At 50.7% G+C, this 57,671-nt stretch carries 49 protein-coding genes (1 of these 49 cut by a window edge); 12 read left to right on the top strand and 37 right to left on the bottom strand.

Features of this window, described 5'->3' with window-relative positions:
• Nucleotides 1-1,582: the 3' portion of an isovaleryl-CoA dehydrogenase gene (locus AC3WQT_RS19205; RefSeq protein WP_492706107.1), read on the top strand. The gene continues 62 nt to the left of window position 1, outside the view; the window shows 1,582 of its 1,644 coding nt (coding positions 63-1,644); its start codon lies off the left edge, out of view; the stop codon is at nt 1,580-1,582.
• Between the two features lie 31 nt (nt 1,583-1,613).
• On the opposite strand, the gene AC3WQT_RS19200 is transcribed toward AC3WQT_RS19205, so the two are convergent.
• From AC3WQT_RS19200 to AC3WQT_RS19145, 12 genes are all read right to left on the bottom strand, one after another.
• Nucleotides 1,614-2,402 (bottom strand): potassium channel family protein, encoded by a 789-nt coding sequence (locus AC3WQT_RS19200; protein ID WP_492706105.1) that lies wholly within the window; start codon nt 2,400-2,402, stop codon nt 1,614-1,616.
• Between the two features lie 274 nt (nt 2,403-2,676).
• Nucleotides 2,677-3,852, bottom strand: coding sequence for an acyl-CoA dehydrogenase (locus tag AC3WQT_RS19195; RefSeq protein ID WP_492706103.1), 1,176 nt, complete (start codon nt 3,850-3,852; stop codon nt 2,677-2,679).
• A gap of 92 nt (nt 3,853-3,944) precedes the next feature.
• Nucleotides 3,945-5,468: a 3-hydroxyacyl-CoA dehydrogenase gene (locus AC3WQT_RS19190; protein ID WP_492706101.1), complete on the bottom strand. Its 1,524-nt coding sequence runs from the start codon at nt 5,466-5,468 to the stop codon at nt 3,945-3,947.
• Nucleotides 5,469-5,470: 2 nt separating this feature from the next.
• Nucleotides 5,471-5,863, bottom strand: coding sequence for a RidA family protein (locus tag AC3WQT_RS19185; protein WP_492706284.1), 393 nt, complete (start codon nt 5,861-5,863; stop codon nt 5,471-5,473).
• 62 nt (nt 5,864-5,925) lie between these two features.
• Entirely contained in the window at nt 5,926-6,339 is a 414-nt protein-coding gene (locus AC3WQT_RS19180; RefSeq protein ID WP_492706099.1) for an acyl-CoA thioesterase, read from the bottom strand.
• Between the two features lie 9 nt (nt 6,340-6,348).
• Nucleotides 6,349-7,530 carry an acyl-CoA dehydrogenase family protein gene (locus tag AC3WQT_RS19175; RefSeq protein WP_492706282.1) on the bottom strand — a complete coding sequence of 394 codons (1,182 nt, stop codon included), beginning with the start codon at nt 7,528-7,530 and terminating at the stop codon, nt 6,349-6,351.
• A 14-nt stretch (nt 7,531-7,544) separates the two neighbouring features.
• On the bottom strand, nt 7,545-8,399 hold the full coding sequence (locus AC3WQT_RS19170; protein WP_492706097.1) for an enoyl-CoA hydratase family protein: 855 nt from the start codon (nt 8,397-8,399) through the stop codon (nt 7,545-7,547).
• The gene (locus tag AC3WQT_RS19165) at nt 8,396-8,971 is read right to left on the bottom strand and encodes a MarR family winged helix-turn-helix transcriptional regulator (RefSeq protein WP_492706280.1); all 576 of its coding nucleotides are present in this window, start codon (nt 8,969-8,971) and stop codon (nt 8,396-8,398) included. Before AC3WQT_RS19165 ends, AC3WQT_RS19170 begins: the two co-directional genes overlap by 4 nt.
• Nucleotides 8,971-9,759: an SDR family NAD(P)-dependent oxidoreductase gene (locus AC3WQT_RS19160; protein WP_492706095.1), complete on the bottom strand. Its 789-nt coding sequence runs from the start codon at nt 9,757-9,759 to the stop codon at nt 8,971-8,973. Before AC3WQT_RS19160 ends, AC3WQT_RS19165 begins: the two co-directional genes overlap by 1 nt.
• Nucleotides 9,756-12,149 (bottom strand): bifunctional salicylyl-CoA 5-hydroxylase/oxidoreductase, encoded by a 2,394-nt coding sequence (locus tag AC3WQT_RS19155; RefSeq protein ID WP_492706093.1) that lies wholly within the window; start codon nt 12,147-12,149, stop codon nt 9,756-9,758. Before AC3WQT_RS19155 ends, AC3WQT_RS19160 begins: the two co-directional genes overlap by 4 nt.
• A gap of 44 nt (nt 12,150-12,193) precedes the next feature.
• A complete protein-coding gene (locus AC3WQT_RS19150) occupies nt 12,194-13,396 on the bottom strand; it encodes an ABC transporter substrate-binding protein (protein ID WP_492706091.1) in 1,203 nt (400 codons plus the stop codon).
• Between the two features lie 25 nt (nt 13,397-13,421).
• Complete coding sequence (locus tag AC3WQT_RS19145; protein WP_492706089.1) at nt 13,422-15,056, bottom strand: AMP-binding protein; 1,635 nt, start codon at nt 15,054-15,056, stop codon at nt 13,422-13,424.
• Nucleotides 15,057-15,265: 209 nt separating this feature from the next.
• On the opposite strand from AC3WQT_RS19145, the gene AC3WQT_RS19140 reads away from it, so the two are divergent.
• Genes AC3WQT_RS19140 through AC3WQT_RS19125 form a run of 4 tightly spaced genes read left to right on the top strand, consistent with a single transcriptional unit; the run spans nt 15,266 to nt 18,639 of the window.
• A complete protein-coding gene (locus AC3WQT_RS19140; protein ID WP_492706087.1) occupies nt 15,266-16,186 on the top strand; it encodes a branched-chain amino acid ABC transporter permease in 921 nt (306 codons plus the stop codon).
• 10 nt (nt 16,187-16,196) lie between these two features.
• Nucleotides 16,197-17,168, top strand: coding sequence for a branched-chain amino acid ABC transporter permease (locus AC3WQT_RS19135; RefSeq protein WP_492706086.1), 972 nt, complete (start codon nt 16,197-16,199; stop codon nt 17,166-17,168).
• A complete protein-coding gene (locus AC3WQT_RS19130) occupies nt 17,165-17,932 on the top strand; it encodes an ABC transporter ATP-binding protein (protein ID WP_492706084.1) in 768 nt (255 codons plus the stop codon). Before AC3WQT_RS19135 ends, AC3WQT_RS19130 begins: the two co-directional genes overlap by 4 nt.
• Nucleotides 17,929-18,639: an ABC transporter ATP-binding protein gene (locus tag AC3WQT_RS19125; protein WP_492706082.1), complete on the top strand. Its 711-nt coding sequence runs from the start codon at nt 17,929-17,931 to the stop codon at nt 18,637-18,639. The genes AC3WQT_RS19130 and AC3WQT_RS19125 overlap by 4 nt, the downstream gene beginning before the upstream one ends.
• Before the next feature lie 9 nt (nt 18,640-18,648).
• Here the strand turns inward: AC3WQT_RS19125 and AC3WQT_RS19120 are convergent, their stop codons facing one another.
• The 10 genes from AC3WQT_RS19120 to AC3WQT_RS19075 all read right to left on the bottom strand — a co-directional run bounded on the left by AC3WQT_RS19120 (nt 18,649) and on the right by AC3WQT_RS19075 (nt 32,352).
• Nucleotides 18,649-19,761 carry a hypothetical protein gene (locus AC3WQT_RS19120; protein WP_492706080.1) on the bottom strand — a complete coding sequence of 371 codons (1,113 nt, stop codon included), beginning with the start codon at nt 19,759-19,761 and terminating at the stop codon, nt 18,649-18,651.
• Nucleotides 19,762-19,819: 58 nt separating this feature from the next.
• Nucleotides 19,820-22,201, bottom strand: coding sequence for a hypothetical protein (locus tag AC3WQT_RS19115; protein ID WP_492706079.1), 2,382 nt, complete (start codon nt 22,199-22,201; stop codon nt 19,820-19,822).
• 269 nt (nt 22,202-22,470) lie between these two features.
• Nucleotides 22,471-22,797, bottom strand: a complete 327-nt coding sequence (ftsB, locus tag AC3WQT_RS19110) for a cell division protein FtsB (protein ID WP_492706077.1) — start codon at nt 22,795-22,797, stop codon at nt 22,471-22,473.
• Nucleotides 22,798-22,903: 106 nt separating this feature from the next.
• Entirely contained in the window at nt 22,904-24,187 is a 1,284-nt protein-coding gene (eno, locus tag AC3WQT_RS19105; RefSeq protein WP_492706075.1) for a phosphopyruvate hydratase, read from the bottom strand.
• A gap of 485 nt (nt 24,188-24,672) precedes the next feature.
• Nucleotides 24,673-26,316 carry a CTP synthase gene (pyrG, locus tag AC3WQT_RS19100; RefSeq protein ID WP_492706073.1) on the bottom strand — a complete coding sequence of 548 codons (1,644 nt, stop codon included), beginning with the start codon at nt 26,314-26,316 and terminating at the stop codon, nt 24,673-24,675.
• A 111-nt stretch (nt 26,317-26,427) separates the two neighbouring features.
• The gene (locus tag AC3WQT_RS19095; protein ID WP_492706071.1) at nt 26,428-27,372 is read right to left on the bottom strand and encodes a lipid A deacylase LpxR family protein; all 945 of its coding nucleotides are present in this window, start codon (nt 27,370-27,372) and stop codon (nt 26,428-26,430) included.
• A 41-nt stretch (nt 27,373-27,413) separates the two neighbouring features.
• On the bottom strand, nt 27,414-28,232 hold the full coding sequence (locus AC3WQT_RS19090) for an alpha/beta fold hydrolase (RefSeq protein WP_492706069.1): 819 nt from the start codon (nt 28,230-28,232) through the stop codon (nt 27,414-27,416).
• 16 nt (nt 28,233-28,248) lie between these two features.
• Nucleotides 28,249-30,681 (bottom strand): DNA internalization-related competence protein ComEC/Rec2, encoded by a 2,433-nt coding sequence (locus AC3WQT_RS19085; RefSeq protein WP_492706067.1) that lies wholly within the window; start codon nt 30,679-30,681, stop codon nt 28,249-28,251.
• A gap of 15 nt (nt 30,682-30,696) precedes the next feature.
• Nucleotides 30,697-31,503 (bottom strand): TatD family hydrolase, encoded by an 807-nt coding sequence (locus AC3WQT_RS19080; RefSeq protein ID WP_492706065.1) that lies wholly within the window; start codon nt 31,501-31,503, stop codon nt 30,697-30,699.
• 48 nt (nt 31,504-31,551) lie between these two features.
• Nucleotides 31,552-32,352 carry a hypothetical protein gene (locus AC3WQT_RS19075; protein WP_492706063.1) on the bottom strand — a complete coding sequence of 267 codons (801 nt, stop codon included), beginning with the start codon at nt 32,350-32,352 and terminating at the stop codon, nt 31,552-31,554.
• Nucleotides 32,353-32,481: 129 nt separating this feature from the next.
• Between AC3WQT_RS19075 and AC3WQT_RS19070 the strand changes: the two genes are divergently transcribed.
• Nucleotides 32,482-33,228: a transcriptional regulator gene (locus AC3WQT_RS19070; RefSeq protein WP_492706061.1), complete on the top strand. Its 747-nt coding sequence runs from the start codon at nt 32,482-32,484 to the stop codon at nt 33,226-33,228.
• 17 nt (nt 33,229-33,245) lie between these two features.
• Here the strand turns inward: AC3WQT_RS19070 and AC3WQT_RS19065 are convergent, their stop codons facing one another.
• Genes AC3WQT_RS19065 through AC3WQT_RS19055 form a run of 3 tightly spaced genes read right to left on the bottom strand, consistent with a single transcriptional unit; the run spans nt 33,246 to nt 36,100 of the window.
• Nucleotides 33,246-34,277 carry an N-acetylmuramoyl-L-alanine amidase-like domain-containing protein gene (locus tag AC3WQT_RS19065; RefSeq protein ID WP_492706060.1) on the bottom strand — a complete coding sequence of 344 codons (1,032 nt, stop codon included), beginning with the start codon at nt 34,275-34,277 and terminating at the stop codon, nt 33,246-33,248.
• 39 nt (nt 34,278-34,316) lie between these two features.
• The gene (gene rraA, locus AC3WQT_RS19060) at nt 34,317-34,811 is read right to left on the bottom strand and encodes a ribonuclease E activity regulator RraA (protein ID WP_492706059.1); all 495 of its coding nucleotides are present in this window, start codon (nt 34,809-34,811) and stop codon (nt 34,317-34,319) included.
• 56 nt (nt 34,812-34,867) lie between these two features.
• Nucleotides 34,868-36,100 carry an MFS transporter gene (locus AC3WQT_RS19055; protein ID WP_492706058.1) on the bottom strand — a complete coding sequence of 411 codons (1,233 nt, stop codon included), beginning with the start codon at nt 36,098-36,100 and terminating at the stop codon, nt 34,868-34,870.
• A gap of 139 nt (nt 36,101-36,239) precedes the next feature.
• Between AC3WQT_RS19055 and AC3WQT_RS19050 the strand changes: the two genes are divergently transcribed.
• A complete protein-coding gene (locus tag AC3WQT_RS19050; protein WP_492706056.1) occupies nt 36,240-37,025 on the top strand; it encodes an AraC family transcriptional regulator in 786 nt (261 codons plus the stop codon).
• 124 nt (nt 37,026-37,149) lie between these two features.
• Here AC3WQT_RS19050 and clpB read toward each other — a convergent pair whose 3' ends face one another.
• Complete coding sequence (gene clpB / locus AC3WQT_RS19045; protein WP_492706054.1) at nt 37,150-39,753, bottom strand: ATP-dependent chaperone ClpB; 2,604 nt, start codon at nt 39,751-39,753, stop codon at nt 37,150-37,152.
• A gap of 117 nt (nt 39,754-39,870) precedes the next feature.
• Here clpB and AC3WQT_RS19040 point away from each other — a divergent pair, with 117 nt between their 5' ends.
• Nucleotides 39,871-40,413: a hypothetical protein gene (locus tag AC3WQT_RS19040; protein ID WP_492706052.1), complete on the top strand. Its 543-nt coding sequence runs from the start codon at nt 39,871-39,873 to the stop codon at nt 40,411-40,413.
• A 38-nt stretch (nt 40,414-40,451) separates the two neighbouring features.
• Here AC3WQT_RS19040 and pip read toward each other — a convergent pair whose 3' ends face one another.
• A complete protein-coding gene (gene pip, locus AC3WQT_RS19035) occupies nt 40,452-41,417 on the bottom strand; it encodes a prolyl aminopeptidase (protein WP_492706050.1) in 966 nt (321 codons plus the stop codon).
• A gap of 248 nt (nt 41,418-41,665) precedes the next feature.
• Between pip and AC3WQT_RS19030 the strand changes: the two genes are divergently transcribed.
• Nucleotides 41,666-42,610, top strand: coding sequence for a phytanoyl-CoA dioxygenase family protein (locus tag AC3WQT_RS19030; protein WP_492706049.1), 945 nt, complete (start codon nt 41,666-41,668; stop codon nt 42,608-42,610).
• Between the two features lie 31 nt (nt 42,611-42,641).
• Here the strand turns inward: AC3WQT_RS19030 and crcB are convergent, their stop codons facing one another.
• The 5 genes from crcB to AC3WQT_RS19005 all read right to left on the bottom strand — a co-directional run bounded on the left by crcB (nt 42,642) and on the right by AC3WQT_RS19005 (nt 45,712).
• Nucleotides 42,642-43,022, bottom strand: coding sequence for a fluoride efflux transporter CrcB (crcB, locus tag AC3WQT_RS19025; RefSeq protein WP_492706047.1), 381 nt, complete (start codon nt 43,020-43,022; stop codon nt 42,642-42,644).
• Nucleotides 43,019-43,495 carry a molybdopterin synthase catalytic subunit MoaE gene (gene moaE, locus AC3WQT_RS19020; protein WP_492706045.1) on the bottom strand — a complete coding sequence of 159 codons (477 nt, stop codon included), beginning with the start codon at nt 43,493-43,495 and terminating at the stop codon, nt 43,019-43,021. The genes crcB and moaE overlap by 4 nt, the downstream gene beginning before the upstream one ends.
• A gap of 3 nt (nt 43,496-43,498) precedes the next feature.
• Complete coding sequence (gene moaD / locus AC3WQT_RS19015) at nt 43,499-43,756, bottom strand: molybdopterin converting factor subunit 1 (RefSeq protein WP_492706279.1); 258 nt, start codon at nt 43,754-43,756, stop codon at nt 43,499-43,501.
• Between the two features lie 42 nt (nt 43,757-43,798).
• Nucleotides 43,799-45,001, bottom strand: coding sequence for a molybdopterin molybdotransferase MoeA (locus tag AC3WQT_RS19010; protein WP_492706044.1), 1,203 nt, complete (start codon nt 44,999-45,001; stop codon nt 43,799-43,801).
• Nucleotides 45,002-45,190: 189 nt separating this feature from the next.
• The gene (locus tag AC3WQT_RS19005; RefSeq protein ID WP_492706042.1) at nt 45,191-45,712 is read right to left on the bottom strand and encodes an outer membrane lipoprotein; all 522 of its coding nucleotides are present in this window, start codon (nt 45,710-45,712) and stop codon (nt 45,191-45,193) included.
• A 356-nt stretch (nt 45,713-46,068) separates the two neighbouring features.
• Here AC3WQT_RS19005 and AC3WQT_RS19000 point away from each other — a divergent pair, with 356 nt between their 5' ends.
• The 3 genes from AC3WQT_RS19000 to AC3WQT_RS18990 all read left to right on the top strand — a co-directional run bounded on the left by AC3WQT_RS19000 (nt 46,069) and on the right by AC3WQT_RS18990 (nt 50,292).
• Nucleotides 46,069-48,345 (top strand): catecholate siderophore receptor Fiu, encoded by a 2,277-nt coding sequence (locus AC3WQT_RS19000; RefSeq protein ID WP_492706040.1) that lies wholly within the window; start codon nt 46,069-46,071, stop codon nt 48,343-48,345.
• Between the two features lie 52 nt (nt 48,346-48,397).
• The gene (locus AC3WQT_RS18995; RefSeq protein WP_492706038.1) at nt 48,398-49,078 is read left to right on the top strand and encodes a Fe2+-dependent dioxygenase; all 681 of its coding nucleotides are present in this window, start codon (nt 48,398-48,400) and stop codon (nt 49,076-49,078) included.
• A gap of 176 nt (nt 49,079-49,254) precedes the next feature.
• Nucleotides 49,255-50,292, top strand: coding sequence for an acyltransferase family protein (locus AC3WQT_RS18990; protein WP_492706037.1), 1,038 nt, complete (start codon nt 49,255-49,257; stop codon nt 50,290-50,292).
• A gap of 149 nt (nt 50,293-50,441) precedes the next feature.
• On the opposite strand, the gene AC3WQT_RS18985 is transcribed toward AC3WQT_RS18990, so the two are convergent.
• The 5 genes from AC3WQT_RS18985 to AC3WQT_RS18965 are packed head-to-tail and all read right to left on the bottom strand — an operon-like array spanning nt 50,442 to nt 57,553.
• A complete protein-coding gene (locus AC3WQT_RS18985) occupies nt 50,442-51,656 on the bottom strand; it encodes a glycosyltransferase family protein (RefSeq protein WP_492706035.1) in 1,215 nt (404 codons plus the stop codon).
• On the bottom strand, nt 51,653-52,807 hold the full coding sequence (gene wecB, locus AC3WQT_RS18980; protein WP_492706033.1) for a non-hydrolyzing UDP-N-acetylglucosamine 2-epimerase: 1,155 nt from the start codon (nt 52,805-52,807) through the stop codon (nt 51,653-51,655). The genes AC3WQT_RS18985 and wecB overlap by 4 nt, the downstream gene beginning before the upstream one ends.
• Before the next feature lie 41 nt (nt 52,808-52,848).
• Entirely contained in the window at nt 52,849-55,356 is a 2,508-nt protein-coding gene (locus tag AC3WQT_RS18975; RefSeq protein WP_492706031.1) for a methyltransferase, read from the bottom strand.
• A gap of 51 nt (nt 55,357-55,407) precedes the next feature.
• Nucleotides 55,408-56,736 carry an ABC transporter ATP-binding protein gene (locus AC3WQT_RS18970; RefSeq protein ID WP_492706029.1) on the bottom strand — a complete coding sequence of 443 codons (1,329 nt, stop codon included), beginning with the start codon at nt 56,734-56,736 and terminating at the stop codon, nt 55,408-55,410.
• Complete coding sequence (locus AC3WQT_RS18965) at nt 56,726-57,553, bottom strand: ABC transporter permease (RefSeq protein ID WP_492706028.1); 828 nt, start codon at nt 57,551-57,553, stop codon at nt 56,726-56,728. The genes AC3WQT_RS18970 and AC3WQT_RS18965 overlap by 11 nt, the downstream gene beginning before the upstream one ends.
• Nucleotides 57,554-57,671 lie beyond the last annotated feature (118 nt).

Genomic DNA, 57,671 nt, shown 5'->3' with positions numbered 1-57,671 from the left:
CACTAGTGATGCCGTTCTAATGACCAGCCTGGCGCAGTATCAGGCTGACTGGTCTCAAAACACGCTGACAGAATCCGGGCAGGAACTGGGCAGCAGCGCTGTGCTGGAAGCTGCTGCGCTGGCCAATACGCATTTGCCCGAGCTACATACCCATGACAGACAAGGCAAGCGCATAGACAGGGTAGATTTCCATCCAAGCTGGCATCAGTTATTGGGAATATTGCGCAAGCAAGGCTTGCATGCCACCCCCTGGAGTCAGCCGCGCATGGGTGCACATGTTGCCCGTGCAGCCGGTTATTTCATGCAATCACAGGTGGAGTCTGGCTCCTTATGCCCCAGCACCATGACTTTTGCCTCCATCCCCGTGCTGCAAAATGAAGTTACCCTGTTTGCTGAGCTCAAAGACAAGTTGTATTCGCTGGAACACGATCCGCGCGACTTGCCGATAGCCCAGAAAAAATCCATCCTGATAGGCATGGGTATGACGGAAAAACAGGGCGGCTCGGATGTGCGCACCAATACCACCAAGGCCGTTGCGCTGGGTGTTGAGGGACGAGGCCAGGCCTACGCACTGACCGGCCACAAATGGTTTTTCTCGGCCCCCATGTGTGATGCCCATCTGGTCCTGGCCAAAACCGAAACCGGCTTGTCATGCTTTTTCGTGCCACGCTGGCGTCCTGATGGCAGCAAGAATGCGATCCTGGTACAAAGGCTGAAAGACAAGCTGGGTAATAAATCCAACTCCAGCAGTGAAGTGGAATTTCAGGATGCCTATGGCGTCATGATAGGCAATGAAGGCCGTGGCATACCAACCATCATAGAAATGGCCAACCTGACCCGGCTTGATTGCGTCATCGGTAGCGCTGGCCTGATGCGACAGGCGCTGGTGCAAGCCATCCATCATGCACGCCACCGCACGGCTTTCGGCAAAAAGCTGGCAGATCAGCCTCTGATGCGCAATGTACTGGCTGACCTGGCACTGGAAAGTGAAGCAGCAACCCGCCTCATGCTGCACCTGGCAGCGGCACTGGATGCACCAGATGACGCCTTGCGACGCGCCTGGAAACGCATCATGACGCCTGCTGCAAAATTCTGGATATGCAAGCGTGCACTGGAATTTACCGGTGAATGCATGGAAGTCTGGGGTGGTAATGGCTATGTTGAGACGGGCCCCATGGCGAGGTTATACCGCGAAGCACCCGTCAACTCCATCTGGGAGGGCTCAGGCAATGTCATGTGCCTGGACGTCTTGCGCGCCATGGAAAGAGACCCGGAAGGCTTGCAATTGCTGTTGCAATTATGGAGCAATTCAGCATCTGACCAAGTCAGGAAAATGGTGCAGGAATTACAGCCAGACCTGGCACCAACAGAATTCAGGGAAATGAATGCCCGCCGCATTACCCAGAAATTGGTACTGACGGCACAGGCTTTTCTGATGGCTGAATATGCCGAAGAAGATATCGCTCTCGCCTTTATGCAAAGCCGTGCAGATGCTGAATGTGGTCGTGTATATGGAAGCTTGCATGGACAGGCAACGAACACTTTGCTGGAGCGTATTATCACCCGCTCATTCATTTACTAAAAAAATCAAATTACCTGCAGGCCGCCAGACATTACTCAGTTTGTGCGGTCTGCTTCGGCTCCCTTGTTTTTTCCCTCTCCAGGAAAAGACGATCCCGGCTACGCAACTCTTCCCTGAGCGCGGCCACTTCTCTACTCAAGTGGCGTATATCAGCATGCAATTGCTTTTCCAAATTTGCCTCTTCTTCCTCCACAAACAAGGCGGCAATATTGGCCGTTACGATGGAAAACATGGCATAACCAAGCAAAACGATGAAGACGGCAAATATCTTGGACGCGGGTGTAGATGGAACGATGTCCCCATAACCCACTGTGGCTATCGTCGTAAAAGCCAGCCAGACACCATTTGCATAGCTATGCACATTGGGTTCCAGCCAGTAAAACCCGGCACCTGCAGAACTTAGCATCAGCAAGGCCAGCACTATCATCTGCACCAGATGACTGGGTTTCATGTGCTGTAAAACCAGGGTGGCAAGACGCAGCAGAATGACTGCTACAAGCGCCAGGCGCAGCAGCCATTCCAGCGTACCCCACGCCTCTCCGGCAAAAATGACGCTCAGCAGGCAACCAGCGATAATCACGCCATCCAGTGCCAGCTTGCCACTACGCCTTTTTTGACTCCTGTTCTTTTGCCATTGCAGGCCAGTATCAACCAGCATTAACAATGCTGACGCCGCATACAGGCTGCGCCCTGCCAGCTCAGTCATGTCAGTAGTACCACCCAGCACCAGATAAAATGCCGGAATGGTCAACAGCAGACCCGCCAATAACAAGGGACGGGTAAACCAGGTCCAGAAGCGTTGGGTCACTGGAAATTTCATTGTATTTTCACCAAAAATCTCATCAAGACGAACACGCGACAGCATCTGTGGAGCCTGAATCCTGCTTTATCGCTTTTTGGCAATCATCAATGGAAAAAATTGAGCGCATCTTGCGATGGCGCAAGTTTTATAGAAAATCGAAGAATAAGCGGAAGAAATTGCGGTAAAAAAAAAATCAGGCAGGCAAGTAAAGCCATGCCATAAAATAAAAGCCGCTTGCCTTAAAGGCAAAGCGGCTTTTATGGTTTGACAAGCAGCTTGGAATGCTGCGATTTTAGAAAGCAGCGATTCCAGTCTGAGCACGGCCCAGTATCAGCGCGTGGATATCGTGCGTACCTTCATAGGTATTGACGACTTCCAGGTTCACCAGATGACGGGCAATGCCAAACTCATCAGAAATACCATTACCACCCAGCATATCGCGCGCAGTGCGGGCGATATCCAGGGACTTGCCGCAAGAATTACGCTTCATGATGGACGTGATTTCAACTGCTGCCGTACCTTCATCCTTCATGCGGCCCAGACGCAAACAACCTTGCAACGCCAGCGTGATTTCTGTCTGCATGTCAGCCAGTTTTTTCTGTACCAGCTGATTTGCTGCCAGTGGGCGGCCAAATTGCAGGCGGTCCATGGTGTATTGGCGTGCCGTATGCCAGCAGAATTCTGCCGCACCCAAAGCACCCCAGGCGATACCGTAACGGGCAGAGTTCAGGCAAGTGAACGGGCCTTTCAGGCCTTCTACATTCGGCATCAGGTTTTCTTCCGGCACGAATACTTCATCCATGACGATTTCACCAGTGATGGAAGCACGCAGGCCTACCTTGCCATGAATGGCCGGCGCTGTCAGGCCTTTCCAGCCTTTTTCCAGAATAAAGCCACGGATACGGCCATCATCTGTTTTTGCCCAAACCACAAAGACATCAGCAATAGGACTATTGGTGATCCACATCTTCGCGCCATTGAGGGAATAACCACCTGGCACAGTTTTGGCACGGGTCACCATGCTGCCTGGGTCAGAACCATGGTTAGGTTCAGTCAGGCCAAAGCAGCCTATCCATTCGCCAGTTGCCAGCTTGGGCAGGTATTTTTGTTTTTGTGCTTCGCTACCAAATTCATTGATAGGCACCATGACCAGTGAGCTTTGTACGCTCATCATGGAACGGTAACCAGAATCAACGCGCTCCACTTCACGCGCCACCAGGCCATAGCAGACATAGTTCAAACCAGCGCCGCCGTATTGCGTAGGAATCATGGAACCCAGCAAACCAAGCTCACCCATCTCACGGAAAATGGCTGGATCAGTTTTTTCATGACGGAAAGCTTCCAGTACCCGCGGTGTCAGCTTTTCTTCGCAATAGACACGTGCGGCATCCTGCACCATGCGTTCTTCATCGCTGAGTTGCGAGGACAATAACAAGGGATCTTCCCAACTAAATACAGCCTTGGCCATTTGTTTCTCCTGATTTGAATATGTACCGTTATATATTTATTTACATGCCACTTTTCTACATTAAGAAGTGACATGTCTGGTTTTATGCAGCTTTATCCTGTTACCTGATGTGGCAAATGCAGCAAGGACAAACCCAGTTGCGCCCTGCGTGCCAGCCAGGGGCTGGGGCGATAGCGTGGGTCACCAGTACTGGCATACAAGTTCCGCAAAACCAATAGTATACGCGAAGTGCCGAGTTTGTCGCCCCAAGCCAGCGGACCTGCGGGATAAGCGAGGCCTAATACCACTGCCTTGTCGAGGTCTTGCGGGCTGCAAATACCCTGCTGGGCTATGTCGCTAGCGATATTGATGATGGTCGCCAAAATGCGCTGAACCACGAAACCGGCACTATCCTGTATCAGGCTGACACCCTGCCCGCTTTTTTGCAGCAGGGACTGGCATTGTGCTGCCAGGTTTGCATCTGTAGCGGGATTCATCATCAGGCTCAAATGCCCCTGGCAAGCAGTCAGTGCATCTATGCCAAGAGTACGGCGGGCATCCAGCCCTGTTCTTGCTACACAGGTGCTGACATCTTCGCCATAAGGGCTGACTATGCACAGTGTATCTGCAGATGGCTGCCCACCATTTTCAACCATAGCGCCGCAACGCTCAAACAAGGAAAGCAGTGCTGGCACCGCATCCGCGTTTTCCTGGCTGATCCATACTGGCCCAACCCAGGCAGGCAGTTGCTCAGGAACAGGCGGTACATCCTGGTTGCCACTATAAGTATAAAAACCGCGTCCAGTCTTGCGACCCAGCACACCTGCATGTACACGCTGCGCAGTGATGACACTAGGGCGATAGCGTGGCTCTTCATAATACTGATGATAAATCGCTTCCATGACCGGATGTGATACATCCAATCCAGTCAGGTCCAGCAATTCAAACGGCCCCAGCTTGAAACCTGCCGCTTCGCGCATGATCTGGTCTATCTGGCGAAAGTTGGCGACATTCTCTTGCAATATCCGCAGGGCTTCCGTGCCATAACCGCGGCCCGCATGGTTGACAATAAAGCCAGGCGTATCCCTGGCACGCACTGGCAAATGCCCGGTTTGTGTGGAAAATGCCATGAGCTGCTCTGCGACTGCAGCATCGGTCAGCAAACCATCGATGACCTCAACCACCTTCATCAAGGGGACAGGATTAAAGAAATGCAGCCCCGCGACACGCTCAGGTATTTTTGTACCAGCCGCAATGGCGGTCACTGACAAAGACGAAGTATTGGTCGCCAGTATGCAAGCGTCGCTGACGATGGCATCAAGTTGCTGGAACAAAGCACGTTTAACATCCAGCTTTTCAACAATTGCCTCTACCACCAGATCGCATTTGGCCAGTTCCTGCACGCTATTGACAACTCGCAGGTTTTCTACAGCGTGCTGATATTGTTCTGCGCCAAGTTTTTCCTTATTCAGCATTTTTTGCCATTGTTCGGCAATCAACTGGCTGGCTTTGCTGGCGGCATCTGCCTGCACATCAAACAAGAGCACACAAAAACCTGCCTGAGCCGCAATTTGGGCGATGCCGCGCCCCATGGCACCAGCACCGACAATACCAACAACAGCAATACTGGTCTTCATATTTACTCCGGTACGATGGCGGTAACTTCTATCTCTACCCTGGCTCTGTCTTCTATCAAGCCAGCCACCTGCACGGCAGTCATGGTTGGGTAATGGCGGCCCATGATATCGCGATAGGCTTCGCCAACTTCTTTATAAGCGCCTACATATTCTTTTTTATCGATGACATACCAGGTCATGCGCACGATATGCTCGGGTTTCGCATTTGCCTCCGTCAACACTTCAACGATATTTTGCAAGGCTTGCCTTACCTGGCCTGCAAAATCGTCGGTCTGAAAGGTGCATTGAGCATCCCAGCCCACCATACCGCTGACGCACACAGTGCGACCAGTGGCAGAAATGCCATTCGAATAGCCACGTGGCCTGGCCCAGCCTGGAGGTTGCAAAATGTCCATCATCTATCCTTTCATTGATGACTTTTCAGACCTTAGTGTCTGAAAAGTTCATTATTTCTATCTTATATGTTGCAGTACTTCAGCATGGCAGTGCGCAGTTCATCTGGTATGGCTATAGACTCGCGCAATTTCAAATCCATCATGACCAGCACCAGTTTGGCTTTCAGACGCACATCTTGTTCAGATCCATTAAAGCAGATTTGCAGCTCAACTGAAGTCTTGCCCAGTTTAGTCACTACCAATTCTGCCAGCAAACTTTCACCCAGCTCTGCCGGTTTGATGAAATCCGTTTCCAGATGCACTGTGGGCAGGCCTATGCCACGTGCAATATGCATTTCATGAAAACTGCAAGCCAGGCCCTGAGCGCACCAGTCTTCCACAACGCCATTCATCATTTCAAAATAGCGTGGATAAAACACGATGCCCGCCGGGTCGCAATGGGCAAAGCGTATAGCTAATTCAGCGGCAAAAATCATAATTAAAGCTCATGATACGGCAAACTCTTTCAGCAATTCACGACCTATGATCAGTTGCTGCACTTCCGTCGCCCCTTCATAAATACGCAGGGAACGGATTTCACGGTACAGGCGCTCTACCGGCACTTCGCTGACGACACCCAAGCCGCCAAACATCTGCACCGCTGCATCTATCACTTGCTGCGCACCTTCTGTCGCAGTCAGTTTGGCCATGGCGGCTTCTTTGGTGACCTTCCGCCCCTGGTCTCTTTGCCAGGCAGCGCGGTAAATCAACAGGGCTGAGCTGTCTATGGTCGTAGCCATCTGCGCCAGCTTGGCCTGGGTCAGTTGAAAATCTGCCAGGGTCTGGCCAAACATCTTGCGTGTCGTTACTCTGTGCATGGCCTCATCCATGGCACGACGGGCAAAGCCCAAAGCTGCTCCTGCTACGGATGTACGGAAGATATCCAGCGTCGCCATCGCTACCTTGAAACCCTGCCCTGCCTCGCCCAGACGCTGCGTTGCCGGGATGCGACAATTAGTGAACTTCAGGCGTGCCAGCGGATGTGGAGCAATCACATCGATACGGTCGGCAATTTCAAAGCCTGGCAGACCAGCATCAACGATAAAGGCAGTGATGCCACGTGCACCCGGTGCTTCGCCAGTGCGGGCAAACAATACATAAAAGTCAGCGATACCACCATTGGAAATCCAGGTTTTTTCGCCATTCAAGACATAGTGACCGCCATCTGCATCAGCGACAAATTCTGCCGCGCATTGCATGGCTGCCACATCCGAGCCAGCTTCTGGTTCCGACAAGGCAAACGCGGCAATCGCCTCACCTTTGGCGACTTTGCTCAGATAATTTTGCTTTTGCGTTTCTGTACCATGCAAGCTGATAGCACCAGAACCGAGCCCTTGCATGGCAAAGGCAAAATCTGCCAGGCCAGAATGACGGGCCAGGGTTTCGCGTATCAGGCAAATGGCACGGGTATCAATGACGTCAGCATTACCACCATAGGCACTGCCGCCTATGGCATTCTTGAGCCAGCCAGCTGCGCCCAGTTGCTTGACGAGATCGCGGCAAGCCTGATCGACATCTGCGGCATGATGATCAGGCAGGTTTTCTGCGGACCAGGCATCCAGCGTGCGCTGCAACTCACGGTGCTTGTCATCAAAGAAGGGCCAGTCCAGGTAATTGGTGTCAGACATGATATGCGTCATGCTCAATTTCCTTCAAAAACCGGTTTTTGTTTGGCAACGAAGGCATGGTAGGCACGATGGAAATCATTGGTCATCATGCATATCGCCTGGGCTTGCGCTTCCGCTTCTATGGCTTCATCGACACCCATATTCCATTCCTGCTGCAGCATTTTCTTGGTCATGCCGTGGGCAAAGTTCGGACCTTCGGCCAGGTTTTTTGCGTAGATCTGCGCCTCTGCCAGCACGTCTTCCGGTGCCGCCAGGCGATTGAAAAAGCCCCAGCGTTCTGCTTCTTCACCTGACATCGAGCGTCCGGTGTACAGCAAATCCGATGCCCGCCCCTGTCCTATGATGCGCGGCAGGATGGAGCAGGCACCCATGTCGCAACCCGCCAGACCAACACGGGTGAACAGGAAAGCCGTCTTGCTACGTGCTGTGCCTATGCGAATATCAGAAGCCAGCGCGAGGATGGCACCTGCGCCAGCGCAGACGCCATCAATCGCCGCGATAATAGGTTGTGGACAAGCGCGCATGGCTTTGACCAAGTCACCCGTCATGCGGGTAAAGCTCAACAAGCCCGGCATGTCAAGTTTGGTCAACGGGCCGATGATTTCATGCACATCACCACCAGAACAAAAATTCTCGCCTGCACCAGTAATGACAATGGCCTTGACATCGTCGCCATACGCCAAAGTGCGGAACAGGTCACGCAACTCAGCATAAGAATCAAAGGTCAGCGGGTTTTTGCGTTCTGGGCGGTTCAGGGTGATGGTGGCAACGCCAGCATCTACGGCATAGGTAAAATGCTGTGCTGCATAGTTTGCCAGTTGCTGGCGATTGCCAGGTAAATCCTGCGGATGTCCGGGTAGGTATTTCATATAGCTTGTTCCTGCTCAGGGTTATTGTCCACGTTGTTGTCCAGACTGTTATCGACGCCAGGTTCGTGCAAATGCGTTTTCACTTGAGACAACAATTCAAATAATTTGCTTTTCTGTTCTGCCTGCAAGCCAGAAAACATATCGGCTATCCATGCCTCATGGACAGCCGCCATACGTTTGAAGGCACGGCGGCCAGCGGGCGTCAGCTTGACGCTGTAAGCACGTCTGTCTTTGAGATCGGCGACACGGGTCACCAGTTTTTCCTGTTCCAGTTGATCAGTAATGCCGGTGATATTGCCGCCAGTGACCATCATACGCTTGGATAACTCACCCATGCGCAGACCTTCTGGATGCCGTTCAAGTTGCGCCATCAAATCAAAGCGTGGCAAGGTGATCCCGAATTCGCTGCGCAGACGGCTACGGATTTCACCTTCTATCATCACGGTGCAAGACAGCATGCGTAACCACAGACGCAAGGACTGATGGTCATCTTGCGTCAAGCGGGTTTCCATGTCGAACACGGGGTTACTGTCTTCTTTCATACCTGATCTTGTCTGCTCTTCAGATTTCATCACATCACTTCGCCACCAGCCACTGCAATGGATTGCCCATTCATTGCCGACGCACCGTCCATGCATAGCCACAACACCGCATCCGCGACCTCTTGCGGTTGCACCAGGCGCTTTTGCGGGTTACCTGCAGCGAGTTCAGCTTTCGCCTGTTCTTCAGTTCTACCGGTTTTGGCAACGATATTGGCAATGGCTTCCTTGACGATATCGGTTTCGGTATAACCAGGACAAACCGCATTCACCGTCACGCCTTTGGCTGCAACCTCCAACGCCACTGCCCGCGTCAGACCTATCACGCCATGTTTGGCAGCGCAATAGGCAGAAACATAGGCATAGCCCTTCAAGCCTGCCGTACTGACTACATTGACGATACGGCCCCAACCCGCTTCCAGCATGGCGGGTAAGGCTTGTTGCATGCAAATGAAGCTGCCATTCAGGTTCACGTCCAGCATGCTTTGCCACAATCTGGCATCGGTTTTCAGGAAAGAAGCTGAACTGGCTTGCCCTGCATTATTGATGAGGATGTCGATACGCCCATCTCTGGTCTGCGCTAGCTGGAAAGCTGCTTGTACCGATTCCACATCGCTGACATCCATGACTACATACTGCACTTTGGCATTGGCCAAAGACGCCACTCCTTCTTGCAAGGTCGTTTCACTGCGCCCTGCCAGTGTCACTATCGCCCCTTCGTTGAGCAAAGCTTGTGCTATGGTCAGGCCTATACCCTTGCCACCACCCGTGACCAGCGCATGCCTGCCTTGTAATTTCTCCTGATGCACAACCATGCTCATCCTTCCAGCAACTTGGCGGCAACTTGCTGCGGTGTCAGGCCAGCACTGGCTGCAGCGACTTGTCGGTCACGTTCAAGATTACGTTCCAGCTGCATTTTTCCGGCTACATATTGCTTGGGCCAGGGCATATCATTGAAGCCCAGTTTGGCTGCTTCATGCAAAGTCCAGGCTGGATCAGCCAAGTGTGGTCTGGCGATGGCGCACAGGTCAGCACGACCTGCGGCGATGATACTGTTTGCATGATCCGCTTCAAAAATCGCACCAACAGCGATGGTGGGTATTTGCGCTTCATTGCGTATTCGGTCAGCAAACGGCGTCTGGAACATGCGTCCATACACAGGCTTTTCCTGCTTGCTGACCTGGCCGGACGAGCAATCTATCATGTCGGCACCTGCTGCCTTGAACAGCCTGGCGATGGTGACTGCATCATCTGGCGTAATGCCGCCCTCCACCCAGTCATGCGCAGAGATACGTACGGAGATCGGTTTATCTGCAGGCCAGACAGCGCGTATAGCGGCAAACACTTCCAGCGGATAACGGCAACGGTTTTCCAGTGAACCACCGTATTCATCTTCACGCTGATTGGTCAGTGGCGAAATGAAGCTTGATAAGAGGTAACCATGAGCGCAATGCAGTTCCAGCCAGTCAAAACCCGCTTCTGCTGCTGCCCTGGTCGCCTGGACAAAATCATTTTGTATGCGTTGCATGTCTGTTGTCGTGGCCGCACGCGCCATTTGCGAAATTCCGGGCAGGTATTGCTGCTCTGACGCTGACACCAGCAGCCAGTTAGCTTCTTTCAATGGCTGGTCTGTCCCTTCCCAGGCCACGCAGGTAGAGCCTTTGGCCCCGGCATGGCCCAGCTGCACGGCAATCTTTGCATCGGTGTTGGCATGGACAAAATCGACGATGCGCTTCCAGGCTTGCGTATGTTCAGGTGCATACAGGCCGGGGCAAGCTGGCGTGATGCGGGCATGGGCAGAGACACAAGTCATCTCCGCAAACACCAGGCCCGCACCGCCCATGGCCCGGCTACCCAGGTGCACGAGATGATAATCACCTGCTACGCCATCGACCGCTGAGTATTGCGCCATCGGTGAGACGACGATGCGATTTTTCAATACCACGTCGCGCAGCTTGTAAGGCGTCAGCATGGGTGGAATCGCTGCTTTTGTTTTGGGTACTGGCAAGCCAGCTTTGGCATACGCCTGCTCAGCTATCCAGTGTTCAAAACTGCGTACATAGGCCGCATCCCTTACCCGCAGGTTTTCATGCGACAGACGTTGGCTGCGCGTCAGCATGGAATAGGCAAACTGAGGCGCTTCCATGGCGGTATAGCGCTCAACGTTTTCAAACCATTCCATGGAATTGCGGGCAGCGCTTTGTATCTTCAAGACTTCTATGGAACGCAAGTCCTGATAGGCTTCCAGCACGGCATCCATGCCTTGCTCACCATGCTTCTCAAAACTGCGTGCCAGTTCTATGGCATCCTCCAGAGCCAGCTTGGTGCCAGAACCTATGGAAAAATGCGCAGTATGAGCAGCGTCGCCCATCAGGACCACAGGCACACGTTTGTCATTCAATTGATTCCAGTGCACCCAGTTCTTGCAGATGATGCGCGGGAACTTGATCCAATTGGCAGAGCCGCGCAAGTGCGTGGCGTTTGACATCAGAGCATTGCCATCGAGATATTTGACGAACAGGTTTTCACAAAAAGCGATGGCTTCTTCCTGGCTCATTTTATCTATGCCTGCCTTGAGCCAGGTTTCTTCCGGTGTCTCGACGATAAAGGTCGCGGTATCGCCATCATATTGATAGGCATGCGCCTGGAACCAGCCATGCTCGGTTTTTTCAAAGGCAAAGGTAAAAGCCGAGAACAGTTTTTTGGTGCCCAGCCAGACAAAACGGCATTTGCGGGTATCAATATCAGGTTGATAGCTTTGCTCGTAACGGGTACGCACGCGGCTGTTCAAACCATCGCAGGCAATAACAAGATCAGCATCATATTCCAGCGCCAGTGCCTGATCGTCTGTCACATCAGTTTCAAACACCAGCTTGACATCCAGCTCTTCGCAACGTTCTTGCAGGATATTCAGCAAACGCTTGCGGCCTATGCCGCAAAAACCGTGGCCGCCAGAGGTAACAACCTGCCCTTTGAAATGGGTATCAATGTCATCCCAGTGATTAAAGGATTGCAAGATAGAACGTGCAGTCTGTTCATCGGCATTCACCAGATTACCCAGGGTCTGGTCAGAAAATACCACGCCCCAGCCAAAGGTATCGTAAGCACGATTGCGTTCGACGATGGTGATCTGGTGCGCCGGGTTTTGCTTTTTCATCAGCAGGCTGAAGTACAGGCCAGCCGGACCACCGCCTATGCATAGGATGTTCATTAAATTACCTTGAAAATTAATTTTTTACTTGACCAATCACTGTCTTATTGCATTTTGCAAGAAGCGACATAAGCGTCAGGGTGATTGGTAAATACGGCACTCAGAGTTTTGTTGGTCACCCTACCCTGTGCATCCTTACTGATGATGCGTGCATAATAATTTTGTACAGGATAATGATTGCTGTTGAATTTGAAGTCACCGCGCACGGATTTGAAATTGGCAGCTTTGATGGCTTTACCCAAGGCATCCTTGTCTTCTATCTTGCCCTTGACACCACGCACGGCACTATCCATCAGCATGGCAGCGTCATAACCCTGCGATGCATACAGCGATGGCAGGCGACCATATTCTTTCTGGAAATCGGCAACAAAACGTTTATTTTGTGGGTTATCCATATCATGCCCCCACTGCGAGGCATTGAACATGCCCAGCATGGGTGCGCCTACTGCCTTGATGATGTCTTCATCGGCAGAGAAGCCTGGGCCGAATAGCTGGGTATTCTTGGATAAACCGGCATCCACAAACTGCTTGATGAAATTGATGCCCATGCCACCCGGCAGAAAGATATACACGGCATCAGGCTTCAAGCCGCGTATCTGCGCCAGTTCAGTTGCATAATCAAGCTGTCCCAGTTTGGTATAAATTTCTTCCGCAACCTTGCCCTTGTAATAGCGCTTGAATCCCGTCAGCGCATCTTTGCCCGCCGGATAATTAGGCGCCACCAAAGCGACATTCTTAAAGCCTTTGTCATTGACTTGCTTGCCAACAGCTTCATGCAGGCTGTCGTTTTGCCAGGCAACATTAAAGAAATAAGGGTTACATTGCTCGCCCGCATACTGCGAAGGGCCTGCATTGGCGCTGATGTAATGTACCTTGGCACCAAAAATTGTTGGCCCGACCGCCAGCATCAGATTGGAAAACACGATGCCGGTCATCAAATCAACCTTGTCTTTTTTGATGAGCTTATCGACCAGTTGCTTGGTCGCATCAGGATTTTGCTGATCATCACCCGTGATGACTTCGACAGGCAAGTTACCGAATTTATTATCCAGATGTTTCATGGCCAGGGAAAAGCCATCGCGTATATCAACACCCAGACCAGCACCCGCACCAGACAAGGTGGTGACCATGCCTACTTTGACTTTGTCTGCGGCAAAAGCACTGGTCGCATTGGTCGCAGCAATACTGGACAATAATAAACACAGCAAGGTCTTTTTCACGAACGTCTCCTTCGGGTTAATGGGCATGAATGAATATTTTCAAACGTTATATTTAGCTGGCAGCAGGCGTACGTAATTTATAGCGCTGTAGTTTGCCAGTCTCAGTTCTCGGTAAACTCGTCATGAATTCTATGGCGCGCGGGTACTTGTAAGGGGCAATACTGTTCTTGACGAAATCCTGGATTTCCTTGCTCAGTTCTGCTGATGCCAGTGCATCAGCTTTCAATACTACAAATGCTTTGACGATCTGGCCACGCTCTTCATCCGCCAGGCCTATGACCGCGCACTCAGACACTGCAGGGTGTTTCAGCAAGGCTTCTTCCACCTCTGGTCCGGCAATATTGTAGCCAGCAGAAATAATCATGTCGTCAGTGCGGGCCCGATACCAGAAATAACCGTCGGCATCCATCTCATAAGCATCGCCAGTCAGATTCCAGCCTTGATGGACATAATTTTTTTGCCTGTCATCTGCCAGGTAACGGCAACCTGTCGGCCCCTTGACTGCCAGACGGCCAACCACGCCAGGGCCAGCCATGTCGCCATGCTCATCAAATATACAAGCCTGATAGCCGGGTATGGGCTTGCCGGTTGCCCCCGCCCGCGCCTCGTCGCCTGCGGCAGAAATAAATATATGCAGCATCTCGGTCGCACCTATGCCGTCTATCATGACCAGACCAGTCGCCTGACGCCAGGCTTCACGGGTTGCGGCAGGCAGAGCTTCACCGGCAGAAACGGTTTTCTTGAGGCTGGACAAATCAAAATTCTTTGCGAGCGTTGCCATCTGGCGATAGAAAGTAGGCGCAGTAAAACAGACGGTGGCCTTGAATTCGTCTATGGCTTTCAGCAGGGATTCTGGCGTCAGTTTTTCCAGCAATACCGCCGTTGCACCGACACGCAAAGGAAACAGCAGCAAGCCGCCAAGGCCAAAAGTAAACGCCAGTGGCGGCGTGCCTATGAAAATATCGCTTTGCGCGGACTGCAAGGTCGAACGCGGGAAGCAATCGCAGATCGCCAATACATCCCTGTGGAAATGCATGGTGCCCTTGGGCATGCCGGTCGTGCCAGAGGTAAAACTGATGAGGCAGACATCTTCGGCCAGCGTATCGACAGCAGCAAATTCAGACGATTTACCAGCCATCAACGCCTCCAGGCCATCATCGCCCTGATGATTGAAGTACACCACTTGCGTCAATATGGGATTGGCTTGCATTGCCAACCCCATCTCTTCACGCAGATTTTCTGAGCAGAGTACTGCGGCAATTTCAGCCTTGTTCGCGATCACACCCAATTCTTTGGCGCGCAGCAATGGCATTGTGGGCACGGCTATACAACCTGCCTTGATCACAGCCAGTACACTGGCAGCCATCATGGGATTATTAGCACCGCGCAACAAGACCCTGTTACCGGGCTGCAAATGCATATCTTCGAGCAAGACGTGGGCAATACGATTGACAGTAGCCAGCAGATGGGAATAAGTCCAGCTTTCTGTCTGGCTGCGGATGGCGATGTTGTCTGCATGACCGCTTGCACACATCTTGTCGAGCAAGTCGGCGACACAATTCATGCGTTCGGGGTATTGCAACTCAGGCAAAGAAAAAATCAGCTCAGGCCATTGCTCGCGTGGCGGCAGGTGATCAAAAGCAAAGGTATCCAGATGGGCAGACCCTGGTAGCACAGTTGAATTCATTTCTTCTCCGGCTTTGGTACACAATATAGATACAGCAACCCGAAAACACAAAACTACTTTAAACCTAAACTATTTTTAGGTAAAGTGTTTTTTTACATCAAAATCCAGTTTTTCTCAAAGAAAATATTTTCAATTGCGTCGCTTATAGTATATTTTAGGCCTAAAGTAATTTCACATCTGCACCACCATCAGCATTTAGGGATCAGGGGATGAATATCACGCTTTTGCTTGAACACGGCTTAAATGGCTTGCAATTTGGCCTCATGCTTTTCCTGCTGGCAGCGGGCCTGACGCTGATCTTTGGCATCATGGATTTCATCAACCTGGCCCACGGTTCCCTCTACATGGCAGGTGCTTATTTCGCCGCCAGCTTTACCGGCATGACAGGCTCTTTCTGGTTAGGCCTGCTGGCAGCGGTGATAGCGACTGCGCTGCTGGGTGTGGTACTGGAAGTAGTCGTCTTCAGGCATTTATACCAGCGCGATCATTTATCCCATGTGTTGGCGACTTTTGCACTGATACTGATATTCAACGAAGGTGCGCGCATGATTTGGGGTGCGCAGCCGTTGATGCTGAATATTCCGCCACAGTTGGCACAACCGGTGGAATTGTTGCCAGACTTCTTTTATTCATCTTTCCGCCTGTTCATCATTGCGACCGGGCTGGCTGTCGCTGGCCTGCTGTATTTTGTCGTTACCAAAACCCGCATAGGCATGCTGGTACGTGCCGGGGCATCGAACCGTGAAATGGCTATCACCATGGGTATCAATATCAAGCTGGTATTCACGCTGCTATTTACCTTTGGCGCAGCTCTGTGCGCCATTGCGGGTGCCCTGCTGGGCTCCATACTCGCAGTACAGGTGGGCATGGGTGAAAGCATCCTGATACTGGCGTTTGTGGTCATCGTTATTGGCGGCATAGGCTCAATACGTGGTGCGCTGGTAGGCGCATTGCTGGTAGGGCTGGTTGATACCCTGAGCAAGACCTTGCTGCCAGGTGCATTGAAACTGCTGATGCCACTGGAGATGGCAGCCAATCTTGGCCCTGCCCTGGCATCAATACTGATTTATGTATTGATGGCAGCCGTGCTGTTTTACAAACCCCAGGGCCTGTTCCCTGCACGAGGCTGAGGGAGTGATCATGCAAAGCAGCCTACATCACACTGTCTCGCGCAAGTCCAGCATAGGCATCCTGCTCTTGCTGATTGCCTTCCCCCTGCTCGCTACTTACTTCGCCCAGGAATTTTATATAGGCTTGTTAAGCCGCTTGATGATTTTTGCACTGGTAGCCAGCAGCCTGAACCTGATACTCGGTTTTGGCGGCATGATCAGCCTCGGGCACGCTGCTTTCTTTGGCAGTGGCGCTTATGTGGTGGGCATATTGATGCAGCATGGCGTCACATCTGCCTGGATCAGCTGGCCGGTAGCGATGTTGGTTGGCTTTTTGTTGGCACTTGCAATAGGCAGCGTCTCACTCAGAACGCGAGGCGTGTACTTCATTATGATCACGCTGGCATTCGCACAGATGTTGTATTTCCTGTTTGTGTCACTGAAAAATTATGGCGGCGACGATGGCCTGAGTCTGGCGCAACGCTCAGTGACGGGGCTGGACATGAGCAATGACAGCAATTTTTATTATCTGGTGCTGGCCATTTGCACCATATTTCTCTTCATCCTGTACCGACTTATCAATTCCCGTTTTGGGAGAGTGATACAAGCCATCAAGGAAAATGAAACCCGTATGGAAGCCATAGGCTACCCGGTATTTCGCTATAAGCTGCTGTGCTTTGCGATTGCCGGCAGCATCGCCAGCCTGGCCGGTGCCCTGCTGGCAAACCAGAATATGCTGGTCAGCCCTAACCTGCTGCACTGGACGCAATCTGGTAGCCTGATGGTAATGGTGATACTTGGCGGCGTAGGTTATCTGTCTGGCGGCATGCTGGGTGCGGTAGTCATGCTGATGCTGGAAGAAATCCTGTCTGGCTACACCATACACTGGCAATTGTATCTGGGCATTATCCTGCTGCTGGTCGTCATGCTTTTGCCAAATGGTCTCGCCAGCTTGCCGCAAAAATTCATGTCGGCGAAAAAACCGCAAGAGGATCAGGCATGAGCGTTTTACAGTTAAAAGGCCTGGTCAAACGCTATGGTGGCCTTGTGGCTACCAATAACCTGAGCCTGGATATCTTGCCCGGCGAAATCCACGCCATCATAGGCCCGAATGGCGCAGGCAAGACTACGCTGATACACCAGATATCCGGTGCCATTGCGCCAAACCAGGGACAGATCATTTTCAATGGTGAGGATGTTACTGCCACCAGCATGCATGAGCGCGTCAAGCTAGGGTTGGCACGTTCTTACCAGATCACGAATATTTTCCAGTCATATACAGTCATCGATAATCTGAGCCTGGCAATACAGGCACGTTCAGGCAGCAGCATGCGCTTCTGGCGCAAGGCAATAGATGAGCAGGCACTTTTTGAGCAAGCCCGGCAACTCGCCAGCGACATAGGTTTGGCTGAGCACTGCAATAACAAAGCCTGTGAACTCGCACATGGCGAACAACGCCAACTGGAACTGGGACTGACCCTGGCGACGCAACCCAAACTGCTTTTGCTGGACGAACCGATGGCAGGCACAGGGCATGAAGAATCAGGCAAGATGCTGGAACTCATCGCCGCCCTGCGTGGCAGGGCCGCCGTGATCTTGATTGAACATGATATGGATGCCGTCTTTAAACTGGCTGACCGTATTTCTGTTTTGGTGGCAGGTTCCATCATCGCTACTGGTACTGCAGAACAGATACGCCAGAACCCGGAAGTCAAAAAAGCCTATCTAGGTGATGAAATGGATATCGCAATCAGGGAAGTCGCATGAAGACCATACTGGAAGTCGAGCATATCGCCACCTCTTATGGCCATAGCCAGGTCTTGTTTGGCATAGACCTGCAGATACGCCAGGGTGAAGTCGCCAGCCTGCTGGGGCGCAATGGCGCTGGCAAAACCACGACCTTGCGTTCGATACTGGGACTGACGCCGGCACACAAAGGCCATATCAACTTCATGGGCCAGCGCATAGAAAAAATGACGACGGACAAAATCGCCAGGATGGGCATAGCCCTGGTGCCGGAAGGCAGGCAGATATTTCCTAACCTGACCGTCAAAGAAAATCTGGTCGCCTTTGCCGCCAATCGCAATCAGAGCAAAATGCCATGGAGCCTGAAAGAGATTTACCAACTCTTCCCGCGTCTGGCCGAGCGTGCAGGCAATATGGGTAACCAGTTATCTGGTGGCGAACAGCAAATGCTAGCCATCTCGCGCGCCTTGATGACCAACCCGCATTTACTGATACTGGATGAAGCGACTGAAGGTTTGTCACCACTGGTGCGCGAAGAAATCTGGGCTTGTCTCAGAAAACTGCGTGACCAGGGGCAAACCACGCTGGTCATTGATAAATATGTAGAAAAACTCATGCCCCTTGCCGACCAGCACAGCATCATGGAACGTGGCAAGATAGTCTGGCATGGCAATAGCGAAAGCCTGACGCAGTCACCCGAAACCTGGCAGAAATATGTGGGTGTTTAGAATTGGCATTTAAAATTGATAGCGCGCCTGCACACCCAAACCCAGCACTTTGGCACTACTCAAGTTCAGATTATCTGTCTGCAAATGCACACCCACGAACTGATTGCTCCAGCCTATACCCACTGATTTGTAGCGCGTATCAAAACTGGCATCAAAGCGGCCATAGGCAGAATGATTGGCGACGCTCAACACCGGTAGATTAACACCGTAAAAATGCCGGACTTGTGCGGCAAATTCCCATTCCTGGTTTTGGTAAGCGAGTCGCGCAGTGTGCGTTTGTGGCACAGAGACTGATCGCGTCCTTTGACGGTTAACGCCTTGCAACAAAGGCTGATAGTTCAAATAGCCCTTACTGTCATATTGCACAACGGCAGAGTTCAGGCTTTGCTGCAGCTCTGGCAAATTTTTCCAGGCAAAGCGGTTGTATGCATCTTCCAGTTGATATTGCATACGCCATGCCGGATTGATTTGCCAATCCATGGCAAGGCTGGAACTATAGCCTCTGGCCTCCGGCTCAAATTGCTGGAACAAATATTGGTAACGGCTGTTCACATCCAGCTCACTCGCAGAAAAACTGTAATGCTGGTTATCGACATAACTGGCCGCACCCGTTGCCTGCGTAGCGCGGTACTGCGGGTTCATGTAATACACGGCACTGGCAAAGAAGCGTGGCTGATATTCACCGCCAAAAGCGAACCAGCGCCCTGCCCTCAGGCCAAAGCCTGACCAGCTTTCCAGCTGGGCATCCAGTTGATAATTGACAGCTTTCTGTGGCAAACCAGCTTGCTTGTATGCCTTGACAAATGCCAGGGTGGATGCACTGGCTTTGAGCATACCCTCCTGGCGGGCTTCCAGATTTACTCGCCACTCTTTATAACCCACACCCAGCTCTGCCCGCAAACGACGCAGGCTGACATTCTGGCCATCTTTGGGAGAAAAATCTGTATTCCAGTCGCCCTCGATTTTGCGGGTGGGCATGAAGTCTGAAGCTTCCCACAAATCCAGCGTGGAAAATACCTGCCAGCCATCGTCGCTCTTTTGCGGAACAAGCATGTCCAAAGCATATGCCTGCTGGGTCAGTGATGCGCAGAATAAGGAAAGTATCAGACGGGATGAAAACATGGCTTACTCAAAAAAATAAGCCCGCTGACATGCAGCGGGCCGTCAATCAATTTACAAATTACCTGATGGTTTCAAAGCTGCCATCGACATAGCTGATACGGCCTGCCTTGATATCCAGCCAGCCCACCTTACTACCATCCCTGAGGATATCGGCAACTTCATTGCTGCCATAGACATCAAAAGAAACGCCAGATGAGCTGCTGACACGCACTACCCTGGACTTACTCGTGCTTTCACTCATTTGCGCATTGATGACACTGCTGCCATCAGTGTATTGCGCCAAAATGCTGTTGCTGCCGAAAGCATCGTTACTTGCCGTGACATTCAATTTCAATGGAGGGCGTTCTGGCACCTGTACCACGCCTGATAATGCCACTGCTTTGCGCACGAAATTATTTACTGACTCAGGTTTGCTGCTATCAAAGCTGCCGTAGGCAAAGCGCTCTACCGTCAATTGCCCGTTAAAAATCTCCAGTGCATTTGTAAGGCCCGTGGCGTTGCTGATGCTGCCGACAAAATCAATACGGTTTGGCTGATAATTGAGGCCATTCTTGTCCGCAGATGCATTACCGATTTTAATTTCGCCATGCACTTTGCTGTTACCAGCTTCAGCAGTAATCGCCAGGTTGAATTCTTTGATGCCATTTTTTTGCAAATTGCCTTTGTAATTCAAGGCAACAATTGCGTATGAGCCTTTATCCAGTGACAAACGAGAACTCACCTGATCTTTTACATAGGATTTAAGCTCACCGCTAAAGTCATAGCGGGAATTGCCGTCGACGGTTTGATTGCGGTCAGCGCGAAGACTCCAGCGCTCAAAATCTGAAATCGACTGACCGGCACTATTGGTGCGCGGCGGCATCTTACCTTCAACCGTAAAGGCATATAGCTTGTTGCCTTCCATGGCAAAACTCATTTGGCCGGCGTAAACATCATTTGAGCTGCCGTTTGTTGCAACTACATCTGTGGGAGTAACTGGCCTTCTGAGAAAGTCGTTCTTTCCTTCATTCCAGACAAAAACGGCTTTTTGCTGCACAAGTTCGGATTTGTAGTTAAAACGAGTAACATCGTTTGCCACTGGCTCCAGCCAGATACGGTCTACCAATTCTACCCATTCAACCTGGTATTTGTAGCCGTACTTATAGGTACCAGGCAAAATGAAACGTGAAAAACGGCATTCTATGCCTGCTGCCTGTGCAGGCGTCGCTGCCACATTCATGGCATCGCGCATGACGGTGCAATCGCCCAGATTGCCTATATTCTGATAACCACTCCATAAAGCAGTCTGTCCATAGAACAAACCATTCACCGCAGTTTGAGAGGTCTGGCCGTTTCTATATTTATTAAACTGATCTATACCTTCAGTAATGGTTTTAGACCAGATCAACAAGTCTTTATCCATTGGCTGCGTAGCTTTTTCAAAATCAGCCTTGACTGCATTGAGGCGTATATCAAGGCCACCACTTTTTTGTGCGTTGGAAACCGCGTAGATGTTATTGCGCAGGTTGCCAAACAATTGTTTGGTTGCCGCTATCTTGTCTGTTTCCGGCGCAGGTGCAGGCAAGCTATTACTTGCAAAAGTACTGATACCGGCTACCGAGTTTTTGCCTGACTTGTTAAGATTTTCATCTTGCGCAACTTTTTCCAGGCTGGCACGCAAGGCAGCACGCACATCTTCGCGCAACACAAAATCATTTCCATCCAACTTGCCAGCAGAGGCGATTTGCCTTACCACACAGGCAACGCGGCTACCCTGGGTCGCAGCATCACAGGAAAGTGCCTTGTCCAGCGCAAGTTGCGAAATGGCAGTCAGGCTCAGACCCTGGATTTTTTCATCGATATAAGTATCCTGTGCTGTATCTACCGTTGTGTGGATGACGGGCACCCTTTGCGGATCAAATCCCAGCAAAGCCTGCACACCCGCTCTCGCCCTGTCTATGTTCGATGATGTCAGGCCACCCGCTTTTTCAGCGACTTGAACGATCAACTCTGTCAGTGGCGTAACGCTACCCCAATATATGGCTTCAGGAGTGACACCTTGCTTGACGACACTGCGCAACTGCAAGTCTTCAGGAAAAGGCAGGTCTGCCTGGGTAGCTTCGTCATACATCATGGCGCCAGATGCCGCACTTACCTCAATGAGGAAGCTGGCAACACCGCCGGGCACCGATATCGCATAGCTTCCGTCAGCACCAGTAATGGCGGTCGCAAAAGCATTTGCCGATTTACTACCGGACTGATCGAGACTAAAAGCCGATACGCGCGCACCGATGATACGTCCCTTTGCTACTACACCGTTGAATTGCCGCCCACTGCTGCTAACGGCCACTGTAGCGCCATTAGTATTAATACTGGCGGTACCACCTCCGCCACCACCACAAGCACTAAGCAACGAAGACAAAAGAAGAGGAATAAAAAACGGATACTTGTTATTTTTCATGTAGTAATGGGAAAGTTTGCGCGCAAAAGCGCACATGCATAAGAAGTACAAAATGCAGCATGCGCACAGTAAGGCGCAATACCCGCAATGTTGTTACAAAATGTAAATGCAAAAGACCGGCGATTCTAACACTAGAAATGTCTTAGGTCACACATAAGCCATACAAATCTGTGATTATTGCTTTTGGGAAGAGGATGCGAATGAGAGGCTATGTAAGATACAGGTGTAAAGCCTGAGCCAAGAATCGGGTCAGAGTTTGAGTCAGGGACTCAGGGCTTCACTTGCGCAGGCAATATACGCTCTGTAGTCGTCGGTGCAGGTGAATTGGCATCCAGAATCTGCACAAAGATTTCGTTTTTTTTGATCATGCCCAATTCAAAACGGGCACGCTCTTCTACTGCGTCCGTGCCAATTTTCAAGTCCTGAACTTCGGATTCGAGCTTGCCATTGCGTTCTTTTAATTTTTCGTTATTCCCTTTTACCTGTGCTACCTGCCTGTCCAGCTCCCAGACACGCAACCAGCCCCCCTTACCCAACCACAGCGGGTATTGGATCAGCATCAACAGAGCAACAAAGGAAAGAGCTATCAAACGCACGGATAATTAAAGCAAAAAGAATAAAAACAAAACTAATCTGTTTCCAAAAGCAGACCAACAAGAAAAAGGGGAACCCCGTTCCCCTTTTTCTTTGCACGATACCAGATTACTTCAGATTATAGAAGGCGTCGCGACCAGGATAGCTGGCAATTTCGCCCAAATCTTCTTCAATACGCAGCAATTGGTTGTATTTTGCCATACGATCAGAACGGGACAAGGAACCGGTCTTGATTTGCAGGGCATTGGTACCAACGGCGATATCAGCAATGGTGCTGTCTTCTGTTTCTCCGGAACGATGGGAAATAACGGCCGTATAACCAGCACGTTTTGCCATTTCGATCGCAGCAAAAGTCTCAGTCAAAGTACCGATCTGGTTGATTTTGATCAGGATGGAATTGGCGATACCTTTTTGTATGCCTTCTTTCAGGATCTTGGTATTGGTGACGAACAGATCGTCGCCAACGATCTGGACTTTCTTGCCCAGTTTTTCAGTCAGGATAGCCCAGCCATCCCAGTCGCCTTCAGCCATGCCATCTTCGATGGAGATGATAGGATACTTGTCTACCCAGGTTGCCAGCAGATTGGTAAAGTCAGCAGAAGACAAGGTCAGGCCTTCACCTTCGAGGTGATATTTACCGTCTTTGTAGAATTCGCTGGCAGCGCAATCCAGACCCAGGGCGATTTGCGTGCCTGGCTCGTAGCCTGCAGCTTCTATCGCCTGGATAATCAGTTTGATGGCAGATTCGTGGTTATCTACGGAAGGAGCGAAACCACCTTCATCACCAACCGCTGTCGTCAAACCCTTGTCATGCAGGATTTTTTTCAATGCGTGGAATACTTCTGCACCATAGCGAACTGCTTCGCGGAAAGTTGGCGCGCCAACCGGGATGATCATGAATTCTTGAATATCCAGATTATTGTCAGCATGTGCACCACCGTTGATGACGTTCATCATAGGCACAGGCAATTGCATCGCGCCTGAACCACCGAAATAACGGTACAGTGGCAAACCAGCTTCTTCAGCAGCTGCCTTGGCAACAGCCATGGATACGGCCAGCATGGCATTTGCACCCAGGCGGCTCTTGTTTTCAGTACCGTCCAGATCGATCAGGGTACGGTCCAGGAATGCCTGTTCATTCGCATCCAGGCCCATGATGGCTTCTGCGATTTCGGTATTGATGTGTTCGCAGGCTTTCAAGACGCCCTTGCCCAGATAGCGGGACTTGTCGCCATCACGCAGCTCTATCGCTTCACGGGAACCAGTGGATGCACCAGAAGGCACAGCAGCACGGCCCATGACACCGGATTCCAGCAGGACATCACATTCAACAGTTGGGTTACCGCGCGAATCCAGAACTTCACGACCGATAATATCAACGATGGCACTCATTCAATTCTCCTAAACAATCAAAATATCGAACAAAATATCTAACAAATAATACGAATCTGATTTGCAACTGCATCCACCGGCTTGATATGCCTGCGGATAAATAAAGCTGTAATGAATTTGCTACAGTCAAAATAATGGTGCAGATAATACTCCATTACTCTGGTTCGACGAACGGAACAAAACTTTATTCTTGTCGCTTTTTGCGCTGGTAAGCAAAAAAGCCTGTTTCACTACAGGACAAATCAAGCAAAAACGGGTTCACAGAATCCAAGCTTTCTTGCATAGTGCTTACCGCTGCTTGCCCTTAGTTACCATCTGCAAGGCAACTACATTCTTTCAAGCAACTCTGCGCCATTTTGCAAAAAAGGCGAACCGCAATCGTGGCTCGCCTTTTTCAATCAGGATTTAGCAGGATTTATTCAAGACAGGTAAACCAGCAATCAACAAACCAGGCTGGTTCAGGCCTGCATCAAATCCATACAACTTCATGCCTTGTTACCTTGCGCCTTTTTATGCTCTATCGCCGCTTTTGCGAAAGAAATAAACAAAGGGTGGCCGTCACGTGGAGTTGATTTAAATTCTGGGTGGTACTGCACACCCAGATACCAAGGATGCACATCACGTGACAATTCCATAATTTCACACAAATCTTCTGTCGGTGTACGGGCAGAGACGATCAAGCCTGCTGCCTCAACACGACCCAGGTAATGATTATTGGCTTCATAGCGATGACGATGGCGCTCAGTCACGACATTGCCATAAATCTCTGACGCCAGCGTACCAGAACGAACTGCGCAAGTTTGCGCACCCAGGCGCATAGTGCCGCCAAGGTCAGAATTTTCATCGCGCGTTTCGACTTTACCATCGTGGTTCTGCCATTCATTGATCAGGGCAACCACTGGCTGTTCTGTCTCGGCATCAAACTCTGTCGAGTTTGCCATGGACAGGCCAGCCTTGTTACGTGCATATTCAATCAGGGCAACCTGCATACCCAGACAAATACCCAGGTAAGGTATTTTGTTTTCACGTGCATAGCGGGCAGCCAGTATCTTGCCTTCTACACCGCGCTTGCCGAAACCACCTGGCACCAGGATGGCATCGTATTTTTCCAGTGACTTGGTACCGTGCGCTTCGATTTCTTCAGAATCAACATACTCAATATTCACACGGCTCTCAGTGTGGATACCGGCATGACGCAAGGCTTCTGTCAAAGATTTATACGACTCTGTCAGGTCTACATACTTACCGACCATACCGATAGTGACTTCTTCTTTCGGATTTTCCAGCGCATAGATCAATTTGTCCCACATCGCCAGATCAGCTGGTTTTGGTGACAAGCCAAGCTTATCGCAGACGATTTTATCCAAGCCCTGGTCGTGCAACATCTGTGGAATCTTATAGATGGTATCGGCATCCCATACAGAGATCACTGCTTCTTCAGCCACATTGGCGAACAGGGAAATCTTGGCGCGTTCATCATCAGGGATGGGACGGTCAGCACGGCACAATAAAGCATCCGGGAAAATACCAATTTCACGCAGTTTTTGTACGCTGTGTTGGGTGGGCTTGGTTTTCAATTCGCCAGCAGCAGCAACATAAGGCACCAGCGTCAGATGGACGAATGCAGCAGCATTGCGGCCAGCGCGCAGGCTCAGTTGACGGGCAGCTTCGAGGAAAGGCAGGGATTCAATATCACCTACCGTACCACCAATTTCAACCAGTGCAACGTCAGCACCGGCAGCACCGCGATGGATGAATTCCTGGATTTCATTGGTGATGTGCGGGATAACTTGCACAGTCTTGCCCAGGTATTCACCACGGCGTTCTTTGCGAATTACTGATTCATAGATCTGGCCAGTGGTGAAATTATTCACCTTTTTCATTTTGGCTGTGATGAAGCGCTCATAGTGACCCAGATCCAGATCAGTTTCAGCACCGTCATCGGTCACGAAAACTTCGCCATGCTGGAATGGGCTCATGGTACCTGGATCCACATTGATGTAGGGATCAAGTTTGAGCATAGTGACTTTGAGGCCGCGCGATTCAAGGATCGCAGCGAGAGAGGCAGCGGCAATACCCTTGCCTAAAGAGGAGACTACGCCCCCCGTAACGAATACAAACTTAGTCATTGCAGAAGGTGCCGAACGGCACAAGCGGGAAATTCGAATTATACATCACTAAGCTGTGATGTGCGAAAATTCCCGTCTGCAAATCCTGGTAAATTTCAGGAACTGGCTGGCTTACATTGCATAAATAATTTGTAATCTTGCAAAATTCTGTGCGCCCTGACCATTGCTCAACTCCTTGATTTCGTTGCTGCGACGGATGAAGGATGCTGATGCGCCATAGTTTTCACCACGCCAGAAATAGCCAATTTCAAACTCGCCAACCAGGCTTTTAGGCTTGACTGCCGTAGTTTGATTATTAAAATAGCCGCCTTGTATACTTGCATTGTAGGCAACGACCTTGACCTCGGTGCGCAAGAAACCATAGCTGGCTGGCTGCTCTGGCAATGTATTCAGACTACCGGCACGTATCGTCAACTCTGCACTTGCATCAGTAAAAATATTGCCGAAACGTCCTTTCAGGCGTGGAGTGATATCTACATTGGAACTAGTTACCATGCGGCCCGGTGAATATTCACCCGACAACACTGCGCCCCACTCATTACGCAACTGCGTGCTCCAACCTTGTGGCAAGGGCTGCTTCAACAATCTGTGCAGATGCGTCTGTGTCCATTCGCCACCGGCGCAGGGCCCCAGACATCCTATATCCAGACCCAGGCGCTGGCTCTTGCCATTGGCTTCATTCTTTTCACGATACAGGCCTGCAAACAACCAGCCAGCATAAGGGTGGTCAATCTTGGTAATCTGCTGCGGAAGCAGCTTAATATCGGATGCGGTGTACAGCTCCTGCCCCAGACGCCAACCATAAGTCAGGGCCTGTATGGCATCACCTTTGGTAAAGCTCTGTCCTATTCTGTTACCGCTGGTATAAAAACCGTCGTCCCTCTTGAACAAGAGGCTGTCATTATCAATATCGACTTGCCAGCTTGTCTTGCCAGTCTGCCGCACCTGAGTGAATTCACTCCAGGACGGGAAAACCTCTTGTGCAAAGACGCTGGTCGTAAAGAACACTGCTGCCAGTGAGGTGGAAAATTTCAATACAGGCTTGATTTGATTCATGTATTTGTCGAGATAGGGTTTATATGAAGCTTAGACTGAGCTTATTGAATTGAGCTTAGTTTCATGCGTTCCAGCATAGTCAGCACAGCAGTGGCTGTATGGCCGGGCACTTCCATGGGGATCAAATGTCCACCAGGAATAAGGACATAATTATCGCCCATTAATTTCTTTGTCGCATGAGGGCCAGCCTGGCGGCATTCTACGGATTCAGTCCCGCCTATAAAACCGACAGGCACATTGGGTGGGCGCTTATTCAAACGGCCCAGGCCATGTGGCAGAGTACGGTAAATTGCCGTTTCCACTTCACGGGTAAAGCGCAGGGTCACACCTTCGGCATGAGGTTTAAGACCTGCCGTCATATAGTCACGCAAGACTTCTGGCGGCCAGATGGCAAACATCTCCTTGGACGCAAAGTGCTGGTAGGCCTCTTCTTCGTTTTTCCACAGATGGCGACGCCTTTCTGAAAAGCGCGCAGGTGAAAACTTTTTATCCAACCCCAGGGATTTGAATATGCGCAACAACATTGCCCGCCAACCTGAGACTACTGGCGAATCCAGCACCACCACGCCACGCACCAGGTCTGGCCTGGCTCTAGCTGCCATCAGGGACAAAATCCCACCCAGCGAGTGCCCCAGCAAAATCACGGGTTGCTGATAGTTAGCCTGCAAGGTATCAATCAATTCCTGCACCAGGTTCCGCCAGCCGTCCGTTACAGGATAAGCCGGATCATGGCCCACCATGTCTGTCGCATGTACCTCATAATCTGAACGCAAATGATCAAGGAACATACGATAAGTCCCTGACGGGAAGCTATTGCCGTGGACAAAATGGATAATAGGTTTTACGGTAGTCTCGTTCATAGCTAGGGGTATAGCATTACCGGCCAAACCAATAACGCGCATTTTCCTGTCTGAATTGTGAAGTTTTCAATGATGCGCCAAATTGTATGCTGATTGCACCCGATTCATCTGTTCTTAGACGTTTTATTCCAAAATCAGCATAGCGCTGGAAGACTTCTGCCTTGGGGTGATGGTAGCGGTTCAGGTAGCCCACCTGGAAAATTGCCAACTCTGGCTGCACCACTTTCAGGAATGGTTCTGTGGACGATGTGCCACTACCATGATGTGGTGCCAACAACACATCTGCCTTCAGTTTTTGTGGGATGGTATTCACCAGCTCATCTTCCTGTATGGCCTCTATGTCGCCCGCCAGCAAAATGGAATGCAGTTTGGTCGAGACCTTTAATACACAACTGCGGGCATTCGGTTTCCACTTCGTGCTTTCATAACTGGCAGTGCCGGGTTGCAAGACTTCAAAATGCACGCCATCCCAATCCCAGGATTGCCCGCCCACGCAACGCCTGTGCTGCTTTGCAGTTTGAACGATGGAACTATCCAGACTCAGGGACGTAGTTAACAGGCTTACAGGCAAATGCCTGAGTATGCTTAAGGCTCCGCCAGAATGGTCATTATCGTTATGGGAAATCATCATCACATCAAGTTCATTAATGCCCCTTGCATGCAGATACGGCAAAATCACGCGGCTGCCGCTATCTGATTCCGGTCCCAAACTGGGGCCGCTATCATAGAGTAGCCTGTGGTGCCCAGTCTCCAGCAATAAAGCCATGCCCTGCCCTACATCCAGTGCCGTCACGGCCAACTCTCCATCTGCTGGCTTTTGTGAAGTCTGCAATAACAGTGGCAGGCAACAGACGAGCCCCAACCAGCGCAAAGGCCAGGCTTTAGGAGCCAGCAGCCACAATACACCTGCCATGGCCAGTGCAAACAGCAAGAATGAGGGAATAGGTGCAGTCCACACTGCATAGGGCAAGGCACTGAAGTAAGTCAGGAAGCGCGCCAGGAAATCCACGAAGACGTGGGCAATTTGCAGCAGCCATCCTGACAAAGGCGCAGGCAAGATACTGCCGACCAAAGCCAAAGGCGTGACAACAAAGCTGACCAGGGGAATAGCGATTGCATTGGCCAGCGGGCTGATCAGGGATATCTGGCCAAATAAAAACATGGTCAGCGGTATCATGCCCAGGGTTACTGCATATTGCATCAGTGATGCTGAACGCAAGGTAAGCATAAAGCCGGCAGCACGACTTACTTGCGGTTTGACGCGCTCTTGTCCGCCAGTCGCAAAAACGATGACTCCGACAGCCGCAAATGATAACCAAAAACCCGCGGACAAGACCGCCCAAGGGTCTGCCAATACGACAAGTCCCAGCGCCAGGCTTAACACTGCAGAGAAACTGCTGATGCGCCCCGTCCATATCGCCACCGCAACCACGCTGAGCATGATCAGCGTTCTTTGCGCAGGCAAACCAAATCCGGCCAGAGCTACATAGACCAGTGCCATCAACGCACCTGCCAGTGCTGCCGCCTTTTGCGCAGGCAGGCGCAAGGGCAAAGAAAGATTGAGGAAGAAAGAACGCCGCCAGAAGTAAAACACCAGGCCGGCGAACAAGCCCGCCACCATGGTGATATGCAAGCCAGAGATACTGATCAGATGACCTATGCCTACCCGGTTAAATATGGTCCAGTCAGACTGAGGGATTTCGCGTTGATCGCCAACCACCAGGGCGACCAGCACTCCAGCATAGGGCTGACCGGGCAAGGCAGCGTGGATGCGGTCGCGCAATCTGGCGCGGCTGTATTCAACGACATTGCCTATACTCCAGACAAAATCAGCCAGCTTGCGGTTATAGATAACGGCATCCGATTCATATTTATCAGGCCTCACCGCGCCAGTAGCACGTATACCCTGCTCCAATAACCATGCCTCATAATCAAAGCCAGCGAGTGGATTGGCGTTGCCATGTGGGCGCTTCAGCCGCACTTTGAATTGCCAGCGCTCTCCTGGCTGCACTGTCGTCACCTGCCGCATATCGCTACCACGGTCCGCGCCATACCAGGACAATGCAACTTTGGATGGCCAACGGGCAATGCCAGTCAAATCACCGACACCATCAGCGCGCACTTGTTCCACTGCGAAATTGAATCTTTGCCCTTGTTCAAACTGAAAAGGCAGGCTGTCTATGATGCCGGTTAATACCACATCCTGGTTTTCCCATTTTTTGGGCAACTCTTCGCGCATATAAAAATGCGCATAAGTTGTGGCCCAGACGAAGCCCAATAGAGCGACAACCGCAAAGCGCGCGGGCAGATGCAACCAAGGTGCTGGTTTGTATTTAACCAGAAGAAGAATGATGGCTAGTGATGAAACCACCATCAGCGCCAGCAAGTTGCTGTTTAATAGCTCTGCCTGCTGCTGCAAAATGGCGACGCCCAGTACAAAGCCCAACATCACCGCCCGCACAGACTAGCCCCTTTGCATGCGTGGCATGATGTGCACGGCATTGGCGGTAGTCGCTTGCGCCACTTCAGCCAGGCTCAGATTGCGCAATTCTGCCAGCACGGCACCTATCTTTGGTAACTGTGCTGGTGTATTGGCGCCTTCTGACAACCAGCTTGGCGAAATATCGGGCGCATCAGTTTCCAGCACGATGCTGGACAAGGGTAAGTCAGTTGCCAGCCTGCGTATTTGCAAGGCACGTGTGAAAGTCATGGCGCCGCCAAAGCCCAGCTTGAAACCCATATCGATGAAGGTCTGTGCCTGCTGCAAACTGCCGTTAAACGCGTGTGCAATACCGCCTCTGACTTTGATGCGCCGCAAATGTTTGAGGATGATGTCTTGTGAACGCCTTACATGGAGCAGCACCGGCAAGTCAACATCCCTGGCCAGCTTCAGTTGTTCTGTATAGAAGTATTCCTGCTTTTCCTTCAAAGGGCTCTGCGTCAGCGCAGGCACAAAATAATCGAGGCCAATTTCGCCTATGGCTACCAGTTTTTTCTGTGCATCTGCACCAGCCATCAAGGCACTTACTTTTTCACGCAGGAGCAGCAAGTCTTCTTCTTTTGAAGTTGGCACATACATGGGATGTATCCCCAGGGCATAAAAACAATCATCCCGCTGCCTGCCCAATTCGATGACAGTATCAAAATTGCTTTTGTGAACGGCTGGTACAACGATGGCCGAAACACCCGCTTGCGCTGCGGCTTCGGCCACAGCCAGCGATGTGCTGCCAAACTCACTTGCATCCAGATGACAGTGGCTATCTATCCACATAATGTCCACACATAGCTTCAAACCCAGGCTAATTTATTAATAGCCTGATTATGAAGCAGTTTGCCTGCAGACTACAATGTTTTGAGCGGGGGTTCTTGCTTGCACTTCCTTGTGAGCACGCCAGCGGCAGACTATCAGACCAGCAGCCAGTGCTGCCAGCAAGTGCTTGAGACTGTGTCCGCTCATGAACTGGAGTTGCTGCAAAATCTGTCCATCCAGCATTTCAGTGATTTTTGCCAACACATACAAGAACATTGCTGCTCCAAATGCCAGGCGGTCTGCACGTTCTGCTTTCCATATCCATTGCCATAAGGGGATCAATACCAGAGTCAAACCCTGTATCAGTAAATAGGGCCGCAAGTCACCTGTCTGCTGCCACCAGATCACGGACATCAAGGCCGCCACCAATAACAGCACCAGTTCCATGAAGGCTTTGCGTGCATCCATGCCTGGCAGGCTGTCTGCCCTGACTGCTGCCAACAAGCTGCAACAGGCGAATGCAATGGGTAGTCTGTCCCAGAAAAGGCGTGCATCGTCAGGTGCAAGATGGTAATAACTGGAACCCACGGTAGTGGCAGCGATACTAAGAGCAAAGACACAATAAGCGGGGAATGAGACACCAGCATCGCCCTTGCGATATTTCTTCAGCAAAAACCAGCCACCAACCATCGCCACTATCACAAAGCCAAGATTGGTCAGCACATCAATGGCATGAGGTATACCTGCCCAGTCTGACTGGTCTGCAAAGTCATGATAATGCGCTAGCTGGACTATTGGCCCATGCAGTAATAATGCCAGGGCTGCCAGCGTCGAAATCAGCAAAGGCAATGTACGCAATCCAGTTTTCATTTTCCCCACCTATGTTTTAACAGATAGGCAATTGTGGAGACAGGCAGCAAATAATGTAACCAATACTGGTAAAGTAGCACCATACAATAATCGAAGTATTAAATCCCGCAACCTTGCGCGTGCAAAACCATGACAGAAATCCGGCAATTATTGAACAGCATCAAGCAGCAATTGAAGCTGCAAGGCAAAACATACAGGGACGTGGCTGTAGCTCTGGATTTGTCCGAGGCCAGTATCAAGCGCCTCTTGAGTACCGATAATGGGGCCAATATGAGTATAGAAAGGCTGGCACAAATCAGCCAGTTTCTGGGCTTTAGCCTGATGGAGATCACGCAGGAGGCAAATGCAAGCAATACCCGCATCCATAGCTTGAGCCCTGCACAGGAAAAGGAGTTGGTCTCTGACACAAAACTGCTGCTGGTGGCAGTTTGTGCCTTGAATCACTGGAAATTTGAAGAAATCCTGCACGTCTATCAACTCAGTGAAACAGAATGCCTGAGTAAACTCTTGCGCCTGGATAAATTGTGCCTGATCAGCCTGATGCCAAATAATCGCATACGTTTGAATATCGCCAGGGACTTTGACTGGCTGCCACACGGCCCCATACGCCAATATTTCCACGACACAGGCATGGCAGATTTTCTGGATGCGCCGTTCAGTCATGAATATGAATCACAACATTTCATACACGGCATGCTGACAGATGCCGCCGCCGAAAAATTCCAGGCTGAGATACGCCAGCTCAGACAAAAACTGGCTGAGCTGCATACTGAGAGTTTGAGCAGCCCGCTCAAGAAAAGGCGGGGTACCGCAGTATTGCTGGCCATGCGTGAATGGGAGCCAGCCAGCTTCACTGCCCTGCGCAGAAAACCTTAGTGTAACTTGGCGTAAGTTTACTGCCCCTGTTTGGGCCTGGGCAAAGTGACGGCACCGGGGATAACGATATCGTCGCGCAAACGCAAGAATTTAAAACCAAGCAAGCGGCGTGGCTTGGCTTGCTTGCTGGTCCGGGTTCGTTCATTGGTACGGTTGATGAAGGTATCAAAGCCTTCTTCCCTGACTTGCGGCTCAGCAGAATTCAAGAAATTGCGTTTGCCATTCGCATCAATCACAACCAGGCCGACATGGGTGATAGACTGAAAACCATCCTTGTCCGATACTACGTTCACAAAATCACCATCGCGTAATTGATCCAGCATGGAATTGACCTTGTCGGCTTTGACGTAAGCTTCATGGCTGGTTTGTACCGGAATACTGGTTTCCTTGTGATGTTGTTCGCGCAGAAATTTGGCCCTGTCGACGACGATGTCATAGTTTGCGACCTTGTCCGCGCCAAAGCCGGCACTAACATCCTTGAGCAACCAGGCATTATTGGTATTCCAGTCCACCTCTGTGTAATGATTACGCGTCGTCACGCCTATCAGGCCGTCTTTATAGCGTATGCGTTGCAAAGTCCAGAAGAATTCTTCCCAGGAACTGCTCAAGGCCATGGCATAGGTATGTTCAGCAAACACCAGGCAATCGCTGTGCGTCAGGCTATACATGGGCAGGTTGTCATGCAATTCAAAAGGAAATTCTCCCAACAAGTTCAACTTGTAGGGCTGGCCTATATTTTTTCTGGCGATGAGGGTGATACGTTGACGCAGGTCGGGCACATTGGCATGCAAGTATGCCAGGTACTGATCCACCTCCTGCGGCGTCATCTGGAAGATCTTCTTATTTTGAAATGGCTCATTAGCGAGGCTGGCAGATGTTGTAGCCTGCTTATCCTGGCCTTGAACAGGCAAAGCGATCAATAAAGCGGAAGCCAGGGCGAAGGCAAGGATGCAAGGAGGCATGGGAAATAAAGTAAATGGACTAAAGTCAGACTTATACCATAGCCTGCGATTTACCTCATTGCTCAATAAAAAACGCATGCAGTTCATTTGATCTGCATGCGCTCAATGAGCTTAGCTTAAGCTAGCTTACACCAGCGCTGCTCTCGCCACCAGCACACCATCTGCATCTGCGTAAATCCAGTCACCCGGCTTGATCGCGACACCCGCGATATTAATGCGCGCATTACGCATCCCGCCACCGTGCTTGGCAGCACGCAAGGGCATGGGTGCCATTGCGCGCACACCGATATTACAAGCGTTGATTTCATCCACATCGCGGATGCAGCCATGCACGACAATACCTGCCCAGCCATTTTTTTCAGCCAGCGCAGCCAGATTGCCACCGACCAGTGCGCAACGGAAACTGCCGCCACCGTCTATTACCAGGACATGGCCATTACCAGGGGTTTCCAGCGTTTCCCTGACGAGGACATTATCTTCGAAGACTTTCAGCGTCACTGCCTGACCACTGAACTTTGCTACCGTACCATAGCGCATGAAGATAGGCGGGATGACAGCCAGTTCATGCGTGGCGATTTTATCTTCGTTGGCGTCACAAATATCACAGGTAGCAAAGCTCATGATTTATCCTCGTTAGTTAGTTTGGAGCTTCATTCTAACCAGCTAAGCAATAATACTCAAACCGCCAATGCCCTGGTCCTGCTGCCGACATTGACAGCCGTCAAGATTGCCAACACCTGGAAGAAGCCAACGCAGATAAATACCCAGGAAGGATGATGTGCATCCATGATGGCACCAAAAATCAATGGTGCTACTGCCAGACCAGAATCCAGGCCCGAATACACAATGCCGTAGACACGGCCTGTGGCGTTTTTGGGCGCTGCAGCACGTATCATCAAATCGCGTGAAGGCCCGGCGACACCGGAACCAAAACCTATTGCCCCCATCAGCAAAACAGCGATGCCTGCATTGACTGCGCCGCTGGCCAGTATCAGCGAGAAAATCCCCGCGAAACTGAACGCCAGCGTAATGGTCCTGTCATGATGGGTGGTTTTAGCCGCCAGAAAACCACCCCACAACATGCCAGCTGCCGAAGCCAGCATGTACAAGGTATAGGCCGTCGTGGCTGAACCCAGCGACATGTCATACATCTGACGCAAACTGACTGACGAGAAGCTTTGTATACCGCCCAGTGCCATGGCAATCATGAAGAAAAAACCAAAGCACATCCACACCGCAGGTATACGCATGAAATCCATCGCGCCTTCGGCAGCTTTAGCTACATGCGCTGCACTTTGATGCTGCACCACCTCAGTACGCAATAAGTCACGGTAAAAAACCAGAATGGCCAAAACAGTAAAAGGTAGGAAAGCTGCGCAAAACAAGGCTGTGCGCCAGGTCGTCAAACCAGCGATGGTCACCAGAAACACGGGAGCCGCCGCCCAACCCAGATTACCAGTAATGCCATGAACGGAAAATGCATAGCCCAAGCGCTGGGTCGATACTTTTTTGTTGAGTAAAGTGTAATCAGAAGGATGAAATACGCTATTGCCCACCCCAGCCAGCATGGAACCCATCAACAGCATGCTGTAATTTTGCGACATCGACAGCACCAGGGCAGCCACGCCCAGGCAACTGATACCAAAAAACAAAACCGCCCTGGCCCCGACCTTATCGACGATAAAACCCGACAGGGCCTGGCCAATGCCAGAAATGACAAAAAATACTGTCATCAGCAAACCCAGTTCGGCAAAAGACAGGCTGAATGCATCTTTAATCCAGGGGAACAAAGGGGCCAGTATCATGTGAAAGAAATGGGAAATACCGTGTGCCAGGCCCACCAGGCTGATCACCATCACATCCTTTTTCACATCCTCCGGCGCTGTCTGGGCTGTCGCTGCTGTCGTCATTTAAAGTCCTCTCCTGTTTCCAAATACTCTTCGCGTGGCAAAGCACGTTTTTCAAGTAAGCAGTGTATGCAAATTCACCCAGTCTGATTTAAGATAGGTAGACAAACTTTATCGCATTTCCGCCAAATTAGGATTTATCATGGCAATTGACATCCTCACCGATACCCGCCCCCAGGCGCCAGACAAGCGACCATCGTCTGAGCGTCCGGTGCGTCTGGCCGCCAGGAATTTGCCCACAGAAGAAATCATCAGCATGCACAGCCACACTTGGGGGCAATTCACCTATACGCCCCAGGGCATGATGCAGATACTGGCAAACAATAACACCTGGTTTGTGCCGCCCCTAAGAGCAATCTGGATACCACCAAATGTGGCGCATGAGGTACGCATCATAGAACCCTCGCATCTACGACTGCTGAACATTCATGCCGATTTTGCACCTTTTCGCGGTACCGATTGCCTGGTACTTGAAGTTTCGCCATTACTCAGGGAATTGATTGCCTGTATGGAAGTGATAGAAGTCGCCAGCCCACGTGAATTTCATATTGCTGCGGTCATCATGGATGAATTACAAGCAGCAAAAGCACTGCCTATACGCCTGCCCATGCCCAAGGATAAGCGGCTTAAAAATCTGTGTGAAATTTTGCTGGCAGACCCGGCTTCAGGTCTGACAATGGAAGATTATGCGGTACAAGTGGGGGCATCTTCGCGCACTCTGTCACGCCTGTTTGAGCAAGAACTCGATATGTCATTCACTGCCTGGCGTCAGCAAATGCGTTTATCCAAGGCTTCGCCATTAATTACCAGCGGCATGCCTTTGTCGCAAGTGGCGTCTGAACTTGGTTATGCCAGTCAGTCGGCATTTTCTGCCATGTTCAAAAAAACCTTTGGTGAATCCCCTTCAAGTTTTTTCAAGCAAAAGTAAGCTGGCACTGCGATACATGTTTTGCATAATTCCAGATAAAAAAAGGGCAGCATTTACACGCTGCCCCAACTTGCTTTCCTACAAAGGTATAGACCGGTAATCTATCCTCAAGTTCAATCCATTTTCAGGCGAGTTCCCCGCCTTTGCTAAATACCAGTTCATGGTCCTTGGCATCAATTGCAATAATATCCTTAGGCCCGAATTTGCCTTGCAATATCAGTTTGGACAAGACATTTTCTATCTCTTGCTGGATAGCGCGTTTCAAAGGTCTTGCGCCATACACAGGATCGAAACCGGCCTCGGCGATTTTTTGCAGTGCATCCTCGCTGACCTGCAAACCCATGTCCATCTGACGCAAACGCTGCTCCAGGGTCTTGAGCTGTATCTTGGCAATCGCTCCTATGTTTTTTGCATCGAGTGCATGGAAGACCACGATTTCATCAATACGGTTAATGAATTCAGGGCGGAAATGGGTTTTGACTTCACCCATGACAGCCATCTTGATGACTTCCGGATCACTGCCTTCCATGGCCTGTATTTGATGCGACCCCAGATTCGATGTCATGACGATCACAGTATTTTTAAAGTCCACCGTGCGGCCTTGTCCATCTGTCATGCGGCCATCATCAAGTACCTGCAACAACACATTGAAGACATCATGATGCGCTTTTTCTACTTCGTCCAGCAAAATCACGCTATACGGTTTACGTCTTACCGCCTCGGTCAGGTAACCGCCCTCTTCATAGCCAACATAGCCCGGTGGCGCACCTATCAAACGGGCAACCGAGTGTTTTTCCATGAACTCACTCATGTCGATACGGATCAAGGACTCCTCCGTATCAAACATGAAATTCGCCAGCGCCTTGCACAACTCCGTCTTACCGACACCGGTAGGTCCGAGGAACAGGAAAGAACCATAAGGGCGGCCAGGATCACCCAGACCAGAACGCGAACGACGAATGGCGTCAGACACTGCGGTAATCGCTTCATGCTGGCCGACGACACGTTGATGCAAGGCGTCTTCCATATGCAATAATTTCTCACGTTCACCCTGCATCATGCGTGATACCGGTATGCCAGTTGCACGGGACACAATTTCTGCAATTTCTTCAGCACCTACCTGCGTGCGCAAGAGTTTCATCTTGCTGCCATCTTGCTGGTTTTTGTCAGCCTGGGTATCAGCCTGTTTAAGCTGTGCTTCCAGCTCAGGTAATTGACCGTACTGCAATTCAGACATGGTTTGCCAGTCGCCACGGCGTTTAGCCTCATCCATTTGCAGACGGATTTTTTCTATCTCTTCCTTGATATGGGTGCTGCCCTGTACCAGCGCTTTCTCTGCCTTCCAGATTTCTTCCAGGTCGGCATATTCACGTGACAGTTTACCTATCTCTTCTTCAATCAGGACCAGGCGTTTTTTGGAGCCTTCATCTTTTTCGCGCTTGACAGCCTCCTTCTCTATCTTCAGTTGTATCAAGCGACGGTCCAGCTTGTCCATGACCTCAGGCTTGGAATCTATCTCTATCTTGATTTTGGCTGCCGCCTCGTCGATCAGATCAATTGCCTTGTCTGGCAAGAAGCGGTCGGTAATGTAACGATGTGACAATTCTGCCGCTGCAACAATCGCCGGATCAGTAATATCGACACCATGATGGACTTCGTATTTCTCTTGCAAGCCACGCAGGATCGCTATGGTTGCTTCTACACTAGGTTCATCAACGATAATCTTCTGGAAACGACGTTCAAGAGCGGCATCTTTTTCTATGTACTTGCGGTATTCATCCAACGTGGTTGCGCCTACGCAATGTAGCTCACCGCGTGCCAGCGCAGGCTTGAGCATATTGCCAGCATCCATCGCACCTTCGGCCTTGCCTGCGCCTACCATTGTGTGCAGCTCATCGATGAAAACGATGGTCTGGCCTTCATCCATGGCAATTTCCTTGAGCACGGCTTTCAGTCGTTCTTCAAATTCACCACGGTATTTGGCACCGGCCAGCAAGGCCGCCATATCCAGCGACAAAACGCGCTTGGATTTCAGACTATCCGGCACTTCACCATTGACGATACGCTGGGCCAGCCCCTCAACGATGGCGGTTTTACCGACACCAGGCTCACCGATCAACACAGGATTATTCTTGCTGCGGCGCTGCAAAACCTGGATGGCGCGGCGAATTTCATCATCACGGCCAATGACAGGATCAAGCTTACCCAGACGGGCACGCTCAGTCAGGTCCAACGTATACTTTTTCAAGGCTTCGCGTTGCCCTTCGGCATCCTGGCTATCAACATTATTGCTGCCACGCACTGCGGCAATGGCAGCTTCCAGTGCTTTACGTGTCAGACCACTTTCGCGTGCCAGTTTACCTGCTTCTGACTTGTCTTCTGTCAATGCCAGCAAAATCATCTCACTGGCGAGGAACTGGTCACCGCGTTTTTGTGATTCTTTGTCGGCCAGGTTCAGCAAACCCACGAGTTCGCGCCCGGCTTGCACCTGCCCATCTGTACCACTGACCTTGGGTAGTCTTTCCAAGGCCGCTTTCAAGGCATTACTCAATGCGGTCACATTCACCCCTGCCCTTTGCAGCAAGGAATGGCTGCTACCATCGTCCTGGTTGATTAATGCCAACAAGACGTGCACAGGTTCTATGTATTGGTTATCATTGCCAACTGCCTGACTTTGCGCGTCAGCGAGCGCTTCTTGTAACTTGGTGGTTAATTTATCGAGCCGCATGACCCTCTCCTGAAGAATTAGTTAGCATACAATTTGGGGCAGGCCAGCCAATTTCAAGAATAGGCAAAGCTAAACTCGCAGTGCATTTCACGATGTTTGTTTTATATCAAAGACCACATGGATTTACATCAGATACAAATTACTTATCTTCCTGATCAGGACAGGCTACTGCTCAAACTCTCGTTTGCAGAAAAAGATAAATCGGCCAGACAAGAAATAGACCTCTTGTTTACCCGCCGCACAACCATGAAGTTCTGGCCTGGTTTGCTGGAGGCCATGGGCAAACAAGTCAAGATGAGCAAACCCAGTGCCGCCCATGCCAGTTCAGAACTGGTGCAAATGGAACATGAAGCTTCAGTGGCGGAAATGAAGGATAGTGGCCATTTCAATGCGCCACTCGAAGATGATGTTGAAAGCTGGCCTCTGGGTAAAGAAGCCATGTTGCCAGAGAATATACAATTTCATGTCCATGCGAAACTGCCATTCAGGATGGAATTTACAGTAGCCGGTGGCAAGAATTTTGAAATTGCCATGGGCAAGCGTTTGCTGCATGGTTTTTGCAAATTATTCCAGGATGCCGTGGAAAACGCAGATTGGGGCTTCACCCTGGAAATGCTGGCCAACGCGCCGGAGGCACCTCCGGCGGGTATGCTGAACTGAGTTGAATAGCAAAGCCAAACAAAGCAAGCGGCAAAATCTTAATCGAATTTGCCGGATTTTTTAAATTGATTGGTTGCCTCTACCAGTGCAGCAGCAATACCATGCTCACCACCGGAATGGCCTGCGTCAGCGATCATCTGCAAACTTGCTTCTGGCCAGGCCTGGTGCAGCCTGTGTGCAGTCACTGGCGGGCAAACCACATCATAGCGGCCTTGTACGATGACAGCAGGTAAATGACGGATGCGGTCTATATCCTCAATCAACTGATCTTCGCGCATGAAGGCACCGTTGATCATGTAATGCGCCTCCAGCCTGCCCAGGCCTATGCACATGGCGTCTGATTCAAAATCAGCAATGGTATCTGGCTGCGGTAGCAAGAAGATGCAAGAACCTTCATAACGGCTCCAGTTACGTGCGGCTTCCGTATAAATAGCGGGATCGTCACTGAACAAGCGTTTGGCATAAGCTTGCAGCAAGTCGTGGCGCTCTTCTGCTGGCACGCCTTCGGCAAAGCGCTGATGCACCTCCGGGAAGAACCATTTCATGCCATTCACAAACCATTCCACCTCAGCCTTGGTGCACAGGAAAATGCCCCTGAGGACAAAACCCAGGCAACGCTCAGGATGCGCCTCACCATAGGCCAGCGCCAGTGTAGAACCCCATGAGCCGCCAAAAACCAGCCATTGTTCTATGCCCAGCATGACGCGGATTTTTTCTATATCGTCCACCAGCAAAGCCGTGGTGTTATTGCGGTATTCACCTAAAGGCAGGGATTTTCCCGCACCACGCTGATCAAACAGTACGATGCGATAATGCGCAGGGTCAAAAAAACGACGGTGATTTGGCGCTGTGCCTCCACCTGGCCCACCATGCAGAAAAATTACGGGTTGACCATCAGGATTACCACTTTCTTCCCAGTACAGGGTATGGGTATCATCGACTGGCAACATGCCTGTACGGTACGGCTCTATGGCAGGAAATAAAGAACTTGTATCAGCGCTCATATAGATAAAAGAATAGAGAAGAAATGGATAAGGTAGCTCAGAGTGTTAGCGGGGATTATACCCATGTGTATTGAGAAGCAATAGGCAATATTGCAACATCTGTTTGTGTATTGCAGTATAGACTTTTATTTTTTATGATGTTGTTTTCACATTCACCGCCCATCATGCCCTTATCAGATCTCCACGCGAACTTGAATGGACGTGAACAATTACATGTCCCGGGCCTTTATGGCTATTGGTCACGTACAATGGCAGTCCTGAATGGCAAAGGTACTGGACATGATCCTGAATCTCACAGGGATCGTTTGCTATTGCATGTGCTTGGGTTGGGTTTGGAACAAACAGCGCAGTATCTTTCACAAAACCAGCCAGCCTTTGCAGATTTCGAGGCATGGATTGTACAAACAGCAGGCCTGCCGCCCAGTAGCGCCATCGCCCGCCTGCAAAATTTGCATCACGGCACTGCACTCCCGTACGATGTCTCAAGCTTGTTTGAGAACGTGAATAACATGCCTGAGGTGTTGAGTGAAGAAGACATGCTGCACTGGTCAGAGCATGGTTTTGTTATTTTGCATAATGCCGTACCCGACACAGACTGCGAAATGGCTGCCCAGACCATCTGGGATGCTCTGGATGCACGTGAAAACGATGAAACATCCTGGTACCACAAGGGACATGCCAATATCATGGTGCAGTTATTCCAGTCTGCCGCATTTGAAAAAAACCGCCGCTCGTTACGCATCCACAAAGCATTTGCGCAATTATGGGGAACTGCAGATTTGTGGGCGACAACCGACCGCTGCAGCTTCAATGTTCCTGAAAAACCGGGTCATGTCTTTCAGGGCCCGGACCTGCACTGGGATGTAAGTTTGCAGCAGCCAGTGCCATTTGCAACGCAAGGTGTACTGTACCTGACCGATACCCCACCTGAGCAAGGTGCGCTGACACTGGTTCCTGGCTTTCATCGACGGCTGGCTGCATGGCTGGATGGGTTGCCTGACGATGTCAATCCCAGAGAGCAGGATTTACATGCACTGGGATCAATGCCGGTAGGTGGCAAAGCTGCTGACCTGGTCATCTGGCACCAAGCCCTGCCGCACGGCAGCCGCGCCAATCGAGGCAGAAAACCACGCATTGTGCAATACATCAATATGTTGCCCAGTCATTTGCAGATACATGAAGCCTGGCGTTGATCGCGCACCTGGCGCATCATCAGACAGTCGGTCAGGCAATCACTTTATAACTGGCAAAGCCGGCGAAACAACACACAATGGAACCCAGTAAATGGGCACCACTATGCAGCAAAGCCCAGCCATAGTCACCACGATGCAAAAGGCTCATGGATTCTGCTGAGAATGTGGAAAAAGTCGTCAAGCCACCCAGAAAACCGGTAATCAGGAACAGCCGCCACTCAGGTGAGAGATGCGGGTTGGCAGAGAAAAAAGCAACAGCAAAACCAATGACATAACCGCCTCCAAGATTGGCGATCAGGGTCCCAACCGGGAACAGGGGCAAAACACCATTCAGCCACAATCCCAAAGCCCAGCGTAACCAGGCACCGATTGCAGCTCCGACACCTACCGCCAATGCACCCAGCCAGCTCATGCAGCCTCTCCTGCTTTTGTTGGCGGGCTCCACTTTTGCAAGGCCAGATCATCAGTTTCACGTGCATCTACCCAGCGCGCACCCTCTGACGTTTGTTCTTTTTTCCAGAAAGGTGCCTGGGTCTTTAGATAATCCATGATGAACTCGCAGGCAGCAAAAGCATCGCCACGATGACGTGTCGCCACTGCCACCAGAACAATCTGATCCTGCGGTTGCAAGGGACCTACCCTGTGAATGACGAGGGTATTGATCAAATCCCAGCGTGCCTGCGCTTGCGCGACGATCTGTTCCAGCGCTTTTTCTGTCATACCTGGATAATGTTCCAACTCCATGGCGCTGATATCCTGCCCATCGTTGATATCGCGCACCAGGCCAACAAAGCTGACCACGGCACCTATGCCAGGATTGCCTTGACGCAGTTGCACCAGTTCGGTATTCAGATCAAAGTCAGCAGTTTGTACCCGGATAATCATGTATCACCCCCCGGTAACCGGCGGAAAGAAAGCCACTTCCGCCCCTTCACTGATAGCGGTATCCGGTTCACACATTTGCTGGTTATACGCCATCCGCAAAGCGCGTCCTGGCGCCAATACTTCAGCCCAGATATCACCACGCGCGGCTAGCCAGGACCTGACTTCGCCTACTGTGCTTATACCTTCTGGCAAGACTACTTTTTGTTCAGACATGCCCAATTTTTCACGGACACTGGCAAAAAAACGTAATTGTATATTCATCATCTAAAACACTAGAAATATGGGCAAGCAAAGCCAGACAGATTACATCAGGCTGCCAAAGGGAATATATCGTACCAGTTCGCCCTTGCGTATGCCCTGACCTGGCGCAAGATCGATCAAGCCATCGCCCCAGACTGTTGAGGTCAGTACGCCAGAACTTTGATTGGGGAACAAATCCAGGCCACCATCCGCATTCAGTCGGGCACGCAAGAATTCATTGCGTCGGTCTGGTTTTAGCCAGTCAAAATCGGCACGCATCTGGTAAGCAGCAGGTGCGACCTTTTCCACACCCTGCATGCGCAGGATAAATGGTCGTACGAACAGCAAGAAAGTAACAAAACTGGAAACTGGATTACCCGGCAAACCCATAAAGAATGCCTTGCCCACTTCACCAAAAGCCAAAGGCTTGCCCGGCTTCATGGCTATCTGCCACATGTTCAGGCTACCTTCAGCTTCAACGGCCGGACGTATATGGTCTTCTTCACCTACTGACACACCGCCGGACGTGATGATGAGATCATGGCCCTGACTGGCACGGCGCAAGGTATCACGTGTTGCATCCAGCTTGTCTGGCACGATGCCATAGTCCGTCACCACGCAACCCAGGTCTTGTAGCAAGCCAGTCAGGGTAAACCGGTTGGAATTGTAGATGGCCCCTGGCTTCAAGGGCTCGCCCGGCATGGTGAGTTCATCACCGGTAAAAAATACGGCAACCCTGGGCTGACGTAATATGGGTAATTGCGCCAGACCTACTGAGGCTGCCAATCCCAGCTCCTGTGCCCGCAAACGTGTGCCTGCTTTCAATATAGTGGCACCGGCCTGAATATCTTCCCCCTGGCGACGCACCCACTCACCGGGCCGCGGCTGGTGTTTGATAGTCACTAAATCACCGTCTGCCTGACATTGCTCTTGCATGACAACCGCATCTGCACCCTCAGGTATCATGGCGCCAGTAAAAATGCGCGCAGCCGTGCCTGGTTCCAGGGCCTGGGCGACATGGCCAGCCGGTATCCTTTGTGAAATACGCAAACGAGTCTCACCACTGACACAATCGCTGGCACACACGGCATAGCCATCCATCTGTGTATTGTCCACAGGTGGCACGTTCAATAAAGACGACTGGTCCTGAGCAAGAATGCGGCCATTGGAAGCGATTGTTGCAAGCGTTTCCCTCTCTTCAATGGGGCGCACGGCTGCCAATAAAAAATCCAGCGCCTCTTTGGCGCTTAACATGGGTTTGGACATAGTTCAGATTTCCACTTCAGCTTATGTAGTATTAAGCTGCATTGTAGCCTGAGTCCCGGCGATTGACTTATGAGAGCGCCACTAAGCTTTATATGAAATCTGAAAATAAAAAAATCCACACGCAATGAAGCATGTGGATTTTTTATTCAATACAGTCAAGACGGGTCTAATCCATCGTGGCATGCACGCTCAGGGTGCCAGGACCATTTGACCGTTCTGATAAGTCACTCTGATTCTGTCGCCTACACGATAATAATTACTTGGCTCAACCAGTACTGCACGCTGGTCGCCATTGGGCAGACGCAAAGTCAATTCCAGCTTGCGTCTTGGGGTGGAATTGCGCTCCATTTCATTACCGATAACGCCGCCGGCAATCGCGCCACCTACAGTAGCAAGATCACGCCCAGTGCCTTTACCGACCTGATGACCAAGTACACCACCAAGCAAAGCCCCCACCACTGCACCACCGCCAGAAGAGCCGCCGCTACCAACATTCACATCACGCATGCCCACAATAACCGCTGTGTCCACATAGGTGTTTTGATACTGCTGCGCAGGATAATTCTGCGGGTTTTGCCCATAAGCCGGATATTGCTGCTGGGTCTGATATTGCTGAGGATACTGATTCTGCGTTTGAGCGGGATAACGCTGGACCGCACATCCTGCCAGCGCAACTACTGCAGTAATGGTCAGGATAATAAGCTTGCGCATGATGAACTCCGAAAATAGGTAATGTAGTCACTTAACGCGACAGCAAGCTTATTGTTGACTGGATGTGCCGAAATATCTCTCGAAATAACAATCACTTACAATTTCTTATCAAAAAGAAAATCAATCAAGACATTGCTTCCAAGTCGTTTTTACTCCCGTATTCAATTGCACCATAGACCATTTCCAGGACATTTGCGTCGCAACTGATACGAATCAAATACTAATAAGAACGATTATCATTTACTTTCACATTTCATTTCGTTACAATTGCGCTCTGATTTTTTTACATTCCTACCTCAGCCATTCTTGAAGAAAAGCCAGCGGTATTTTATTTTCATTATCATCCAGGAAATATCATGGTTCACATCAAGAGTCGCAAGCACACTAATTTAAATTCGCGCATCAATCACACGATGACACTTGCCGCAGCAGCATTTTTGCTGCCTATCGCCGCCCACGCAGCTGACCCTGCTTTGCCAGAGGTTAAAGTCACCGCAAAAACCGAGAATGATTTCAAGGCAGACAAAGCGTCTTCCCCTAAATACACTCAGCCGCTGGTAGATACTACTCAGACTATTACTGTCATCAAACGCGAACTCATTGATCAGCAAGGTGCCTTGACACTGACTGAAGCCCTGCGCAATACGCCAGGCGTTGGCGCTTTCTTCCTCGGTGAAAATGGTAGCACCAGCACTGGTGACAGCATCTACATGCGTGGCTTTGATGCCTCCAGCAGCATTTATGTAGATGGTGTACGTGATTTAGGCTCGATTTCCCGTGACTTGTTCAACATTGAACAAATCGACGTACTGAAAGGCCCTGCCGGCACGGACAGTGGCCGCGGCGCACCTACAGGCTCCGTCAACCTGGTCAGCAAACAGGCAACTCTTGATGATGCCATCCTGGGCAATGCAACTATCGGCAGTGGCAGCCAAAAACGTATTGCACTGGACTGGAACAAGGCTATCAGTGCTGAACAAGGTTCTGCATTCCGTTTGAACGTCGTGGATCAGGATAGTGGCGTGGTTGGCCGTAATGAACTCAAAAATAAGCGCTGGGGTGTTGCTCCATCCTTCGCCTTCGGCCTGAAGTCGCCTACCCGTTTCTATCTGAATTACCTGCATGTGCAACAAGACAATGTACCTGATGGTGGCGTACCTACAGTAGGTCTGCCTGGCTATACCAGCCCGGACCCAAAACGCTCTTTCATCAGTACTGCACCTAAAGTCAATCCAGAGAATTTCTACGGCTCTGTCAATGACTTTGACAAAGTCACAGCTGACATGCTGACTGGCCGCATTGAACATGACTTCAGCGACAAGGTAAAACTGATCAATACAGCACGCTACGGCAAAACCAGCCAGCATTACCTGTTGACCTCTTTCATGGGTTCAACTGCCAATCTGTTGACACCCTCAGTAACTGATCTGTCTACCTGGACACTGGCACGCGGCACGCGTACTTTAAAAGACCAGGAAAATGAAATCCTGACCAACCAGACTAACCTGGTGGCAGACCTGGATTTGGGCGGCCTGAAACACAGCGTGGTCGGCGGCATTGAAATCACCAGCGAAAAACAAAATACCTGGGGCAATGATGGCCTGGGTACCTTGCCAGCAGCTAATTTCTACAACCCTAATCCACGTGACCCGGTCACTGGCCTGAACCCGGTACGTAATGCCGTCTTCACCCGTGGCGCAACCAATACTGCCAGCGCCTACGTATTTGACACGATCAAATTCAGCCCTGAGTGGCAAGTCAACGCAGGTGTACGTATTGACCATTACACGACAGACTATTCCGCCGCCAGCTTGTCCACTGCTACGGCCAATCCCACTTTACCAGTTGGCACATTAATACCAACCAACCTGAACATGGCCGGTAACCTGGTCAACTTCAAACTGGGGGCATTGTATAAACCAACCAAGGACAGCAGTGTCTATGCATCGTATTCCACTTCCAAGCAGCCGCCTGGTGGCTCCAACTTTGCCTTGAGCGCATCTGCCAGCAGCGCCGCCAATCCAAAGTTTGATCCGCAAGAAACCAAGAATATGGAAATTGGTACCAAGTGGGATTTGCTGGAGCAGAAACTGTCTTTCACAGCAGCGATCTACCGTACCGAAGTATCCAATGAAGTCGTGCAGAACCTGACAGACTTGCTGTACTACCAAACAGGCAAAAAACGCGTGCAAGGTGTAGAGCTGGGCGTGACAGGCGCGATCAACCGCAACTGGCTGGTCAGCGCAGGTTACACGCGCATGGATACCAGTGTTGAAAGTGGCCCACTGGTGACTGCCAGCGGCATCAACAACCTGAGCTACACACCTAAGCAAAGCTTCACGGCCTGGACTTCTTACCAGTTACCTATGGGTATCAAAATTGGCGGTGGCGCTCGTTTTGTTGATGCACTGTTGCGCGGCACTGATGGCGCAGTCGGCACACCGGCAAAGACTGAAGCGTATTGGGTATTTGATTCCATGGCCAGCTATGCCATCAACAAAAATATAGACCTGCAATTGAACATCAATAACATTGCAGACAAAGTCTATGTTGCTGCCATTAATAAGAGTGGTTACCGTTATACTCCAGGTACACCAAGAGCGGTCAGCCTGACAGCAAATGTAAAATTCTAAAGCAATCAAACTGGCCCCTCTCCCCGAGGGGCTTTTTTCTGGAGCAATCGTAATGATGTTACATATACCTGGCGTGCTCAGCCGTGAGCAAGTCAGCGCAATAAGACTAAGGCTGGACGCAGCAAACTGGGTTGATGGTAAACAAACTGTAGGCGCACAAGGCGCGCAGGTAAAACGCAACCGTCAACTGCCTGAGCACTCTGCATTGGCACAAGAACTGGGCCACATCGTTCTGGCTGCATTAAAAAATAATCCCCTGTTTTTCGCCGCTGCCCTGCCCTTGCGCATCGTGCCGCCACTGTTTAACTCTTATGCTGGTGGCGAACACTATGGCCTGCATGTAGATGGCGCCGTGCGCAATGTTGCCAATGCCAACTATAGTCTGCGCACCGATGTATCTTCTACGCTGTTTCTGTGTGACCCGGAAGAATACGATGGCGGCGAGCTTGAAGTGGTGGATACCTATGGCACCCATGAAGTCAAACTGCCAGCTGGTGACTTGATACTCTACCCATCCACCAGCCTGCACCAGGTCTTGCCAGTCACCCGCGGTGAACGTGTATGTTCGTTCTTATGGACGCAAAGCATGATACGCGACGATGCACGCCGCACCATGCTGTTTGAAATGGACCAGAACATCACCCGCCTGCGCAGCTTGCTTGGTGATAGTGCAGAAGTATTAAGCCTGACAGGCCAGTACCACAATCTCTTGCGCATGTGGTCAGAAACCTGAGCTTGCTTGTCGCGTGCAAATTAAACAGCAAAGCCCGCAAAGATAAATTTCCATGCGGGTTTTCTTACTTAAAGGTAAACTTGCCTTAACCGAAGACTGTCCATCCCAGCAAACGCATTCAGATCAGACAAACATGAAATTAGACAAGCACACCAGCCAGTCTGCCAGGGGCATGGATGTTTAAGCCGTTTGCCGATTACCTGTCAAATAAGAGATTTGCATCCCTGGATGGTTTGCGCGCCATCAGTATCATCGCCGTCATCTGGCATCACACTGCCCCTGCGGGAATCAATGAAGTACTGGCCGGCATAGGTGCACAAGGTGTGCAATTATTCTTTGCCATCAGCGGATTCCTGATCACGACCTTGCTGTTAAGAGAACGCGAGCGCAATGGCAAGATAGACCTCAAGGCATTTTACCTGCGCCGTTCACTGCGCATCTTCCCTCTGTATTACGGCACACTGGCTCTGTATATCGCCCTGGTATATGCGCTGGAAAGACATTCTGAAGTAGGCCAGGCTTTCTTTCACAACCTCATCTACTTTGCAACTTACACCTCGAATATCTTCGTCGCCCTGGATGGACGGGTGATCTTTTATTTTGCCTGGTCACTGGCAGCGGAAGAGCAATTCTATCTGGTGTGGCCACCATTATTATTACTGGCTGGTTCGGTAAAGAGAGCCGGTATCATCCTGATTAGCGTCATTGCTGTTTGCGTAGCAAGCCAAATAGCAGGGCTGCGCGCATTCGATATCATACAATTACCCATCGTCGTCGGTGCCTTGCTGGCGATAGGCTTGAACAATGAAACGCATTTTGCCTGGCTTTACCGCATCCTTGGCCAGACATGGTCAGCACCTATGTTCTTCATCGCACTGCTGTTAGTCTTGCTCGGCAATATATTGCCTGGCTTTATTGCCTCAATATTGTTTGCGGGTCTGGTTGGGGCTTGCGTCATTCAGGAACGCCATCCTCTGGCCCCCATACTGTCATTGAAACCCATCGCCTATCTGGGGTCGATCAGTTATGGCATGTATATGCTGCACATGTTGTGCAAAAACTTTGTCACCAAACTTTTTGCTGTCTTGCAGATTAATGAACCAGGGATTGCGGTTTTCTTGCTGACGCTGATTGTGACGACCATCCTTGCCAGCATCAGCTTTCGCTATTATGAATCCTGGTTCTTGAACTTGAAAACCCGGTTTGAGCGCTAAGAACCTGTTTCCGATCTTACTGCGCGAGCGTGATCGAGGCTCATGTGCTGCTCAAAATGCTCATGTACTAGAGTACATTCCGCTTTCTGCGCTGCTCTTCACCCCGCTGACGCTCGCTACAGACCGGAAACAGGTTCTAAGACAAAAGATTAAGCACGTTGCCAGGCGAATTGCTCAAGCCTGGTGGCCGATCTCCTACGGCCCCTGTGATCAGCACCGGCATCAAACAGCGGTATCAATCCGGCAAAACGAGCGGCCCAGGAATTATCTGCTCTGAACTTGCTAAGACCATCTACACTGCTGCGATGCCGCAGGCAAGTCTTGAGCAAAGTCGTAAAATCACTATCCCCGTTGTATAAAAACACCCCGTCCTCATCTGCCCGCAAAGACATCTCACCAAAGTCAGATGATAAAACCGGTATCCCCAGCGAGCGGTATTCATAGTACTTGATAGGATCAACCGAGGCCGTCAGCAACTTGCGTTTGAACGGTATCAAGCCTACAGAAAATTTCTGCATGGCCTGCATGGCACGCGCATGGCTGCATGCCGGCAGAATTTGTACATTTTTTGGCAATGCGCAAGGTGGCGGCGTGAACACTGGCCCTATCAGGCGCACAAGGGCACGCGGCTCAGTGTTGATCAGGGACGATGCAAGCTTGACGACTGCATCCCAGTCGAACCAGTGCCCTATCGTTCCCACATAACCATAGACGGGTGACTGCTCTGACCTTGGCAATGGAGGTGGCAGGTTATCACTGTCACAGGCATTCAGGATCAGGCTCAGTTTGTCAGCCTGATCAGAAAAACGAGAAACGGCGCTGGAAGAAACCACTATCTTATTGACCCTGGCAGCCAGCTTGCCCTCTGTATGCTCCATGGCCTTGCTGGACAAGCCTTCATAGAAGGCCGGAAAATCATCCATGGCATCATACATGGAGGACATTTCGGGATAACGCGCCAAAACCTGCAAAGCCAGCTTGGAAGGCTTGCCAACAACTATCTGTGCCTTGCCATTGACGACAAATGCATCTATCTCCGCCATGGCCTTGCGCCAAAACCATTGCTGCAAAAATCCGGAAGCAGGCAAAGGTTCTATCGGCAAGGCAGGAACCTTGACCAGTGTCAGCCAGTCCGCTTTTTCTGGATTTTCTTTATCCCTGACTGTGCCAGCAACAGCAGATGCCTGCGCAAATTTTGAAACCAGCACACGTTGTACATCGCTCATGTCTGGAAAACGCGTAGGATACGGGTCTACCCACAATACTCTGGCGTTGAATTGCTGGTGAAACCAGCGCACAAACTGGTGGGGTCTTTGGGCAAAGCTGTTCCAGGGAACAGGCGAGAGGTAGACGAGGCGCATCATGCAGGCTCGGCTTCAAGTGCAGCTTCGGTATCACTATCGGTAGAATTATCCTGAGCTGCATAGTATTGCTTGAGTACCAGCACGATCCGCCCGGCTGCCAGGCCATCGCCATAGGGCGATACACCTCTTGCCATCTCCTTATAGGCAAGCTCATCATCCAGCAGTTTTTGTGTCTCTGCGACGATATTGTCGTAATTTGCGCCGACAAGCTTCACCACACCCTGCTCTACTGCTTCTGGCCTTTCCGTTTCTTCACGCAGGACCAGCACAGGCTTGGCCAGCGCTGGCGCTTCTTCCTGCACCCCACCAGAATCACTGATGATCAGATAAGCACGCTTCATCGCAGCCACGAAAGGCGCATAGTCCAGAGGTGCGCACAAATGAATATTGGCACTCTCCCCAAGCGTTGCATGGGCAACTTCCTTGACATTCGGGTTTGGATGCACAGGGTAAAGGAATTGTACATCTGGATTATCCTGTGCCAGCTTGAGTATGGCACGACAGATATCTGCGAAGGGTTCACCAAAATTTTCACGCCTGTGTGAAGTAATGAGTACCATGCGTTTGCCTGCATCCAGTTCCAAACCCAGGCTCAGCTCACGCTCCGCCGTCATCAGCAAGGCATCAATCACTGTATTGCCAGTGACGATGATGTCACTATCAGCCACACCTTCACGCAAGAGATTCTGGCGTGAGCTTTCTGTTGGCGCGAAATGCCATTGTGCCAGGCGACCGGTCAATACCCGGTTTGCTTCTTCTGGAAATGGATTTTGCTTATCCCATGTACGTAAGCCCGCTTCAACGTGACCAATAGGTATGCGGTGATAAAAACAAGCCAGCGATACCGTCATGACAGTTGTCGTATCCCCCTGTACCAGTACCACATCCGGTTTCTCTTCCAACAAGACCGCATCCAGATCCAGCAACATGCGGCCAGTGAGTGTCGTCAATGACTGGTTAGGGCGCATCATGTTCAAATCAATATCAGCTTCAATATCAAAAAATGACAGCACCTGATCCAGCATCTGGCGATGTTGTGCCGTTGCCAGTACCCTTACCTGCGCCCAGGGTTCTTGCTTCAAGGCCAGAATAACGGGGGCCATCTTGATGGCTTCAGGACGGGTACCAACGACACACAATATTTTTTTCATGATGATTTACTTTCAGATTCAGAAATTACTGTCCATGCATTTCAATGCAGTGAAGATTTTTGAAATGCCTTTTCCATCGCCCTGGCCCGACAATCCCAGTCATTGGCATCCGCCAGATCAGCCAGGCGTTGGGTAAATTCAGGGGCATCTTTCACCGCAAAGGCGGCATCCAGCGCAGTGCTTAAAGATTCCACGCTGTTGCCAGAAAATACTTCTTCAAACGCGACACACTCCGCCATATCCCTGGTCACAACCACAGGTTTTTCCAGCGCAAAGTATTCAAATAATTTGAGGGGTGAAGTGGTACGGGCGATTTCGCCGGGGGCGAATGGAATAAAACAAACATCAAACTGACGGGCATAGGCTGGCAGGATTTGATAATCCACCGTCCCCATATACAAAAGATTGTCAGCCTTCACCAGTTTGTCTGAACCACCGTAGTAATCAGGCCCGATAAACACAAAGCCAAGATCAGGGCGACTGGCAACCAGATCAGCCACAGCCTCATACCACAGCCAGGGAGCAAGCGCGCCGAAATAGCCAACTACCTTGCTGTATTTGGCGCGAAAATTTTGCAGGTTTTGCGGCAGCGGCGTACTCAAGTGTTTGGGGTGACGGTAATGCGCAGTATCCACACCGTTTTGTGCGAGGATGACTTTATCTGCGCCGACTGCAGCAACGGCTTCTTCATGCAGTTTTTTGGCAGATGCCACCACATAATCTGCGCCGCCATTGAAAGCGAAATCCTTCAGTGCCAGCAAACGGCGCACGTTTTCTGCATCGCCGCTGATTTGCGGGTCGATATGATCTATGTATTCATACACCAAAGTGCCGCGTTTGCCATTTTCCAATAACAGCTCTGGTGTATTGGCATAGGCTGTTGAATACAGAGAACGCACCACACCCTGCAACTGATTGACTTCATGGCGGTTCGTGATCCAGACATTCCTTGCGACTTCCCTGCAGCCCTGCACATCATCACCTGCCCAATTGTCAGTGCGGTAAATCACCAGATAGCCAAGACGGCCAAAGGCAGCAGCGATATGCTGGGGGCGTTGATACAAAGGCACATTCCAGTCAATCACCAGTTCCTGCACAAAGATGCCCTTGTAATCTGCGCGGCGCGACAATACTTTTTGTTGAAATTCAGGCCAGCTCAAATCTGTGTTTTTTACCATTTTTACAGCGACAGGTGTGCTTGTGTTACCAGCGATTGCCGGAATTCCTGCAGCCACCAACTGCGGTGTATTAAGAGGTAAAGCTGACGCTCTCACCCAGCGTACAAAATCATGTCTTGGGCCATGCAATGCCCAGCGCATTTTTGCTGGCAAACGCCAGAACATGAATTTGGCAAGGTCATAACAGGCGCGCCCAGGGCTTTGAAAGAACTGTCCGGTAAAACGCAAGGGCCGCGTCAATATCCAGGAGTAAGACTGCTTCATCTCCCTGATAGCTTGCTCCTTGTAATGCACATCCAGATTGAGCCTGCTGATTTGCGCATCACGAAGGTCCAGTTGCTGAACCAGCTTGTCGTAGTCATCCGCTTTCTTTTGCAGACTGTCTGTCACATTCTGCAACTCAGCTTGCGCTTTTCCTTGCACTTGCAGGGCGTGTTCGCGGCTGGCTATTTGACCTTCCAGACCAAGTATCTGTTGCACCTTCTTGTCTATGTCTTGCTGTAGTTTTTCACATTTCAAAAGCAATTCGGCGATATCCAGTTGCTGCTGTTGACAGGCCCTTTCATGTTGCAACAACATGTGCTCCTGATGCACGCTTTGCAACTCAAGCGATTTTTGAGCTTGCTGCGCATGCTGCAATTGCAGTTGATATTCGCTCAGAGAAGTTTGCAATTGAAGCAATTCAGATTGCACATCAGTTTGCATCATATGCACATGACTCAGGCGCAAGCCCAGCTTTTTAAGCCAGCTCATATCTGCATACATCAGTATGATTTGCTCCCCCTGCCACAGGCTATCTGGCAAAGGACGACAATCCAGCACCTTGGCCCAGATCAGGTTGAAACCATTTTCCAGTTGTAGTGGAATATTCTCTGGCAAGAAAGAATAGAAATGCTCGCTCTCACGCTCCATCTCACGGTAAGGCAAAGCCAGAACCAACGCTTTCTTCGCCCGCTGACTCAGCGTTTGCAAAACCTGGTAAGGCTGATGAAAATGTTCCAGCGTATTCGAAGAAAATACTACATCAAATGCATCCTGATCTGATGCAGATGACGCCAGCCAGTCCGTATTTGCAAACTCCAGGGAGGGATAACGTGTATGCGCCTGCTGTATCGCCGCAGCAGAAAAATCCACACCCTTAATCTGATCAGCCGGTACATAGCTGGCCCAAACATCAGTACCATCTCCTTGTGCACAACCCCAATCCGCCACGCTTAATTTCTCTTGCCGGATTTGATCAAGCAACCAGCCTGGCAATTGCTGGATGGCGATGCTGGCAAAGAAACGTGATTGTTTATCGCCTTTGCAGGCCAGCCAATCATTTTCAAATCGCGCATCCCAATACGCGCAGGAATTAATTTCTGTTTGCATGTTCGTGTTATTTATCACTGATTAATTTTGATGAAGAGCACTTCATTGTCTTCAGGCAGCCAGTTTCTTTAGCTTCAGGTCGAGTGCAGGCGCAACAATCTCTTGCGAGATCGACGGCTGAAACAAACCAAAGAAGCGTTGATCCGCGAGTGAAGAAAAGTAATGCGCACCCTCTATGTATTCGTAGTAGTGAATGTCGCGGTGCAGGCGGTTCTCTACTGCAGCGACCAGAAGGTATTTACCCGTGACCAAAGGATTGATGAGTTTGAAACTTACTTCAAAATTGTCATCGTCTGGCAAGCACCGGGCTTCAAAATCATGGGTGGTCGAAACGATCAGGTCGCTACCTTTTAAATCCTTGATGGAGACAGCAATACTCAAGTGCTCTCTGTCTATACTTTGTGGTATGCGCAGGCTGATCCTGATCTCCATGCTTTTGCCCCAATCGTGAACATCGCGGCGTGCACCACTGGCATCCAGCACAGCCGCAGAAAGTATCAGGCCCTTGTGTGAGCCCCAATGGGTAACTGGCCGACTATCAAGCGCAATGTCTTCCAACGCCACTTCAGCCAGTACATTTCCAAGCGCTGGAACATTCGCCGCATGCATGGCTTCATGTTCGTCATCATCGCTAGCATCATCATCCTGAAACATCATTTCCATATAGCGCCCGGTGACAGGAAAGACATCGCCCTGCTCCAGCATGCGCCCCTTGTCCAGCCAGATGGCACGGTCGCACAAGGTGCGTACCGAGCTGACGTCATGGCTGACAAACAAAATGCTGGCACCGGTTTTCTGTATATCCTTGATACGGCGCATGCACTTGGCAACAAAGCGCGCATCGCCCACAGCCAGCGCCTCATCCACGATCAGAATTTCCGGATCAACATGAATCGCAATCGAAAACGCCAGGCGCGCATACATGCCGCTGGAATAGGTCTTGACCGGTTGATCCAGAAAGTCGCCGAGCTCTGAGAAGGCCAGTATCTCGCCCATACGCTCCAGCATCTGCTCTTGCGGGAAACCCAGGATCGCCGCATTCAGCAAGACATTTTCACGCCCGGTAAACTCAGTATTAAAACCAGCCCCCAGCTCCAGCAAGGCAGCCAGCCTGCCATGCGTCGCCACCGCGCCAGATGTTGGCGACAGTGTGCCGCATATCATTTGCAACAGGCTGGACTTGCCACTGCCATTGCGACCTATAATGCCCACGGTCTCGCCTGGCGCAATCTCAAAGGACACATCACGCAAAGCCCAAAATTCACGGTAGTAAGTCTTGGAGCGGGATAAAAGCATTTGCTTCAACCTGTCCTGCGGCTGGTCGTAGAGCTGGTAACACTTGCTCAATTGCTCGACCTTGATGGAAAACTTAGAGGACATCAGCAAATCCCTTGCGCGTCTTTTGAAACCAGGCAAAACCCAGCCAGGCAACAACACCTGACAATAAAAAATAAACCAGCCAGCTTTGCCAATCCAGCGGCTTACCCCAGATCATGGCATCACGACTCTGTTCTATCACCTGCGTCAAAGGGCTGACCTGAACGACAGCACGAAAGCCATCCGGCAAAGCCGCTATTGGATAAAACACCGGCGACAAAAATGTCAGCACTGACACTGCAACACCCACCACCTGATGTATGTCACGAATAAAAACACCCAGCGAAGCCAGCAACCAGCTCACACCCAAACTCAGCAAGACCAGGGGCAACAAAACCAGGGGCAGGATAAAAATCGTCGCAGGCGGCACGCCAAAAAATATCGAATAAAAAATCAGCCAGACTGTAAAGCTGACCATCAAGTGAAAACAAGCCGCCCCCATTGCCACCACAGGCAAAATCTCCAGGGGAAATATCACCTTCTTGACATAGTTCACATTGCTGACCACCAGACCAGGCGCACGGCTCACGCATTCAGAAAACAAACCAAACACCATCAAGCCCGCAAACAATACAAGTGCAAATTCCGTCTTCGACTCAGACCCACCTGCCCAGCGCGCCTTGAACACCACACTAAAAACAAAGGTGTACACCGCCAGCATCAACACAGGATTAAAAAAAGACCACAACAAACCCAGCAACGACCCCTGATAGCGCATCAGCACTTCACGCTGTATCAAACTCGCTATGAGCCTGCGATGCAGACGCAATGAGTTGAACAAACTCAAAGGTGTACTGGACGGTGCTGCGTGTGGATTCATTCAATTCATTTCAAAAAATTCGCGGCGTGCTGAGAACCGCAAGCTACCGACATCCAACTTCAAAAAACACAGACGAAACTCATCCTCCCCACAGGGATACAGAATGTCCAAGGCTTAA

The sequence above is a fragment of the Undibacterium sp. FW305-107 genome (assembly GCF_058788535.1).
Note: the sequence above shows the minus strand (reverse complement) of the source record. Positions and strands in the feature narration are given on the sequence as shown.

Excerpts from the sequence above, each read along its gene's own strand:
- AC3WQT_RS19200 (WP_492706105.1), bottom strand. The coding sequence starts at position 2,402 with ATGAAATTTCCAGTGACCCAACGCTTCTGGACCTGGTTTACCCGTCCC.
- AC3WQT_RS19195 (WP_492706103.1), bottom strand. The coding sequence starts at position 3,852 with ATGGCCAAGGCTGTATTTAGTTGGGAAGATCCCTTGTTATTGTCCTCG.
- AC3WQT_RS19190 (WP_492706101.1), bottom strand. The coding sequence starts at position 5,468 with ATGAAGACCAGTATTGCTGTTGTTGGTATTGTCGGTGCTGGTGCCATG.
- AC3WQT_RS19185 (WP_492706284.1), bottom strand. The coding sequence starts at position 5,863 with ATGGACATTTTGCAACCTCCAGGCTGGGCCAGGCCACGTGGCTATTCG.
- AC3WQT_RS19180 (WP_492706099.1), bottom strand. The coding sequence starts at position 6,339 with ATGATTTTTGCCGCTGAATTAGCTATACGCTTTGCCCATTGCGACCCG.
- AC3WQT_RS19175 (WP_492706282.1), bottom strand. The coding sequence starts at position 7,530 with ATGTCTGACACCAATTACCTGGACTGGCCCTTCTTTGATGACAAGCAC.
- AC3WQT_RS19170 (WP_492706097.1), bottom strand. The coding sequence starts at position 8,399 with ATGAAATACCTACCCGGACATCCGCAGGATTTACCTGGCAATCGCCAG.
- AC3WQT_RS19165 (WP_492706280.1), bottom strand. The coding sequence starts at position 8,971 with ATGAAATCTGAAGAGCAGACAAGATCAGGTATGAAAGAAGACAGTAAC.
- AC3WQT_RS19160 (WP_492706095.1), bottom strand. The coding sequence starts at position 9,759 with ATGAGCATGGTTGTGCATCAGGAGAAATTACAAGGCAGGCATGCGCTG.
- AC3WQT_RS19155 (WP_492706093.1), bottom strand. The coding sequence starts at position 12,149 with ATGAACATCCTATGCATAGGCGGTGGTCCGGCTGGCCTGTACTTCAGC.
- AC3WQT_RS19150 (WP_492706091.1), bottom strand. The coding sequence starts at position 13,396 with ATGCCCATTAACCCGAAGGAGACGTTCGTGAAAAAGACCTTGCTGTGT.
- AC3WQT_RS19145 (WP_492706089.1), bottom strand. The coding sequence starts at position 15,056 with ATGAATTCAACTGTGCTACCAGGGTCTGCCCATCTGGATACCTTTGCT.
- AC3WQT_RS19140 (WP_492706087.1), top strand. The coding sequence starts at position 15,266 with ATGAATATCACGCTTTTGCTTGAACACGGCTTAAATGGCTTGCAATTT.
- AC3WQT_RS19135 (WP_492706086.1), top strand. The coding sequence starts at position 16,197 with ATGCAAAGCAGCCTACATCACACTGTCTCGCGCAAGTCCAGCATAGGC.
- AC3WQT_RS19130 (WP_492706084.1), top strand. The coding sequence starts at position 17,165 with ATGAGCGTTTTACAGTTAAAAGGCCTGGTCAAACGCTATGGTGGCCTT.
- AC3WQT_RS19125 (WP_492706082.1), top strand. The coding sequence starts at position 17,929 with ATGAAGACCATACTGGAAGTCGAGCATATCGCCACCTCTTATGGCCAT.
- AC3WQT_RS19120 (WP_492706080.1), bottom strand. The coding sequence starts at position 19,761 with ATGTTTTCATCCCGTCTGATACTTTCCTTATTCTGCGCATCACTGACC.
- AC3WQT_RS19115 (WP_492706079.1), bottom strand. The coding sequence starts at position 22,201 with ATGAAAAATAACAAGTATCCGTTTTTTATTCCTCTTCTTTTGTCTTCG.
- eno (WP_492706075.1), bottom strand. The coding sequence starts at position 24,187 with ATGAGTGCCATCGTTGATATTATCGGTCGTGAAGTTCTGGATTCGCGC.
- pyrG (WP_492706073.1), bottom strand. The coding sequence starts at position 26,316 with ATGACTAAGTTTGTATTCGTTACGGGGGGCGTAGTCTCCTCTTTAGGC.
- AC3WQT_RS19095 (WP_492706071.1), bottom strand. The coding sequence starts at position 27,372 with ATGAATCAAATCAAGCCTGTATTGAAATTTTCCACCTCACTGGCAGCA.
- AC3WQT_RS19090 (WP_492706069.1), bottom strand. The coding sequence starts at position 28,232 with ATGAACGAGACTACCGTAAAACCTATTATCCATTTTGTCCACGGCAAT.
- AC3WQT_RS19085 (WP_492706067.1), bottom strand. The coding sequence starts at position 30,681 with ATGTTGGGCTTTGTACTGGGCGTCGCCATTTTGCAGCAGCAGGCAGAG.
- AC3WQT_RS19080 (WP_492706065.1), bottom strand. The coding sequence starts at position 31,503 with ATGTGGATAGATAGCCACTGTCATCTGGATGCAAGTGAGTTTGGCAGC.
- AC3WQT_RS19075 (WP_492706063.1), bottom strand. The coding sequence starts at position 32,352 with ATGAAAACTGGATTGCGTACATTGCCTTTGCTGATTTCGACGCTGGCA.
- AC3WQT_RS19070 (WP_492706061.1), top strand. The coding sequence starts at position 32,482 with ATGACAGAAATCCGGCAATTATTGAACAGCATCAAGCAGCAATTGAAG.
- AC3WQT_RS19065 (WP_492706060.1), bottom strand. The coding sequence starts at position 34,277 with ATGAACTGCATGCGTTTTTTATTGAGCAATGAGGTAAATCGCAGGCTA.
- rraA (WP_492706059.1), bottom strand. The coding sequence starts at position 34,811 with ATGAGCTTTGCTACCTGTGATATTTGTGACGCCAACGAAGATAAAATC.
- AC3WQT_RS19055 (WP_492706058.1), bottom strand. The coding sequence starts at position 36,100 with ATGACGACAGCAGCGACAGCCCAGACAGCGCCGGAGGATGTGAAAAAG.
- AC3WQT_RS19050 (WP_492706056.1), top strand. The coding sequence starts at position 36,240 with ATGGCAATTGACATCCTCACCGATACCCGCCCCCAGGCGCCAGACAAG.
- clpB (WP_492706054.1), bottom strand. The coding sequence starts at position 39,753 with ATGCGGCTCGATAAATTAACCACCAAGTTACAAGAAGCGCTCGCTGAC.
- AC3WQT_RS19040 (WP_492706052.1), top strand. The coding sequence starts at position 39,871 with ATGGATTTACATCAGATACAAATTACTTATCTTCCTGATCAGGACAGG.
- pip (WP_492706050.1), bottom strand. The coding sequence starts at position 41,417 with ATGAGCGCTGATACAAGTTCTTTATTTCCTGCCATAGAGCCGTACCGT.
- AC3WQT_RS19030 (WP_492706049.1), top strand. The coding sequence starts at position 41,666 with ATGGCAGTCCTGAATGGCAAAGGTACTGGACATGATCCTGAATCTCAC.
- crcB (WP_492706047.1), bottom strand. The coding sequence starts at position 43,022 with ATGAGCTGGCTGGGTGCATTGGCGGTAGGTGTCGGAGCTGCAATCGGT.
- moaE (WP_492706045.1), bottom strand. The coding sequence starts at position 43,495 with ATGATTATCCGGGTACAAACTGCTGACTTTGATCTGAATACCGAACTG.
- moaD (WP_492706279.1), bottom strand. The coding sequence starts at position 43,756 with ATGAATATACAATTACGTTTTTTTGCCAGTGTCCGTGAAAAATTGGGC.
- AC3WQT_RS19010 (WP_492706044.1), bottom strand. The coding sequence starts at position 45,001 with ATGTCCAAACCCATGTTAAGCGCCAAAGAGGCGCTGGATTTTTTATTG.
- AC3WQT_RS19005 (WP_492706042.1), bottom strand. The coding sequence starts at position 45,712 with ATGCGCAAGCTTATTATCCTGACCATTACTGCAGTAGTTGCGCTGGCA.
- AC3WQT_RS19000 (WP_492706040.1), top strand. The coding sequence starts at position 46,069 with ATGGTTCACATCAAGAGTCGCAAGCACACTAATTTAAATTCGCGCATC.
- AC3WQT_RS18995 (WP_492706038.1), top strand. The coding sequence starts at position 48,398 with ATGATGTTACATATACCTGGCGTGCTCAGCCGTGAGCAAGTCAGCGCA.
- AC3WQT_RS18990 (WP_492706037.1), top strand. The coding sequence starts at position 49,255 with ATGTTTAAGCCGTTTGCCGATTACCTGTCAAATAAGAGATTTGCATCC.
- AC3WQT_RS18985 (WP_492706035.1), bottom strand. The coding sequence starts at position 51,656 with ATGATGCGCCTCGTCTACCTCTCGCCTGTTCCCTGGAACAGCTTTGCC.
- wecB (WP_492706033.1), bottom strand. The coding sequence starts at position 52,807 with ATGAAAAAAATATTGTGTGTCGTTGGTACCCGTCCTGAAGCCATCAAG.
- AC3WQT_RS18975 (WP_492706031.1), bottom strand. The coding sequence starts at position 55,356 with ATGCAAACAGAAATTAATTCCTGCGCGTATTGGGATGCGCGATTTGAA.
- AC3WQT_RS18970 (WP_492706029.1), bottom strand. The coding sequence starts at position 56,736 with ATGTCCTCTAAGTTTTCCATCAAGGTCGAGCAATTGAGCAAGTGTTAC.
- AC3WQT_RS18965 (WP_492706028.1), bottom strand. The coding sequence starts at position 57,553 with ATGAATCCACACGCAGCACCGTCCAGTACACCTTTGAGTTTGTTCAAC.